The organism is Psychrobacter sp. ASPA161_6 (genome assembly GCF_051970285.1).
Taxonomy (GTDB): Bacteria; Pseudomonadota; Gammaproteobacteria; order Pseudomonadales; family Moraxellaceae; genus Psychrobacter; species Psychrobacter glaciei.
Genome location: NZ_JBEFNJ010000003.1, coordinates 115,343 through 173,013, shown reverse-complemented (window position 1 = coordinate 173,013; position 57,671 = coordinate 115,343). Strand labels below are relative to the sequence as shown.

49 protein-coding genes, 1 other RNA gene and 1 pseudogene (2 of these 51 running past the window's edge) are annotated in these 57,671 nt (G+C 44.0%); 29 read left to right on the top strand and 22 right to left on the bottom strand.

Annotated features, from left to right (window positions below; all coding sequences use genetic code 11):
* Positions 1 to 2,666, top strand: the 3' portion of a protein-coding gene (locus ACTQ9T_RS09940) for a heavy metal translocating P-type ATPase (RefSeq protein ID WP_440464952.1). It extends 184 nt beyond the left edge of the window; only the last 2,666 of its 2,850 coding nucleotides appear in the window; its start codon lies off the left edge, out of view; its stop codon occupies positions 2,664 to 2,666.
* A gap of 104 nt (positions 2,667 to 2,770) precedes the next feature.
* Here ACTQ9T_RS09940 and ACTQ9T_RS09935 read toward each other — a convergent pair whose 3' ends face one another.
* Positions 2,771 to 3,493, bottom strand: coding sequence for a Bax inhibitor-1/YccA family protein (locus ACTQ9T_RS09935; protein WP_010199412.1), 723 nt, complete (start codon positions 3,491 to 3,493; stop codon positions 2,771 to 2,773).
* 298 nt (positions 3,494 to 3,791) lie between these two features.
* Here ACTQ9T_RS09935 and ACTQ9T_RS09930 point away from each other — a divergent pair, with 298 nt between their 5' ends.
* Together ACTQ9T_RS09930 and ACTQ9T_RS09925 are read left to right on the top strand one after the other, a co-directional pair.
* A complete protein-coding gene (locus tag ACTQ9T_RS09930; RefSeq protein ID WP_010199415.1) occupies positions 3,792 to 4,796 on the top strand; it encodes an NAD(+) kinase in 1,005 nt (334 codons plus the stop codon).
* 38 nt (positions 4,797 to 4,834) lie between these two features.
* Positions 4,835 to 5,146 carry a YeaC family protein gene (locus ACTQ9T_RS09925; RefSeq protein WP_010199419.1) on the top strand — a complete coding sequence of 104 codons (312 nt, stop codon included), beginning with the start codon at positions 4,835 to 4,837 and terminating at the stop codon, positions 5,144 to 5,146.
* Between the two features lie 104 nt (positions 5,147 to 5,250).
* On the opposite strand, the gene ACTQ9T_RS09920 is transcribed toward ACTQ9T_RS09925, so the two are convergent.
* The 5 genes and pseudogenes from ACTQ9T_RS09920 to ACTQ9T_RS09900 all read right to left on the bottom strand — a co-directional run bounded on the left by ACTQ9T_RS09920 (position 5,251) and on the right by ACTQ9T_RS09900 (position 12,473).
* Positions 5,251 to 5,625 (bottom strand): HopJ type III effector protein, encoded by a 375-nt coding sequence (locus tag ACTQ9T_RS09920; protein ID WP_010199421.1) that lies wholly within the window; start codon positions 5,623 to 5,625, stop codon positions 5,251 to 5,253.
* Positions 5,626 to 5,826: 201 nt separating this feature from the next.
* Positions 5,827 to 5,994 (bottom strand): annotated as a pseudogene (gene csrA / locus ACTQ9T_RS09915) (carbon storage regulator CsrA); the annotation flags it as partial.
* A gap of 325 nt (positions 5,995 to 6,319) precedes the next feature.
* Complete coding sequence (locus ACTQ9T_RS09910; protein WP_189584354.1) at positions 6,320 to 7,606, bottom strand: aspartate kinase; 1,287 nt, start codon at positions 7,604 to 7,606, stop codon at positions 6,320 to 6,322.
* 309 nt (positions 7,607 to 7,915) lie between these two features.
* Positions 7,916 to 10,588 (bottom strand): alanine--tRNA ligase, encoded by a 2,673-nt coding sequence (gene alaS / locus ACTQ9T_RS09905; RefSeq protein WP_440464951.1) that lies wholly within the window; start codon positions 10,586 to 10,588, stop codon positions 7,916 to 7,918.
* Between the two features lie 169 nt (positions 10,589 to 10,757).
* Positions 10,758 to 12,473: a DUF389 domain-containing protein gene (locus ACTQ9T_RS09900; RefSeq protein ID WP_440464950.1), complete on the bottom strand. Its 1,716-nt coding sequence runs from the start codon at positions 12,471 to 12,473 to the stop codon at positions 10,758 to 10,760.
* A 310-nt stretch (positions 12,474 to 12,783) separates the two neighbouring features.
* Here ACTQ9T_RS09900 and ACTQ9T_RS09895 point away from each other — a divergent pair, with 310 nt between their 5' ends.
* Complete coding sequence (locus ACTQ9T_RS09895; RefSeq protein WP_189584363.1) at positions 12,784 to 12,996, top strand: hypothetical protein; 213 nt, start codon at positions 12,784 to 12,786, stop codon at positions 12,994 to 12,996.
* A gap of 202 nt (positions 12,997 to 13,198) precedes the next feature.
* Here the strand turns inward: ACTQ9T_RS09895 and ACTQ9T_RS09890 are convergent, their stop codons facing one another.
* Positions 13,199 to 14,566: a L,D-transpeptidase family protein gene (locus ACTQ9T_RS09890; RefSeq protein ID WP_440464949.1), complete on the bottom strand. Its 1,368-nt coding sequence runs from the start codon at positions 14,564 to 14,566 to the stop codon at positions 13,199 to 13,201.
* A gap of 354 nt (positions 14,567 to 14,920) precedes the next feature.
* Between ACTQ9T_RS09890 and prmB the strand changes: the two genes are divergently transcribed.
* Positions 14,921 to 16,087, top strand: a complete 1,167-nt coding sequence (gene prmB, locus ACTQ9T_RS09885) for a 50S ribosomal protein L3 N(5)-glutamine methyltransferase (protein ID WP_352310922.1) — start codon at positions 14,921 to 14,923, stop codon at positions 16,085 to 16,087.
* Between the two features lie 76 nt (positions 16,088 to 16,163).
* A complete protein-coding gene (gene aroC, locus ACTQ9T_RS09880; protein WP_413190252.1) occupies positions 16,164 to 17,267 on the top strand; it encodes a chorismate synthase in 1,104 nt (367 codons plus the stop codon).
* A gap of 207 nt (positions 17,268 to 17,474) precedes the next feature.
* Here aroC and ACTQ9T_RS09875 read toward each other — a convergent pair whose 3' ends face one another.
* The 4 genes from ACTQ9T_RS09875 to ACTQ9T_RS09860 form a co-directional block, all read right to left on the bottom strand.
* On the bottom strand, positions 17,475 to 17,675 hold the full coding sequence (locus ACTQ9T_RS09875; protein ID WP_440464948.1) for a hypothetical protein: 201 nt from the start codon (positions 17,673 to 17,675) through the stop codon (positions 17,475 to 17,477).
* A gap of 116 nt (positions 17,676 to 17,791) precedes the next feature.
* Positions 17,792 to 19,525: a two-component system sensor histidine kinase CreC gene (creC, locus tag ACTQ9T_RS09870; RefSeq protein ID WP_440464947.1), complete on the bottom strand. Its 1,734-nt coding sequence runs from the start codon at positions 19,523 to 19,525 to the stop codon at positions 17,792 to 17,794.
* Between the two features lie 214 nt (positions 19,526 to 19,739).
* The gene (locus tag ACTQ9T_RS09865; RefSeq protein ID WP_189584378.1) at positions 19,740 to 20,522 is read right to left on the bottom strand and encodes a response regulator; all 783 of its coding nucleotides are present in this window, start codon (positions 20,520 to 20,522) and stop codon (positions 19,740 to 19,742) included.
* Positions 20,523 to 20,935: 413 nt separating this feature from the next.
* Positions 20,936 to 22,225, bottom strand: coding sequence for a glycerophosphodiester phosphodiesterase family protein (locus tag ACTQ9T_RS09860; RefSeq protein WP_440464946.1), 1,290 nt, complete (start codon positions 22,223 to 22,225; stop codon positions 20,936 to 20,938).
* Positions 22,226 to 22,540: 315 nt separating this feature from the next.
* On the opposite strand from ACTQ9T_RS09860, the gene ACTQ9T_RS09855 reads away from it, so the two are divergent.
* The 13 genes from ACTQ9T_RS09855 to ACTQ9T_RS09795 all read left to right on the top strand — a co-directional run bounded on the left by ACTQ9T_RS09855 (position 22,541) and on the right by ACTQ9T_RS09795 (position 34,615).
* Positions 22,541 to 23,212 (top strand): alpha/beta hydrolase, encoded by a 672-nt coding sequence (locus ACTQ9T_RS09855; protein WP_440464945.1) that lies wholly within the window; start codon positions 22,541 to 22,543, stop codon positions 23,210 to 23,212.
* Positions 23,213 to 23,297: 85 nt separating this feature from the next.
* Positions 23,298 to 23,675: a transfer-messenger RNA gene (gene ssrA, locus ACTQ9T_RS09850) on the top strand.
* 163 nt (positions 23,676 to 23,838) lie between these two features.
* The gene (locus tag ACTQ9T_RS09845) at positions 23,839 to 25,080 is read left to right on the top strand and encodes a tyrosine-type recombinase/integrase (protein ID WP_440464944.1); all 1,242 of its coding nucleotides are present in this window, start codon (positions 23,839 to 23,841) and stop codon (positions 25,078 to 25,080) included.
* Positions 25,081 to 25,196: 116 nt separating this feature from the next.
* Positions 25,197 to 26,354, top strand: coding sequence for a hypothetical protein (locus tag ACTQ9T_RS09840; protein WP_440464943.1), 1,158 nt, complete (start codon positions 25,197 to 25,199; stop codon positions 26,352 to 26,354).
* Positions 26,355 to 26,503: 149 nt separating this feature from the next.
* Entirely contained in the window at positions 26,504 to 26,794 is a 291-nt protein-coding gene (locus ACTQ9T_RS09835) for a helix-turn-helix transcriptional regulator (RefSeq protein ID WP_440464942.1), read from the top strand.
* A gap of 3 nt (positions 26,795 to 26,797) precedes the next feature.
* Positions 26,798 to 27,052, top strand: a complete 255-nt coding sequence (locus ACTQ9T_RS09830) for a helix-turn-helix domain-containing protein (protein WP_440464941.1) — start codon at positions 26,798 to 26,800, stop codon at positions 27,050 to 27,052.
* A complete protein-coding gene (locus tag ACTQ9T_RS09825; RefSeq protein WP_440464940.1) occupies positions 27,049 to 27,324 on the top strand; it encodes a hypothetical protein in 276 nt (91 codons plus the stop codon). Before ACTQ9T_RS09830 ends, ACTQ9T_RS09825 begins: the two co-directional genes overlap by 4 nt.
* On the top strand, positions 27,317 to 27,598 hold the full coding sequence (locus ACTQ9T_RS09820) for a hypothetical protein (protein WP_440464939.1): 282 nt from the start codon (positions 27,317 to 27,319) through the stop codon (positions 27,596 to 27,598). The genes ACTQ9T_RS09825 and ACTQ9T_RS09820 overlap by 8 nt, the downstream gene beginning before the upstream one ends.
* On the top strand, positions 27,585 to 28,115 hold the full coding sequence (locus tag ACTQ9T_RS09815) for a hypothetical protein (protein ID WP_440464938.1): 531 nt from the start codon (positions 27,585 to 27,587) through the stop codon (positions 28,113 to 28,115). Before ACTQ9T_RS09820 ends, ACTQ9T_RS09815 begins: the two co-directional genes overlap by 14 nt.
* Positions 28,108 to 28,704 (top strand): hypothetical protein, encoded by a 597-nt coding sequence (locus ACTQ9T_RS09810; protein WP_440464937.1) that lies wholly within the window; start codon positions 28,108 to 28,110, stop codon positions 28,702 to 28,704. Before ACTQ9T_RS09815 ends, ACTQ9T_RS09810 begins: the two co-directional genes overlap by 8 nt.
* 109 nt (positions 28,705 to 28,813) lie before the next feature.
* Complete coding sequence (locus ACTQ9T_RS09805; RefSeq protein ID WP_440464936.1) at positions 28,814 to 31,309, top strand: DUF927 domain-containing protein; 2,496 nt, start codon at positions 28,814 to 28,816, stop codon at positions 31,307 to 31,309.
* Positions 31,310 to 32,471: 1,162 nt separating this feature from the next.
* Positions 32,472 to 32,852 carry a hypothetical protein gene (locus ACTQ9T_RS09800; protein WP_440464935.1) on the top strand — a complete coding sequence of 127 codons (381 nt, stop codon included), beginning with the start codon at positions 32,472 to 32,474 and terminating at the stop codon, positions 32,850 to 32,852.
* A gap of 1,385 nt (positions 32,853 to 34,237) precedes the next feature.
* Entirely contained in the window at positions 34,238 to 34,615 is a 378-nt protein-coding gene (locus ACTQ9T_RS09795; RefSeq protein WP_189584386.1) for a hypothetical protein, read from the top strand.
* 146 nt (positions 34,616 to 34,761) lie between these two features.
* Here ACTQ9T_RS09795 and ACTQ9T_RS09790 read toward each other — a convergent pair whose 3' ends face one another.
* From ACTQ9T_RS09790 to ACTQ9T_RS09780, 3 genes are all read right to left on the bottom strand, one after another.
* Positions 34,762 to 36,423 (bottom strand): alkaline phosphatase D family protein, encoded by a 1,662-nt coding sequence (locus ACTQ9T_RS09790; RefSeq protein WP_440464934.1) that lies wholly within the window; start codon positions 36,421 to 36,423, stop codon positions 34,762 to 34,764.
* Between the two features lie 224 nt (positions 36,424 to 36,647).
* A complete protein-coding gene (locus ACTQ9T_RS09785; protein ID WP_440464933.1) occupies positions 36,648 to 37,037 on the bottom strand; it encodes a hypothetical protein in 390 nt (129 codons plus the stop codon).
* Positions 37,038 to 37,216: 179 nt separating this feature from the next.
* Positions 37,217 to 37,732, bottom strand: coding sequence for a hypothetical protein (locus ACTQ9T_RS09780; protein WP_010199475.1), 516 nt, complete (start codon positions 37,730 to 37,732; stop codon positions 37,217 to 37,219).
* Positions 37,733 to 38,052: 320 nt separating this feature from the next.
* On the opposite strand from ACTQ9T_RS09780, the gene recJ reads away from it, so the two are divergent.
* Positions 38,053 to 39,864 carry a single-stranded-DNA-specific exonuclease RecJ gene (recJ, locus tag ACTQ9T_RS09775; RefSeq protein WP_440464932.1) on the top strand — a complete coding sequence of 604 codons (1,812 nt, stop codon included), beginning with the start codon at positions 38,053 to 38,055 and terminating at the stop codon, positions 39,862 to 39,864.
* A gap of 265 nt (positions 39,865 to 40,129) precedes the next feature.
* Here recJ and ACTQ9T_RS09770 read toward each other — a convergent pair whose 3' ends face one another.
* The 6 genes from ACTQ9T_RS09770 to ACTQ9T_RS09745 all read right to left on the bottom strand — a co-directional run bounded on the left by ACTQ9T_RS09770 (position 40,130) and on the right by ACTQ9T_RS09745 (position 45,730).
* Complete coding sequence (locus ACTQ9T_RS09770; protein WP_010199481.1) at positions 40,130 to 40,795, bottom strand: trimeric intracellular cation channel family protein; 666 nt, start codon at positions 40,793 to 40,795, stop codon at positions 40,130 to 40,132.
* 89 nt (positions 40,796 to 40,884) lie between these two features.
* Complete coding sequence (locus ACTQ9T_RS09765; protein WP_440464931.1) at positions 40,885 to 41,520, bottom strand: trimeric intracellular cation channel family protein; 636 nt, start codon at positions 41,518 to 41,520, stop codon at positions 40,885 to 40,887.
* Between the two features lie 14 nt (positions 41,521 to 41,534).
* Entirely contained in the window at positions 41,535 to 42,665 is a 1,131-nt protein-coding gene (locus ACTQ9T_RS09760; protein ID WP_440464930.1) for a multidrug resistance efflux transporter family protein, read from the bottom strand.
* A 178-nt stretch (positions 42,666 to 42,843) separates the two neighbouring features.
* Entirely contained in the window at positions 42,844 to 43,575 is a 732-nt protein-coding gene (queE, locus tag ACTQ9T_RS09755; RefSeq protein WP_194620113.1) for a 7-carboxy-7-deazaguanine synthase QueE, read from the bottom strand.
* Between the two features lie 226 nt (positions 43,576 to 43,801).
* Positions 43,802 to 44,623: a 2,3,4,5-tetrahydropyridine-2,6-dicarboxylate N-succinyltransferase gene (dapD, locus tag ACTQ9T_RS09750; protein ID WP_010199491.1), complete on the bottom strand. Its 822-nt coding sequence runs from the start codon at positions 44,621 to 44,623 to the stop codon at positions 43,802 to 43,804.
* A 165-nt stretch (positions 44,624 to 44,788) separates the two neighbouring features.
* Positions 44,789 to 45,730, bottom strand: a complete 942-nt coding sequence (locus ACTQ9T_RS09745) for an alpha/beta fold hydrolase (protein ID WP_440464929.1) — start codon at positions 45,728 to 45,730, stop codon at positions 44,789 to 44,791.
* A 302-nt stretch (positions 45,731 to 46,032) separates the two neighbouring features.
* On the opposite strand from ACTQ9T_RS09745, the gene ACTQ9T_RS09740 reads away from it, so the two are divergent.
* The 6 genes from ACTQ9T_RS09740 to ACTQ9T_RS09715 all read left to right on the top strand — a co-directional run bounded on the left by ACTQ9T_RS09740 (position 46,033) and on the right by ACTQ9T_RS09715 (position 51,810).
* Positions 46,033 to 47,148 (top strand): FAD-dependent oxidoreductase, encoded by a 1,116-nt coding sequence (locus ACTQ9T_RS09740; RefSeq protein WP_440464928.1) that lies wholly within the window; start codon positions 46,033 to 46,035, stop codon positions 47,146 to 47,148.
* A 270-nt stretch (positions 47,149 to 47,418) separates the two neighbouring features.
* The gene (gene arsS / locus ACTQ9T_RS09735; RefSeq protein ID WP_194620107.1) at positions 47,419 to 48,417 is read left to right on the top strand and encodes an arsenosugar biosynthesis radical SAM (seleno)protein ArsS; all 999 of its coding nucleotides are present in this window, start codon (positions 47,419 to 47,421) and stop codon (positions 48,415 to 48,417) included.
* Positions 48,418 to 48,429: 12 nt separating this feature from the next.
* Positions 48,430 to 49,275, top strand: a complete 846-nt coding sequence (locus tag ACTQ9T_RS09730; RefSeq protein ID WP_440464927.1) for a DUF547 domain-containing protein — start codon at positions 48,430 to 48,432, stop codon at positions 49,273 to 49,275.
* Positions 49,276 to 49,289: 14 nt separating this feature from the next.
* Positions 49,290 to 50,003 (top strand): TIGR04283 family arsenosugar biosynthesis glycosyltransferase, encoded by a 714-nt coding sequence (locus ACTQ9T_RS09725; RefSeq protein ID WP_440464926.1) that lies wholly within the window; start codon positions 49,290 to 49,292, stop codon positions 50,001 to 50,003.
* A gap of 17 nt (positions 50,004 to 50,020) precedes the next feature.
* Positions 50,021 to 50,668: a TIGR04282 family arsenosugar biosynthesis glycosyltransferase gene (locus ACTQ9T_RS09720; protein ID WP_440464925.1), complete on the top strand. Its 648-nt coding sequence runs from the start codon at positions 50,021 to 50,023 to the stop codon at positions 50,666 to 50,668.
* Between the two features lie 185 nt (positions 50,669 to 50,853).
* Entirely contained in the window at positions 50,854 to 51,810 is a 957-nt protein-coding gene (locus tag ACTQ9T_RS09715; RefSeq protein WP_440464924.1) for a methyltransferase domain-containing protein, read from the top strand.
* Between the two features lie 312 nt (positions 51,811 to 52,122).
* On the opposite strand, the gene mtnP is transcribed toward ACTQ9T_RS09715, so the two are convergent.
* Both mtnP and ACTQ9T_RS09705 read right to left on the bottom strand, forming a co-directional pair.
* Positions 52,123 to 53,016, bottom strand: coding sequence for an S-methyl-5'-thioadenosine phosphorylase (gene mtnP, locus ACTQ9T_RS09710; RefSeq protein WP_440464923.1), 894 nt, complete (start codon positions 53,014 to 53,016; stop codon positions 52,123 to 52,125).
* A gap of 133 nt (positions 53,017 to 53,149) precedes the next feature.
* Positions 53,150 to 53,623, bottom strand: coding sequence for a GFA family protein (locus ACTQ9T_RS09705; RefSeq protein ID WP_210540770.1), 474 nt, complete (start codon positions 53,621 to 53,623; stop codon positions 53,150 to 53,152).
* 498 nt (positions 53,624 to 54,121) lie between these two features.
* Here ACTQ9T_RS09705 and ACTQ9T_RS09700 point away from each other — a divergent pair, with 498 nt between their 5' ends.
* The 3 genes in view from ACTQ9T_RS09700 to ACTQ9T_RS09690 are tightly spaced (at most 10 nt apart) and all read left to right on the top strand, a layout consistent with a single transcriptional unit that may run on beyond the window.
* On the top strand, positions 54,122 to 55,147 hold the full coding sequence (locus ACTQ9T_RS09700; RefSeq protein ID WP_440464922.1) for a TAXI family TRAP transporter solute-binding subunit: 1,026 nt from the start codon (positions 54,122 to 54,124) through the stop codon (positions 55,145 to 55,147).
* On the top strand, positions 55,125 to 55,670 hold the full coding sequence (locus tag ACTQ9T_RS09695) for a DUF1850 domain-containing protein (protein WP_010199519.1): 546 nt from the start codon (positions 55,125 to 55,127) through the stop codon (positions 55,668 to 55,670). Before ACTQ9T_RS09700 ends, ACTQ9T_RS09695 begins: the two co-directional genes overlap by 23 nt.
* Before the next feature lie 10 nt (positions 55,671 to 55,680).
* Positions 55,681 to 57,671, top strand: the 5' portion of a protein-coding gene (locus tag ACTQ9T_RS09690) for a TRAP transporter permease (RefSeq protein ID WP_420850986.1). The gene runs 13 nt beyond the window's last position; only the first 1,991 of its 2,004 coding nucleotides appear in the window; it begins with the start codon at positions 55,681 to 55,683; its stop codon lies off the right edge, out of view.

The window sequence follows — 57,671 nt, the reverse complement described above, 5'->3', positions numbered from 1 at the left end:
TGGCGTCCCAAAGCATCGTTGAAGCTGGGCTTGAGCAATATTATCTTGATCGCTCTGAAATCAATCGTACCGCAAGCCTTCCCACCCAGCTGACGCGCCTCGAAGCCTATGATCATGATGAGATAAAGTCACAGTTCGTTTATGCTCAAGATGGCCTGTCGGTGGCGGAATTGTCCGTTAATAATTTACGCTGTGCTGCCTGTACGTGGCTCATCGAATCGCGTCTTTATGAGATTGATGGCATCAGTAAGTGTCAGGTCAATTTGACCAATCAGCGTATGCGCGTCATTTGGGACGAGAGTAAGCTGCCTATCAGCCGTATTCTAGCCGTTATCAATGAAATTGGCTATGAAGCCAAGCCTTACCGTCAAGACACCCATGAAGCAATGCTGGCTAAGCACAATAACAAGATGCTGCTACGCCTAGGAATTGCTGCTCTTGGCGCGATGCAAGCAATGATGTATGCGGTCGCATTATATTTTGGTGAATATAGCGGGATGTTGATATTACAGCGCGACTTTTTGCGTTGGGTGTCGTTATTCGTCAGTATTCCCGTGTTCTTTTATGCGGGCATACCGTTCTTTACTTCTGCATGGTCGGCAGTTCGCGCGCACCAAGTCAATATGGATGTACCGGTCAGTATCGCCTTGATTGTCACTTTTTTCGCCAGTTTGTACGCCACCATTACTGGACATGGTCAAACCTATTATGATTCGGTCAGCATGTTTATTTTCTTCTTATTGGCAGGGCGTTATATCGAGCATAATGCCCGTCTAAAAGCGGCGACGATGGCCAATGACTTAGTAGTGGTGGAGCCAGTTTTAGTACAAAAAACTGCTGAAAATAAAGAAGACGCTGCGCTCATTTTGCAGCAGTTACAGCAAAATGCTTTTGGTAAAGTAGATACGAGTGCTATTAATCAGGCAGTTCATGAGACAGGTGTTAAAAGTCCAATCAGCGCTGTGGCAAGTGCTCCGACGAAGTACACGCCCAATTTTATGCAGAGTATGGACGCCAATGTCCATCAAATAACCAATCGTATAGCTCAAGACTGGCAACAAACCAGCCGTCAACCAGACCTATCAAGGCTAGACTCATCAAAGCCAGATTTATTAAAGCCAGCGTATGGCGCAGAACAAAAACAGATGGTGACCGCTCAAAGCTTACAAGTGGGTGATATCATCATGGTTGAGGCTGGGTCTGAGATTATCAGCGATGGTATTTTGCTTAGTCCAACTGCGACCGTCTCCCAAAGTCTGCTGACGGGTGAGGGTGATTTAATCATCAAGACCCAAGGCGACTATATCGTCGGCGGCGCGCAAAACGACAGTCAGCCGTTTGAGATGCTGGTCACGGCACTGCCAGAAGACAGTCAGATTGGATTAATTGATCGGCTGATGAACCGTGCCATGAGTGAAAAGCCCAAACTGGCACAGCAAGCGGATAAGCTGGCTCGTTGGTTTGTGGCGCGGATTTTAGTGTTGTCAGCATTGGTGTTTATCGGCTGGTACATCGTTGATCCAAGCCAAGCTATTTGGGCAACGGTCGCGGTATTGGTCGCTACTTGTCCTTGCGCGCTGTCACTAGCCACGCCGATTGCTTTGACTGTCTCCACCAATCGATTGGCCAGCTATGGATTTTTGACCACGCGTGGTCATACGCTGCAAACTTTAGCAGAGATTACTCATGTGGCCTTTGATAAGACAGGGACATTGACTTATGGCAAGCCAAACTTACTGAACATTGAGCCAATAAAACCGGTCAGCCAAAATGAAAACGCTGACTCAAGCGCGTTGCCTTTGCAAAAAGACCGTTTTTTAGGCATAGCCGCGGCCTTAGAAGTAGGCAGTCGCCATCCGATTGCTCATGCGCTACTGACTGCCGCTTATCAATTACATTTGCCACCCACTCAAGCCTTGCAGCATTATCCAGCAGGCGGGGTAGAAGCCATGATTGATGGCGTTCTATATCGTATTGGTCATGTGGATTTTGCTTTGGATAAAAGCGCCACTGATGAAAATGCAGACAATAATTTAACGATTGATTTACTCAGCCATCGTGCCAGCTCAGCGGTTGTGTTGTCTTGTCAAACAAGCTCCTCAAGCACATGGCAAGCACTGGCGTGTTTTTACTTTAGCGATAAAGTGCGTGATAACGCCCGCTCAATGCTGGATACGCTCAAAGACTTAGGGATTGAGTCTGTGATGCTGACGGGCGACCCCAGTCCACAGGCGCTGGTCATGGCGGAGAGTTTGGGCATGCAGTCGGCATATAATGGTCTGTCACCAACGGATAAGGTCAATCATATCCAGCAGCTGCAAGCACAAGGGTCAGTCGTGCTGATGGTTGGTGATGGCATTAATGATGCGCCCGTGTTGGCAGCAGCAGATGTGTCGACTTCGATTGCTGGCGCAGCAGATTTGGCGCAGGTGTCAAGCGATAGCATCATCCTTAATGGACAGATTGAAGCCATTACAGCTGCCAAGCGTATCGCGGATAAAACGGAACGTATCATTAAACAAAACTTCCGCTGGGCACTGGCTTATAACAGTATCGTATTATTGCCTGCCGCGTTCGGTTATGTCCCGCCTTGGCTTGCCGCCATCGGAATGTCATTGAGCTCGTTATTCGTGGTATTAAATGCGCTGCGTCTAAAACGCGCTTAGTATTCTATAAATAGTATTTACTTTAGTTTCACCCATAAAAAAACCGCCTTTAGCAAAAGACGGTTTTTTATTTTATGTGTCATTATTATTAGATAGGTTTTACATTAGTCTTGTAGGTAGCTGAGCAGACGCATAAATTCGATATACATCCATACTAGCGTCGCAAGAATACCGATACTAAATAACCATTCGTAGTCTTCAGAAATACCAGCTGCTACGCCGCGATCAATGTTATCAAAATCAAGTAATAGCGTAAAAGAAGCGATAACAATCACGAACAAACTGAAGCCAATAGCGATAACGCCACCTTCAAATAAGAAAGGTAAGCTCGAACCGAACGCTAAAGAAAGTACCCACTGCGCAACATAAACGAGCATGATGGCAATAAGCGCTGAGGTGACGATAGAGCGGAATTTCTGCGTTACCTTAACGAGACCAGAGCGATATAGCCCTAGCATAACGGCTGCTGTCACAAAGGTTGCACACATTGCAGTCACTGGCACGCTTGGATACATTCTCATAAAGAATAGCGAGATGCCGCCTAAGAAGATACCTTCTAAGAGTGCATAAGGGACGGCAAAAGTTTTGGCCTTTTGCGGTTTAAAAGTGATAAAAATCGCGAGACCAAAAGCGGCAAACATACTACCGAAGGCTGCCATGGTAATAAAGCTTTGTGATAGACCTGCCATTAGCGCATAAAAGAAAAAGCCGATACCAGTGATAGCAGATAAACCAAGCAACAAGCTGGTCTTTTGGATGACACCTTTGACGGTCATCGGCTGACCGCCGATCGCAAGCTCTGCGCGACTGACAATAGGATTGGCCATACATATGTCCTTAATTAAAAATGATATAAATTACTGCTACTTTAGCAAAAGCTCTGTTATTGTCAACTGTGTTTACGTGACGGCTGTCGAGGCCTGACGCAGCTACGGTATGACTTATTTGTGTTTGATAGGCATTGATGCTCAGTAGCGCTGTAAACACGCTATAAAGGGGCGTGTAATGGTAGATATATGGGGTCGATTACGACAGTTAACAACGATAATTGATAAAACATGCTAGTTTAAGCGCTCATTTATCGCTATCATTACTCTGTACTTTACCGTTATTCCGAGTCGTTTTATGGAAAACTCCGCGCAGTCCGAAAGATTGCCACACTTACATGAATCAGAGCTGTTCCACGCCATCAAAAACCCTGCGTTTCGGCGTATTGGGCTAATGGGGCGCGCAGGCAAGCGCAGCGTCACCCAAAGTCTGGTGCAGATTGCCCAAACGATCAATGAGATGAATCTCACCTTGATAATGGACATGCAAACCGCCCATCTACCAACCTTGGATCTCACTGAGATCGAAAAAGTCAAAATCGTTAAGCGTAGCTTGATTGGTGAGATTTGTGATTTGGTCATCGTCGTCGGTGGTGATGGCTCTATATTGCATGCTGCTGAAGCACTGGCACGTTATCGCGTACCTGTGTTGGGCGTCAACCGTGGTCGTCTTGGCTTTTTGGCCGATGTCAAACCTGATGAAGCGGCTTTTAAGCTACGTCAAGTATTGATGGGCGATTATCAGTTGGATCATCGGTTTCTACTGACGATGGAGATACGAGAAGGGCGCAACATTATCCATGAAGACATGGCGCTCAATGACATCGTATTGCATGCGGGTAAGTCGGTACATATGATTGATTTTCAACTGAAAATTGATGGTCATGATGTCTATAGGCAACATAGCGATGGCTTGATTGTTGCGACGCCTACTGGCTCGACAGCCTATGCACTCTCTGGTGGTGGGCCTATTATCCATCCGAGTATGGATGCGATATGTTTAGTACCTATGCACCCGCATACCTTATCCAGCCGTCCAATTGTGGTCAGTGGTAATAGCGAAGTTTGTATTCGTATCCATGAGGACAATCGCACGCAACCGATGGTCAGTGCAGATGGCAAACCAAGCATACCGCTCGATCAAGAGCAGCGGCTTTATATTCGTAAGCACCCTGATAAGCTGACGCTACTGCATCCACCAGGGTTTGATTTTTATGAAGCCTGCCGTACTAAATTACACTGGAATGTCCATGCCGAAGAATTCAGTCTTGATATCGATGATGATATTATGGATGATGAATAAAAGCAGTTGTCGTATAAAAAATAGTAGCGGAGAGTAAGATGGACAAGCAAACAATATTAGCAACACTAACGCCTGACATGGTCGATAAATTTCGTATGGCTATTGAGCTTGGCAAATGGCCAGATGGTCGCAAATTAACGGCTGAGCAGCGCGACACCTGTATGCAAGCAGTGATGGTTTGGGAACATGAGCATCTACCTGCTGCCGAGCGTACCGGTTATATTCATAAACCCGTAAAAGACAATGGCTCCATCGTCGGTGCTGAATGTGATGTGGAGCATGAGCATCATTATCCCAATATGCCCAATCCTAAAGGTGCTATTCAGCCGGTTAAATTTCTTGATAAATAAGCTTTGTGATAAATAAGCAAGAGTATCGCTAATCACAGCAGTAGTCGCTCAATAAAAAAGCCACGCTATATAATAGCGTGGCTTTTTTGCATGCTCAAAAATAATTAAAGTGCAGTGGTATCAACACTAGGGCGAACGGTCAATGGATTTTTTTGCATCAAAAACCCTTGCCAACCCCAATGTAAAAAGTTGCGGATATTGGCGTGGTCAGTACCGTTAGGCGTCGCTTGAACCTTGGCATAGTGCTCGCCGAATAGCTTTAGCGTGTCCAACTGATTCAGACCATGGTGCTTAGCAAAACCGAAAATCTTCGCACTACCTTCATTTTCACCCGCTGCATTATGCACCATACCATTAACGAAAGGAGCAGGCGCATAGCGATAAAAATCATCAATAAAACTGATGACATCATTGAATCCAATGGCTTTTTTATTCAAACCATTAAGTAGAGCCGATACGTCTGATTGGCGGATACTCATAAATAAATGACCTCAGAGCAGATTGAAAAATCAAAAATACAGTATTTGTGTACACTGCTTATAAAAATATAATGCTTATATATATTCAATAATAATTATTGATTAAGCGTTAACTGTTATAGCTTAGCGATTGAAATAGTCTTCGTCATCAAATGAAGGCGCAAAACTGCCTTGCTCAAGATGCTGCATTTGCGACTGTACAGAACGCTCATGCTGAATACGTTGATAAATTTCTTCGCGGTGTACGGCAATGTCTTTTGGTGCATTAACACCGATACGCACCTGATTGCCTTTAACGCCCAAGACAGTCACACTGACCTCGTCGCCAATCATTAACGTTTCGCCCACGCGGCGTGTCAAAATTAACATGCGTCACACTCCTTATGTCGCATCAACAGATTATTACTCATCAGATTACATCTCAATTGCAGGACATTACCATCGCACTAGACATCTCTTGTATTTAACTTACAAGCTACTATGTCTAAAGTTAGGCGAATAGCGGTAATGATAGGTAGATTCATTTAGCCCAAATGAAAGCCCCATTATAGGGGGCATAACAGATACTGTCACGGGTTTTCACAAAACTATTAGCTATATACGAACCAGAGCAATAATAAAAAATAAAAATAGGGTCTAATAAGACCCTATTTAATTGATAACTATTAACTCTTGCATGTGCTCGTTATAGCATTTATAGCCCAGCGATTTTGCTTTCACCGTCTTCACGATCAAGGCCAAATGCGGTGTGTAATGACTTAACGGCTTTTTCCAAGTGTTGGTCTTGAATCAGCACAGATACTTTGATTTCGCTGGTCGATATCATTTGAATATTGATGTTGTTTTCGGCTAAGGTTTGGAACATTAGGCTGGCAACACCTGCGTGTGAGCGCATGCCAACGCCAACCAATGAGACTTTAACAACTTCGCTGTTGCCTGATATCTCTTTTGCACCAATCTCATTTTTGACTTCTTCATTAAGCACTTTTAGCGTCTTGTCCAAATCAGTGCGATTAACTGTGAAGGTAAAGTCGGTGGTACCATTATCCGAAAGGTTTTGGACAATCATATCGATTTCGATATTGGCACGGCCAATTGGGCTTAAGATAGCAGAAGCGATGCCAGGGTGGTCAGGCACGCCGCGTACTAGAATTTTTGCTTCGTCTCGGTTGAATGCGATGCCTGAGATGATTGCCTGTTCCATATTATCTCCTTCGTCTATCGTAATTAGGGTGCCCACGTTGTCTTGAAACTCTTGGTCAAAGCTGCCGTCAGTATTTTCATCAAAGCTAGAGAGTACACGCAGTGGCACGCCGTATTTACCAGCGAATTCTACCGAACGAATCTGTAGAATTTTAGAACCAAGACTTGCCATCTCAAGCATTTCTTCAAAGGTGATTTTTTCAAGCTTTTTGGCTTTTGAGGTAACGCGTGGATCAGTGGTATAGACGCCATCGACGTCGGTATAAATCTGACACTCATCAGCACCCAAAGCCGCTGCAATCGCAACGCCTGTCGTATCAGAGCCGCCGCGCCCTAGTGTGGTTGCATTGCCTTCGTCGTCGATACCTTGAAAGCCTGCCACAATGACGATATTGCCAGCATCCAGCTGCTCGCGTATGTTTTTGTCGTCGATACTTTCGATACGCGCTTTGTTGTGCGAGCTATCGGTCCTGATCGGCACTTGACGACCAGTAAATGAACGGGCGCCAATACCAAGCTCTTTAATTGCCATGGCCAGCAGTGAGATAGAAACCTGCTCACCCGTTGAGACCATTTGATCGTATTCACGAGGGTCAGGCTGAGAGCTAATTTGGCGGGCCAGATCAATCAAACGGTTGGTTTCGCCGCTCATGGCAGAGACCACAACAACCACTTGATGACCATTGTCATGCCAGCGTTTGACTCGTTTCGCGACGTTTTTGATGCGGTCGATACTGCCCATCGAGGTGCCGCCATACTTCTGTACTATTAACGCCATAAAAATCTACCTATTATTCAATAATGACCTTTTATTATCATCGATAAGAGTCAACATGATACTCGTCAATGTTTATATAGATAAAGCCAGATTATAAGAGTTACGCCCTATGTCTTTCATTCATATAGTGGTATTTGCTTCAACCTCAGTGAATGAGTAATATCTTCAAACGTCGACCTTTATACCATATCTACAGCGTAACTTTAAGTCTCAGTACTGCTTAGATATATGGCGATTGGTTATAATGGTTATAACCAATCACGTATTCTATGCGTTATAGATCAGCGTGAAGCTCCGTGTTTTGCCAGATTAGCTAAGCTGGGATTCAATCCAAGCAGGTAGCGCATTGATAACCGCTGCACTGTTACCAGATTTCGGTGCGCCGCCCTGTGCATAGTCAGGCTTACCGCCGCCTTTACCACCAAGCTCACCCGCCAAATGACGAATGATGTCACCGGCTTTCACTTTAGCAGTGACAGACTTCGCTACGCTAGCTGCTAGCGCTAACTGGTCATCTTTGTCACCAATTAATACAATGACGCTATCAGGCAGTTTTGACTTGATATCGTCCATCAGCGTACGAATCGATTTGCCATCAACACCGCTTAAGGTACTGATAAGAACTGGCGTACCTGCGATAGTCTGTACGTCGTCGAGTAAGTTGGCAGCTTGGGCGCTGGCTATTTTTTGCTGCAAACGCTCTAGTTGTTTTTCTAGATCACGTTGCTTATCTGCCATGGTACGGACACGCTGGGCGACCTCAGGGCGTTTTACTTTAAGCTGACTGGCAAGCTCGCTTAATTGCTGTTCGCTTTGCTGAATGTTTTTGACCGCATTCATGCCAGTGACGGCTTCAATACGGCGGATACCAGCTGCAATACCTGATTCGCTGGTAATTTTAAGCACACCGATATCACCAGTACGCTGTACATGTAAGCCACCACATAGCTCGATAGAGAAGGGCTTGCGTTGACCATCAACGATAGTGTCTGTACCCATGGTCAGTACGCGAACGTCACTGCCGTACTTTTCGCCAAATAATGCCATTGCACCGTTTTTCATGGCGTCATCAATCGACATATTTTCAATACGAGCAGGAGTGTTGGCTTGGATTTGTTCATTGACGAGACGTTCGATACGGCTGATTTCAGCAGTACTAACGGGCTTGTCATAAGAGAAGTCAAAACGTAAGACTTCGCTTGAAACCAATGAGCCTTTTTGCGTGACCGCGTCGCCCAATACTTCTCTTAGCGCTGCATGCAATAGATGCGTGGCTGAGTGGTTTTTGGCACTGGCCGCACGGATGCTAGAGAGTACTTGTGCTTCAGCGGTTTGCTTAGTGCTAATGTCGCCCATGGTCACAACACCATAGTGAATGATGGCTTGCCCCGATTTTTTGGTATCTTGTACTTCAAAGACTCCTGATGCGGTACGAATCTCACCAAGCTCACCAACTTGACCACCACCTTCAGCGTAAAATGGTGTGCGATCAAGTACCACAACGCCTTCCATACCTTCCGTCAAGCTGTCTGCTGGGTTGCCGTCTTGATAAAGCGCGTCAACAGTCACGCCATCTTCTTCAAGCTGCTCATAGCCGATGAATGTCGTTGGCGTCTCTACTTGGATAACGCTGCTGTAATCGACATCGAATTTGCCAGCATCACGCGCACGCTCACGTTGTGCTTGCATATGCTCGTCAAATTCCGTTTCATCAATAGCAATACCACGCTCACGAGTGATATCAGCGGTCAAATCAAGCGGGAAACCATACGTATCATAGAGCTTAAAGGCGGCTTCACCAGAGAGCGTATCGCCATCTTGTAACCCTTCAAGTTCGCTGGCAAGCAAACGCAGACCTTGCGCCAAGGTTTTAGCAAACTGTGCTTCTTCTTTTTGAATGGCGTTTTCGATGACGCTTTGTTTGTCTTTTAGCTCAGGGTAGGCTGTGCCCATTTCAGCCACGAGTGGCGCGACCATCTTGTAGAAAAAGTCACTATCAGCGCCCAGTTTATTGCCATGACGTACGGCGCGGCGAATCACGCGGCGCAGTACATAGCCACGCCCTTCGTTACTTGGCATGACGCCATCAGCGATTAAGAATGAAACGGCACGAATATGATCTGCGATGACTTTTAAGGATGATTGTTGCTCATTATCAATCTCTAAAATCTCAGCAGCAGCATCCATCAAATGAGTGAATAAATCTATCTCATAGTTGCCATGCACGCCTTGCATGATGGCACTAATGCGTTCAAGCCCCATGCCAGTATCGACGCTTGGGGCTGGTAGCGGCAATAAGGTGCCGTCCTTTTGACGGTTAAACTGCATAAATACGCAGTTCCAAATCTCGATATAGCGATCGCCATCTTCTTCAGGCGTGCCAGGCAAGCCACCTTCGATATCGGCACCGTGGTCATAAAAGACTTCGGTACAAGGGCCACAAGGACCAGTGTCGCCCATCGTCCAAAAGTTATCTGATGCGTAAGGCGCGCCTTTATTATCGCCAATACGGATAATGCGCTCACTTGGAATACCGATGTTCTTATTCCAAATATCAAAGGCTTCGTCATCGGTTTCATAGATAGTGACATACAAGCGGTCTTTATCAATCGCTAGCCATTTATCTGACGTCAAAAACTCCCAAATGTATTCAATACCTGCTTGCTTGAAATAATCACCAAAGGAGAAGTTGCCAAGCATTTCAAAGAAAGTATGATGACGGGCGGTATAGCCGACATTGTCCAAATCATTGTGTTTACCGCCAGCACGTACGCACTTTTGCGAGGTCACCGCACGTGTATAGTCACGTGGTTCCATACCCAAAAAGGTTTCTTTAAACTGATTCATACCGGCATTGGTAAACAGCAATGTCGGGTCATTATGTGGAATCAAACTAGACGAAGAAACAGGGGTATGCTGCTTGCTTATAAAAAAATCGATAAAAGCTTGACGAATATCGGCTGAGCGAAATGGCTGGCTCACAGCGGCTCCTTACTGACGGATGGGATTAAAGATGGCTTTAATATAAAAAAGGATTAAATAATTTTGCAAGCGATTTTAGCACAAACGCCTAAGCTCTTGGTACAAGAGTTACAACTGCTGCGTTATTCTGCGTCTCTAGATAGTCAATGGTTTTGGTAGCGTATAAAAGCTAATTGGTCAAAATCGCCGCATCGGTCTTGTCGAGTTTGTCTTGTATCAATGGATCCGATTCAATTACTTGCACCGGCAAGTAGCGTAATTGTATTTTGATCGGTAAATAATCAGGGAAATTTTCCGCCATGTCTTGGGTAATAGCGGCTTCAATTTGGCGGACATCGTAGGAGCTTGGAGTGGTCTCACCGCGAATAACAGCACGAACGATCTGGTTTTTTTCCGCCGTATCGAACTGGGTGTTGGTCAGTACATTACCTTTGTCAATAAAGTAGCTATTGATCGCCTCTTTGACACTGCTTTCAAAGACTTGTTGCTTGGCATTGGTTTGTAGGTTGATAGTCAGATAAGTACCCAATCCTGCTAACAACAGCAAAGTCACGGCATTACGTTGCAAAAAAGTCAGATAAGTATTGGATTTATAATCGTCCTTCACCAAACGGCGAAAACCTAAAACCCACAACACAAGCGCATTGGTAAATTGGATGGCAATAATGTTGGTAATGGCCAACAGTAGGGCACCAAAGCCAAGCTGAATCTCACTATTGGCAAATAAAATACCACTGGCGGCAAGAGGTGGCACTAAGGCCGTGGCGACTGCCACACCCACGACGGCGACTGATAAGTGCGGTGACACCATCGCATAAGCACCAGCGGTACCACCCGCTAAGGCAATCATTAAGTCCATGGAAGTGGGCTGGGTACGCGATAATATCTCTGTCGTCAACGGTTGATCTTTGTGCAGCCAACCAACGATGAAACCGACCAATACGACCAGTGAGACACCGATAATGACGGTAAAGAGCGACTTACGTAGCAATGGCATACGGTGATCGATAATCGCTAGCGCCACTCCTGTGATCGGACCTAACATCATGGCGACCAACATCGCACCAATGACGACAGCGGCTGAATTGGTCACTAGCCCGTAACTGGCGATGATGGCAGAAAGTATGTTCATGATGAAATACATTTTGCTGGGCAGCGCATTTGCTTCAATTCTGACGCGTACTTCTGGATAGTCTACCTTTTGATTATTAAATTGCTCAGCGACAAATTGCTTATAAGACTCTAGTTTGGCTTCTTTTTGTTCTTTGACTTCGTCCTTTTCCTCATCATCATTATCTTGCGCCTTTACAGCAGGGTCTTTATCTGGCTCAGCGTTGGCGTCATTGATGTTTTCTACATTCGTATTTTCTACGGACATGTTTTCGTCTGTCTTGGAATGAGTTGCATCTGCTGTCGGTTCATTATGACTGGCTTTGCTAGCAGTATTCAGCGCCGCAGAATCGTTAGTATCCTCTGCTTCAACTGTGGCTTCATCAACTAGCGTCTCCTGACCATTTTCAGTACCTTGCTTTTCTGCATCATCAGCATTTGACGCGCCGACTTCTGTTTTCTCCATGTCGGCAGACGCTTGGGTTTCTGGCTCCGATGTTTCAACGCTCGCAATCACCACATCCGGTCCAAGCGATTCCATCGTTACTTTAGGTTCAGGAGGCTGTGCACCTAGGTTCTTTTGCTCGATACCGTCTTGCTCAATGTCGCTTTCAGGATTCGTTAAATTTTCACTATTTAAAGCTTCACTATTTGCAGTTTCATCAGTCACATTTGTATGAGCAACAGACTCTGATGCCTGTTGAAGGTCAATCTCGTCTGAGGCATCTTTTGTCGTTGCTGACTCAACGGGTAACTGTTTATGAGATAAGGTCATAGCGGAAAACTTTCTTAGAGAAGGACAGAAAGTCACTATTGTAATGATAAATTTAGAAAAGCGTATGAGTTTTTTACGACTAGGCAGGCGGGAAATAAGCAGATATAAAATCAACTGATAGCTGGTAAAAGCAATATTTTTTACTATTTTTTACGATAAATAATATCGTAGATAAATCCTTAATTATATTAGGGTCTTTATGCTAGGTCACCCGATATAACTGGCTTGAAGGTTTTAATTAAATACTTACTTTTTTTGTGGGTTTAGTGTATAAAGGTAGTATATCCACAACAAAAATGAGGAATAAATTATGAACTGGCCATTATTTTCTGTCATCTATGCAATCGCCTCAACAGTTACCATTGGTGTCTTTATGATTGGCGCCTTGGTTACAGGGTTCAATGAGATACCCCATATCCAAATGGCAGTAGCAGCGGGTATTTTGTGCTCTATTCCTGCAGGGTTATTTTTCACCAAAAAAGTCGGCAGCATTACTGGTAACGAGGAAGGTTACAAAGTATAAGGCGCAGCACGATGGGCGATTCTAAAATTCCTTGACTATATTTTACATTGATATTTTTTCTGCTGATTTATGAATAATGTGTCAGTGTTTGGTGAAATTTAGCCATAAAAAAAGACCCTACCAAGAGGGTCTTTTTTGTTTAGTATTTCTGATTGCTTATTCAATCGACGAATACGAGTGGTACATTCGTCGTTAAGCCAATTTAGTTAAGGACAACAGTTGCGCCGTTTTCGATATTGGCATAAACCTCTAACACATCCCAGTTGGTCAAACGTACACAACCTGCTGACCCTTGGCGACTGATACCTTCAGGTACTGGTGAGCCATGTAAGCCATAAGAAGGTTTAGACATTCCCATCCATACCACACCTACTGGATTGTTCGGTCCAGGCGGTAACATATGAATTTTCTTTTGAGCACCTTCGCCAACGGTTGCTTTATACCAAGGCATTTTGACTTTATTGATGATTTTAAATGTACCTTTTGGTGATGGTGTGGCATCACTACCAACAGTCGTTGGGTAAGTGGCAACCAGTTTATCATCATTGTAAGCGTACAGCGTTTTGTCTGCTTTATTGGCAACCACGCGATTGATACGTTGATTGAGCTTTTCACGAGTATTCAATACGGTGATTGTCTCACCAGCGGTATACGTTTTATTTTTATTGAGCTTGTCTAAATAACGTACGTCCATGTGGAAGCGCTCACCCAGCATCTCTTTGATATCTTGGTAATACAAGCCTTTCATTTTTGACTTTGCTTCTGAACCAGAAGGAGTGGCCGCGAAGTTGGTTTTTATATCATCCTCAGTCAGCGTATAAGTCACTAGCACCGGCTTATTAGGAGCGATGTTTTTAACCAAGGCATTCCAAGTTTTTTGATCCATTTTTCCGGTTGCTGGCAAGCCTTTCATGGTTTGGAAGTTGATCAGGGCTTTTTTGCTGTTCATACCCCAGCCGCCATCGATAGGACCAGGAGAAGCATGGTTCCAATCGAGCAATGCCTGCATCTTAATAGTCATCGCTGAGTTGACCTTCATGCTTGGTGACCAAACAGCATCGTTGACTTGTGTGGCGTAGTTGGACAAGTTTAGCGTGGTATATCTTTTGCCATCTTTGTCTTCGATGTTTTTGATGGTAGGGTCATCACTGAAGTCTTGACGTTTTTCGCTGTCAGGCAATTCAAAAGCTAAAGGGTCAGATGAGTCAATAGACGAGACATCGCTAGGGGCGGCAACGGCCTGACCTTCGCTCATATCGTCAGTTTTGTCAGATTGCTCATCCTTACGGGTCAGCTCTTCTGCGCTCATGTTATCAGCAGTGGCTGCTGGCGCTGACGGCTTAGTCTTTTGCTTTGAATCAATCAATTGCGTCATGCGGTCAGCTGGTTTTGCGGCAGTGACAGGAGCGCGACTCTCTTGCACATTAAGGCTGACTTTCTTGGCGATACTAGGCATTGAGTCAGCGGTACGTACTGGCAATGTGCGAGTACTGTCAGCGGTAGCAGCAAATGCAGTAGCACTGGCGCTAACGACAACGATGGCAGTAATAAGCGGTTTTATTTTCATCATATTGAGTTACTTGTGGTTGCTACTAATGAAGCTATTATGCGCATAATTAATAAGCTTCGCAAACTTTTGACACATATTTTTATGTCCGTAGGGTGCTAAACGTCAACTGCTGACGTATTCACTACAGTTGGGCAATAATTTAGCCATGGTATGTATGAAGTTTTGCTGGATTTTAACGTAAGTCACTTGTTATATATGCTGTTTTTTTACACTAAAAAGCACAGTGATTGGCGCTATCTAGCGTTTGCGTCTATAATGGTTGGCTAGATTCTTATTTAATAAGTCAGCTCATTATAAAGAGCAATTTAACTTACCCGCATGTCGTCAGTGGACATGTAACCAGCAAGGTGCGATATGTCAGAAGACCAAACAATGAGCGCAGAAGAGTTTCAAAATCAGTACCTCAACGACGATGGTCTAGAGGGTGGTATGGTATTTGATTCAGAGACTGGGCTTCTCGGTGAAGACGATCAATTTGCCAATTTGCCTGCAGAGCTCGAAGAAGCACGCGAGCAGCTGGTCAGTATTCGCGATTTTATACGTTTTTCGGTTACTCAGCTTCGCAATTACGATGTGGTCGTGGCTCAAGGAACGACTGATGAGTTTGCTGAAGCATCGGCGATAGTATTGCATTCTTTGTCGTTAGATTGGTCGGCGAATGAGCAGATTCTAGACTGCCGGTTGACCACATCAGAGAAGCAAGTGGTACTGAGCTTGCTAGAAGAGCGTATCGCTGAGCGTAAGCCTTTGAGCTATTTGATTAATTTATCGTACTTTTGTGACCTGCCTTTTTATGTCGATGAGCGAGTTTTGATTCCGCGTTCACCTGTGGCAGAGCTGATTCGTCAGCAGTTCCATCCGTACTTTGATACCAATGAGCTGGCCAAGCCATTGGGTATAAATGTCAACGATCAGGCAACCGCTTTTTACGATCATGGTTTAGATATTAAGCAACTATCACAGCCTGAGCGTGTTTTAGACTTATGCACGGGTTCTGGTTGTATTGCGATTGCGATTGCAACACGTTTCGTCGATGCATTGGTCGATGCCGTGGATATTGATAAAGGTGCGCTTGAAGTGGCGATGGTCAATGTAGATCACCATGATCTTGGTCATCAAGTGAATGTGATTGAGTCGGATCTGTTTGCCAAGATTCCTGCTGAAAATCAATATGAGCTTATCGTTACCAATCCTCCGTATGTCGATGCTGCCATCATGGCAGATTTACCACCTGAGTTTTTATACGAGCCTGAGCACGCATTAGCGGCAGGTCAAGATGGACTGGATCTGGTACATCGCATTCTTTTTGAAGCACCAGATTACCTAAGCCCAGAAGGTCTACTTGTCTGTGAAGTGGGCGATAGCGAATGGGCACTAAAGCAAGCCTATCCCGAGATTCAGTTTGACTGGTTGAAGTTTGCTCATGGCGGTCATGGTGTGTTTGCGATTACCTATGATGAGCTAATGGCACATCGTCAGCTGTTTGCTCCTTTTGTGCAGATGTTAGACAGTCATCAATAGGTCTAGACTGGCAGTCAATAATTATAAATAATGGGTCAAATTAGCATAAGTTGCGTTTACTTGTTTAAGGATAAATATGGCAGGCAATAGTATTGGGCAAGTTTTTACGGTTACCACGTGCGGTGAGTCGCATGGTGCTGGTCTCATGGCAATCGTCGATGGCGTACCACCGGGTTTAGCATTATCCGCAGAGGATTTGCAGATTGATCTAGATCGCCGTAAACCGGGTACGTCTAAGTACTCGACCCAGCGCCGCGAGTCTGACGAAGTTGAGATTATCTCTGGTGTGTTTGAGGGTAAGACAACTGGCACGTCTATTGGCCTGCTGATTCGTAATACCAATCAAAAATCCAAAGACTATAGCGAAATAAAAGATACCTTCCGTCCCGGTCACGCCGATTATACTTATAGTATGAAGTATGGTTTTCGTGATTATCGTGGTGGCGGGCGCTCCTCAGCGCGTGAGACTGCGATGCGTGTGGCGGCAGGTGCTATCGCTAAGAAATATCTACAAGAACGCTTGGGTGTGCAAGTCCGTGGTCATGTCACCCAAATTGGCAATGAGTACAGCAATATCCTAGAACCTAGCAAAATCGATTGGGACTTTGTAAATAGTAACCCGTTCTTTTGTGCGGATGCCGATGCTGTCAGTCGCTTTGAGACTTTGATAGATAACCTACGCCGCGAAGGCACTAGCTGTGGCGCACGTTTAGAGATTATCGCCAGTGGTGTACCCGTTGGACTGGGTGAGCCAGTATTCGATCGTCTCGATGCAGATATCGCTCATGCGATGATGAGTATCAATGCGGTCAAAGGCGTTGAGGTCGGTGATGGTATGGCAGTCGCAGGGCAGTTTGGTCATAGCTCTCGTGATGAGCTGACGCCAGACGGCTTTACTGCCAATCATGCGGGTGGCATCTTAGGGGGGATCTCATCAGGACAAGATATCCGTGTCAGTATTGCACTTAAGCCAACTTCTAGTATTACGACGGCTGGCAAGAGTATCAATACGCAAGGCGAGTCGGTTGATATGCTCACCAAAGGTCGTCATGACCCTTGCGTTGGGGTACGTGCCACGCCCATTGCAGAAGCCATGCTAGCCATTGTTTTATTAGATCACTATCTGCGTCATCGCGGTCAAAACGCGGATGTGATGCAGCCAGTAGAGTCGATTACTTAGGGTAGCTTTTCGAATTATATCCTAGAGATTTAAGCCCTTGATTGTTTCTGATAATTTTATTAGAAATAACCAAGGGTTTTTTTGTGGAAGATTAAAAATGAGCGATTCAACACGTAGGGCGCGATCAACAGACCCTAATAAAGTGGATTCACTTTGAAACAGATGCAGTGCGATTGGGATGAATTTTTCGTAGCCTTAATAATAGTGCTAAGCAGCTACTTGATAATCATCAACCGCCACACACTGCTGATGGCGAAAAACCAATAATAAACGTTGACTGGGAATGGCGAGCCAATGCCCAAAATCGGTACTGTCGATGCTTTGATTCGATAATACCTGAAGGCAGTGCTGACGGTTATGTCCCATGAGACTGTTGATGACAGGGTTTTCGACTGATAAATGTGGCATAAAATGGCTACTCCTAATGCGTGTTACGACGGTGAATAACGCTATCGTAAAACAAACAAATAGAAAACATGTGTAGCCATGATGGAAAGTTGATGAACTGTCGCTATTTCTGATTCTTAAGCCAAAGGCAAAGTGAGGCTAACCATGACACCAGAATTCAGGTCTTCGGTATTAGCCTGATGACTGGCGTCAATATTAGCGATAGTGACAGAACCACCATGATGTTCGATTACTTGCTTGACCAGTGTCAAACCAAGGCCAGTGCCTTTTTTTGGTGTGTTACTTGCATGACTGGGTTTTGCTGATTCAGTGGCGTGATACGCAGTTTGGCTTTGGTGAGACAAGCTAAAATAACGCTCAAACGCTTTATCAATGGCATAGTCTGGCAGCAGCTTACCGTCATTAAATATGTCAATGGTGACTGTCTGTGCTGTACTGTGCACAGCTATATAGATAGTGCTAACAGCGAAATGAATGGCATTGTCTAACACATTCTGTAATACCTGTATCAACCAAAACTGGTCAGCGCAAACGCTAGTAGCTGTTAATACTTCTGCTGGTAAGTTTACAGTATCAGCAACCCGTTTATCATCAAGATAGATGTCGATAGGCGCTAGGTGCTGCTGTTGCAATTTAGCGGTATTGTCTTTTGCAAGGGTTTGCAGTAATGGTATTAGAGGTGTCAGCTGCCGATTTAGCTTAAAGCTCGGTTGTTCAACCTTGGCAAGTAATAGCAAACGGTCAATTAATTGCTGCATTTTGATACTTTGTTCACCAATAGATTGGATGAGCATCTGTCGGTCTTCCTCATCAAGCCCGTCGTCTTCTAGCAACTCACTGCTGGCACGGATAGCGGTTAATGGGCTTTTGAGCTCATGGGTGAGGGTATGGACATAGTCGGTGACATAGGCACGATTTTCCAACCGATGCTTCATAGATTCAATGGTATTTGTTAGGCTGTTAAGCTCATGACCTAAGTAAAAATAGGGCTTTTTGGTATCCTCTGCCAGCGCACTGGTATATTGGGTAACCAAGGTGATGCTTTGCTTCAGCCACCATGCGACCAGTCCTGCTAATATAAGGGCAGCAATACTCATGAGCAGTGCTGTGATAAGCATGCGATTGCGCGTATTGTCCAAATAAGGCAACACGCTCGCGACAGGCTTGCCGACGCTGACGATACCAATCAGGTTGCCAGCGTTATTTTTTATCGGCTGCGCCACATACATGACCGTACCATCGCGCTGACTATGGTCTCGTGTCGTACTTCTAGCACCATATTCACCTTTTAACGTTAAATAAACATCGTTCCAGCGACTATAATCTCGTCCTTCCTCATTGTCGATTTCAGGCAGAGAGTCGTATATGACGACGCCTTTATCATCCGTTACGTATATCCGAAAGCTGCTATAATTTTTGTTTTTATACTCAGGCTCTTGAGTTTCGCCAATTACTGGCATGCCAATAAATGCCGCATCAAGTCTTCTTTGATAATCATCATCGTATAGCTGCCCTGAATACAGTGGCATCTGTAAACTTGCCGCCAGCAATTTGCTGGTATCTAATAATGTGTCTTCGATGACTTGCTGCGCCGTCGGTTTGACATAACCAAACAGCTGAGTAAATGCGACCACACCGCAGATAATCAACACCAACGCCAACGCAAGCCAAATCCTAAAAAAAATACTCAAATTCAGCAGTCGTTTTGGTTTAGTCGTTTGCTGCGCGGTGCCAATGGGATGCAGTTTTGCATACCAATTGCTTTGGCTGGCATGAGTACTATTGTCAGCCTTGTTATTAATATGAGTATTAGGGTGGCTATTAGCGCTATCACTGGTTTTATGATTCATATTTTTAGGTATGCTATTTGACGTTATAGAAGGTCGGTTTTAATCAAAATATGGCTATATAGTCGATACTAAATAAAGTGGGTACACGACATTATGATGCGTGACTGGCACAAACTTTTCTTGCTTGCTGTGCTTACGCAGACAGAGGCTACGAAAAATTTATACCAGTCACGCTGTCTCTTTTTTATATTGACCTGACTATAGTTAGTTATGACTAAGCGGGACATAATGCGTAACCCAATCCACGATGGGTATGAATGACCTCAATGCTCGCGTCGACAGTGGCCAGCTGCTTACGAATGGACTTGATATGACTGTCTATGGTTCTGGCCAAGCGATGATCAGGATAGTCGCTCACAGCGCTAAGCAGTTGCTCACGGCTAAAGACTTGATTGGGTGCTTGCAATAATGTCAGCAAAATTTTGCGCTCGGTATTGCTGAGCTCAAGCTTTTGCTCTTGCCACATCAAGGAGTAATTGAGCGGTTGGTAATGCCAGATGCCAGATTGACATTCAAACGTCAATGCTTGCCCTGACATACTGTTCGAAGAAGCACGGTTAGTTGTATTATCGGTGGCTGTGGTATGAGTAGCAGATTGCTTAGACAGTAATTGTTCACGTCGCCAAATGGCTTTTAGACGGGCAACCAACTCGCGCGGGCTAAAAGGCTTGGCACAATAATCATCACCGCCCATCTCTAAACCCAAAATTCTATCAACCTCGTCGCTACGAGCCGTCAAAAATACGATAGGGATGTCTTTTAAGCCATCGATATCAGGGGTGTGTCGTATTTGTTGGCAGAGGCTGAGACCATCACCATCTGGCAAGCCAACATCCAAAATAATCGCCGATAGATCTTGCGCCTCAAGGCTATGAAGCATTGGTAACACGCTGCTCGCATTGTCTAGCCAAGTGATTTTCCAGCCTTCACGTTTGCAAGTAACTTTGAGTGACATCGCAATAGCAGGGTCATCTTCCACCAGTAAAATATGGGTCATAGTTTCTATATCGTTTTATAATTTTAGTAAATTATCGTAGCACAAAACAGCAGCCTGCTCTTGCTACCACTATCCAAACAGTGTGAAAACTTGATGGAAAAGCAGGGTATTAGGGCATGTCCTCATTTTGAAAATGGAAATAAAAAGAGATAGATTTTTGCCAATCGATGGAAATTTTGCAGAGAATATGAACATATTGTCTATAAATTTTCGAAAAGTGGCGAGAATATAGCCTTTTTTAACCCATTTAAAAGGTTTTGTTCAGATTGAGGACACGCCCTAAGCAAATGGTTCTTATCCAATGATGCTGATACAACCAATGGAAAATAAAAAACCAGCTTAACAATAATTAAGCTGGTATTGGGCGTGTCTTAATATTAGACACTTAGATAAGAAAAAGGAGTTGGATTAACCTATTTTAAGCCTTTGCAGTTGGCATAATAACTCACTGTGGCGGGCCAATCTGAAAAGATGCCTTGGACACCGACGTCTTGTGCCAACACATCGATATAATTCATCATATCACCATCATTATTGATAGCCTCGCCAAGACCACTATAATACCAGTCACCGCCATTTGCCAGTGGACCTGAACGCTCTATTGACCACGTAATTATTTTTAGGTCATTGTCTTTGGCTTGTTTTGCATAGGCTGACGGTATCATTTTCCCATTGCCATCCGTTGTGACTAATAGCCAAAGTGCTGGCGCAATGATGTTAATGCCACGGGCTTTGATATCAGCCAAAGAATGCTTCCATGTCGTCGCATCATCTTTATCAAACGTCTTGTTTTCAGCGGTTTCATTACTGTCATCGATGAGATAAACGGCATTGGCACCATAAGCTGGCTCATTTTTTATCCAGTAATCAAGGTCTTCTATATTGAATGACTGCGCAAATACATCGTTTGCAGGCACACCCGCTGCCTTATAAGTCTCTATGAGCTGCTGGCGGTAATCATCTAAACGATAGCCATTGAACGGCATGGTCACTGCGGGCGCTTTTAGCTCAGGCGTGTGCTTCATACCCAGTTGGCGTGCCAATGCGATATGCTCTTTCAAAGTCAATACCTTGCCATTTTGCGAGTATAAGTCTGTTCGCCAAGGTGCAGTCGCATTCATATATTCATCGATACTGGTCGCTTTTTTATTCGCGGCGTCCATTTTGCCTGTGAGGGTCTTAAACTCATTTGCGCTAATGTCTGAGGTACGGCATTCAATGCTGTCAGCATTGGTCAGCACACCGTTGGCGTCGATAATTGGCGGTACGGTGCACTGTTTGGCCAGCGGGGTAGCAAGGATATTAGTAGTGGTATGCAGATCGTCTTGTGCATGGCGGCAGACCAGCTCGCCGTCATTGGTAAAAGCCACGTCACATTCCAAGATACCTGCGCCCATTTGCGCTGAGGCAACATAGCTGTCATAAGTGTGTTCTGGCAGTTGCAGCGGTGCACCGCGATGCGCGATAGAAAAGTTGGTTTTGCTAGGCGTTTGCGCACTACAAGCTAACAGCTCTTCTTTTAATGGGCTCTCATCCATATCATTGATCAAATAAAATGGCCGCACACCGTAGCTATAGGCGAGAGGTGAGGATGATTGTGTCGCCAACGGAGTGGTTCTTGCTTGGCTGTCCTCCGTGCAACCTAACATGGATAGTGAGCTGATGATAACCAAAGGTAAAGCAAGATTGATTGTTTTAAACATACGTTTATCCAGTTTAAGCACTGAATTATTAAAGATTGTCATGTAAACTGTTCCTGTAAAATTACAAAAATAATCCCATTAGTTGTATCAATAGGTATCGAAAAAATCGTCGCTCATTGTTTATCGAAATTAGCATCAAGTCGTAAGAACTTATCATCAATGTGCGCATGATGGCCATTTTTTGTCCGGTGTATTATTATTGACCGTGTTTCTAGAGTAACAGACGATGTTGAAGGTATGATGACACACACGTTATTTGAGTAAAAAAATATAGAAATGCCTAGAGCATATCTCACTACAGTATTAAGGATAAATATGAGTAACTATTTAGATGCAGTCATTGTTGAACATAACCCTTCTCAAAAAAAGATAAATCGTGCTGTTATCTGGTTGCATGGCTTGGGTGCCAGCGGCCATGATTTTGAGCCAGTAGTACCGCAGTTAGGATTGGCTAATGATATGGCAGTACGCTTTATCTTTCCACATGCACCTAAACGCCCAGTGACCGTGAATGGCGGCATGGTGATGCCTGCTTGGTACGATATTTTAGAGATGAGCCTTGAGCGCAAAATCGATGTGGCTCAAATTGAAGAGTCCGCCCGACAGATCAATGATTTGATCAGCCGTGAGGTTGAGCGCGGTGTTTCTCCTGAGCATATTGTGATTGCAGGGTTTTCGCAGGGCGGGGCAGTGGCTTATCATGTGGCACTCGGCTATCCGAAGCGCTTGGCTGGCTTGATGACACTCTCTACGTACTTAGCAACCAATGACAACATTAGTTATAGTGCGGCTAATAAAGACATGCCAATATTGATTGAACATGGTACTCACGACCCAGTCGTTCCTGTGATCTTAGGCGAGCAAGCGCAGCAGCTTTTATCAGCAAAAGATTATAATGTGTCTTATAATACCTATCCAATGGCACATCAGGTATGTATGCCACAAATTCAAAATATTGGTAAATGGTTAAATAAAGTATTGGCTTAGAGAGTTGAGCTGTAACGTAATGTAATGAGGGTGTTTTATAGGTTGAAAGTTGGCACTTAATTCCTATATAATACTCGACCTTATTGGGGATGTTCTGGCTTCGACGCTGGTGATGAAACTCAATGATGCATGTCGAGAGTATATGTCCTCTCGTTAATCCAACATATATTGTTATAGTCGCAAACGACGAAAATTACGCTCTAGCAGCATAAACCCAGTTTACTTGGTTTAACCCTGCTTACTAAGTTGCTGATCACCTACAGTTGGTCAACTAAGTTGAAGCGTCCGCATGTAGGCTCGCCACAAGGGATTGTCTCAATCGCTTGGGTTCAAAAGTAGAGAATCGGCTAATCCATCCTGACTGTCGGATCGGTGCAGACTAAAATTAAAGACAGAAACTAAACATGTAGATTCATGAGCGTAATGCTGGCGGACGCGGGTTCAACTCCCGCCATCTCCACCAAACAACGATAAAGGGCTGACCGTCACAGACTGTCAGCCCTTTATTTTGGGCGTTTTTTAGGTATTGAGGTTTATATAGGGGTATGGCGTCCCATATAGAATGTTGGTATTATTGTTGGTATTAGAGTTTATACACGCTCTCAATACCAACAAAGGATAGTCCAATGCCCTTAACTCATACCGTTATCAATAAGCTACAGCCCAGTAGCACCTCGATTGATACAAAGCGACCTGACAAGCATAGTGACGGTAACGGGCTGCAATTATGGGTGCGTTACACGGGCGTTAAGTCATGGATCAGCGCATACCGTTGGCAAGGTAAACAGCAAACCCTCACTATTGGCACTTATCCAGTTATGAGCTTGCAGAACGCAAGGCAGCGCAATATTGAGATCAAACGCTTAATAGCTGATGGTGTGAACCCTAAAGACCACAAGAAAGAGCAACAAGCCAGCCAAGACGGTTTAAATGTTTTCGATAACATAGCGCAGTCATGGTATGCAGAACGCAAAACTTACCTAGCAGAAAGCACCTTTTCCCGTAATTATTCCGCCTATATGCGTGATGTTAAGCCCTCTATTGGTCAAAAGAACATTAACGACATAACCGCGCCTGACATATTGGCTATTGGTAAAGCAGTAGAAAGCCGTGGCGCTAATGAAATGGCAAGGCGTACTATTAGAGAAGTAGGGCAGATATTCAAACATGCGATACGCAATGGACTAGCCACACATAACCCAGCCACAGACCTAGCCGAAGCAATCAAACCACACAAAACGACCAACCACCACCGCATTACTAGCCAGCAACTGCCAAAGCTACTAACAGACATCAATGCTTATCAAGGTGATGTACTGGTGAAACTAGGCTTATGGTTTTTATGCTATACGTTTGTGCGTACCAATGAGATTAGATTTATGGAATGGCAGGACATAGATTTTAATCGTGGCTTATGGACTGTCCCAGCTGAAAAGATGAAAGCTAGGCGCTTGCACATCGTGCCACTAGCACCGCAAGCAATGGCGATACTGGAACAGATCAAAGAGCTAGGTTTTTCGGATCAGTATGTTTTCTTTAATACCTCAACACGTAAGCCATACAGTCAAAGCGCATTTATTAATGCCCTATGGAATATGGGTTATAAAGGCAAAATGACGGGGCACGGTTTTAGAGGGCTTGCTAGTACCACACTGCATGAAAAAGAGTTTATGCACGAAGCGATAGAGCTACAGCTGGCACATGACAGAGAAAACAAGATAAGCGCAGCATACAACGGAGCGCAGCACCTACCATACAGAATAGACATGATGAACCAGTGGGCAGACTTCATTGATAACGCCTACGCTGGCAAGCTGGACAACGTGATCCGTGCAGACTTTAAAGGACAAAAACAAAAGCTAGGCTAAGGCTTAGCACCAACTATGCAAGGCTAGGACTAATTACCCGAACGACAGCTATTTACACACCCTTATGCTGTCACTGCCTTGCACCTATTTTGATTAAAGGGTGTAGGGGTGTGAATGTGAAACTATCAGAAGATTTTGAAAATGAAAAACAAGAGTATATAGGTAGTGATGAATTCATTTACTATTTGAAAGTGCTTTTAAATGAGTCATTAATGGACATTGTTAGTTATCTAAAAAGAAATGATTTTGAAAAAGTTATAAATTCTTACACTATCAATCAATTTAATATCATAAAACAATCTGAAAATCTAAAAGAGCAAGGTTTTGACAAAAGAACTAAAGACTTACTACAGCGAACTCATGGTTTTGCAATGTTTGAATTCAATATTTGTGCTGGCTTCTTTACAGATCCTGAAGATAAAGATTTCGACCAAGACTTTTTCTACAAAATTGCCGAACTTGAGGAGTTAGATTTCATTGCAAAGCTAAATTTAGATTTTAGAGATATAAAACAGAAAGATAAAGTCAAAAAATATATGGCCTTAAAGTTAGCTTTTACTAAAGAAATGTATAAAAGACCTATGACTGGTAGTCACGATAACCCTCATAAATTCCAGCAACTACTATTTAGAAAGAAAGATTTTACAATAGATGAAGCAGCCAGTTTACTATCAGGAACACCATTGGAAGCAGTAAGAGATGACCATAACAAGCCTGACTTTACAAAATATTATAGATCGTTCATAGAGTATAAAAATTTTGTTATAGAAGCAGTCAAACGAGATGACTTGCAAACTTTATATAGAGATGCAGATAGTAAAAAGATCAAAATTATCGAGAGTGAGATACTACAATCATTTCTTTATGAAAATGGATTTATCATAAAGGGTTTTAATGAATGGCTTGCTATAGAACCAGCTAAGCCGTTAATTGATAACAGACCTAGTGAGCAGTTAGAAACTAGTAGTAATGAGTTAAAAGAAGCACAGGCGAAAATAACCGAACTTGAAAACCAACTTGCACGAGCCAAAGCTGAATTAGCAGACAAGCCAGCTGATGACAAAGAGTTGCCATCTAATTCACAAGCTGGTGTAGCGCGTATGTTATATGCCATATTGACTGAACACGGTTACGATTTATCACCGATGAAAGGCAAAGGCGTAGCAAATGACATGATTGTTAGTGCTGCAAACACTCATGGAACGTCAGTTACTCGAAATTTTGTAGCGGACTGGCTCATAAGAGCTAGAGAAGTAAATATAAAAAACTACTAAAAACTCCTAATAATAGGGTCATATCATCGTGTTTTAGGGGCATATGACCGTCATATGACCTTATATGACCCCCTTACTAATACATAACATAGCCCATGTAAGCCGTAGAACACCTTTACGGCTCAATACACTACATGGAGCTACACACAATGACACACCCAACCCAAAACGCGCCAGTAATTCCTTTTACTGATAACACCTCTCACGATACCGAACCAACCACCGCAAACAGTCCAGCTATGCAACTGCCTACTACTGGCATGGGCAGGGCTAAAGATATCCTACCTTTCCTACCTTTTAGCAAAACCACCTTGTTTGAATGGTCAAAAGATGGACGTTTCCCAGCGGGCAGAAAGCTATCACCAACTATGACCGCATGGAGCTATGCAGACGTTCACGAATGGCTTAACAGCCACACCTCAACCACTAGCGAGGTGTAACCCATGAACACACGGCAAACAAAACAAAAGTACAAGCAAATCATTCTTAATCACATGCTGGCAGGTAAAAGCCTATCCACTTATGAAGCGTACGATCTCTATAACATTACATGCTTTTTGCAGCGTGTCAGTGAGCTAAGAGATCAAGGCATAACTATTCAAGATGAATGGGTAAAGAACAATGGCAAACGCTTTAAACGCTACTGGATAGACCAGCCGATCAATAACGATGATGACGCTAGTGGGGTGCAATCATGAGCCAGTCAAACGACATATTAGAACCGCGCCTAGTGCCAGTAGATAGTTATTACTTGTCTGTCATTGATGACCGCATACAAGACCTATCAAACGATGCTGAGAGCCTAGCAATGGCGCTTAGTGCTATCCATACCGATGATGACACCAGTAAGGGCGTAATAGTCGCTATACGGTCTGCCTTACTTGCTAATGGTGAGCTGGCAAGTATCGTTAGTGAGATGTTGAGTGGGCTTATCTTACTGCCTGAAATCAAGGTGAATGACTATGAGTGATGACACTTTTATAAATGAAGTAATGGAAAGGTTAAAAGACAAAGGCATGCTAATGATAACTGATGACTTTATAGATCAGCTGATTATCACCTTACACGCCAATGTGACCGCCATTAATAGCCTGACTGAGATAGTAAAAGTAGAAAATCAGATGCTAGCGTTAAATGGATTGCTACCTACAGGCAGCCGACAAGTGGAGTCACTAAAAGGGCTATCCACACGCATAGCAGAAATCGCTTTCAACGTGGAGGACGTAAGAAATGACCAACGATAACAGAAACGACCTAAAAGCCGACCACGGGCAGCACAGCGACAGCCAGCCCCACAAACGTGGCTTATTACTTAGCTTTATCATATTCATGGCATGGGTGGCAGGTATTGGCTTGCTACTGTCACTAATCGCTTGCCAGCCAGTACAACCAAAACCGATTGCAACCAATACTAACAATGGTTACTATATAGACCTCTCAAATCTTATTAGCGACTTGCCAAGTCGTAAACCTTTGGCTTTTTTTGTGCCTGATAATAGCCCAGCCTCTCAAGCTGTCACTATAAAATCAAGCACCGCCCCACAAGCGCAGTTAAGCGCATCAAGGGGGCAAACCATCATATCTATAGCAAACCATTTGCTAACCGACTATGACGGGTTGACGCTGCAAAATAAAATAGCCGTAAGGCGAATATGCGGGGCGGTTTCTAATAAGACCGAGAGTAAGACCCGTCACCCTATACCTTTACTGTATAGCGTGGCATTCACTCAAAACTTATTAGGAGTTATCCATCATGGGTAAATCAATCCGTACGACCTCAAACACCCAAACCAATAGCACACCAGCCACATTCAAAGCAGGTGATAGCGTTCTGTGCCCATCATTGAGCCTTAACCCGTTTGTACTTAGCAATGACCCATACGGCAAGCGCAAACTGTTGGCACTTACTCACGATGACAGCCACTTGTACTATGACAAGCAGGGCTATTTTGTCCCAGCATGTGATAAACAAACAGGCGATTATCAGCCGTCACTATTCCATGACACGCCAGCCAACCGCCAAGCGATAGCCACGCTATACAGTGGCAGCCAAACCAACCAACGCACAGTAATAGACATAACCGAAGCAGACGATGACGAAGTGATTTTAATATCTGCCTTTGAGCTATCAGATATTGTCTGTGACATTGAAAGTGCTGCTACTGTCATAAGCGACATGGGCAAGCTGTTAGCACTCATTCACTACGAAAAAATAGATACTAACACCGCTATATCAATGGCGCGATTGACACATGATGCCACTGTAACGTGGGACGACTTATTACAAAGACAGGTAAGCTCAATCAAAGAAACCCTAGCAATGACTCGTTACGGCAAGGAGGGTAAATAGTGAAAACCTACCCACCAAAGCAGAGCCGTAAGCACGCCAAGCGCAAAAGCTACTACAAGAAGTACAGAGCCACGCGCCAGCCGAACCAGTCACAAGCAAGGGGGAACAGATGACCACCACACCAACAAACACCCATGAAAAAGCCCGTGCATCTAGCACAGGCTTTGAAATGATAAATAGTTTTGATGCAGCCACACGGCAAGGGCTGGCAGATGATCCAATTTTAACAAAGCTATATGACTTGTTACCGCCTAACAGCTTGCTAAACGTCATTGATAATCTTACTACAGATGACGCGCAAATAGTACCGACAGCTGGCACAATAGCCCTACGATTGATGGATAAACAGGGCGGTATAGTAGGCGCGGTATTCTACACACCTAACAGCAAAGCAAAGTCCATTGTCATTGATCCTACAGGTTATGGCGCTATCGTCATTGGTGACACTAACAAAGCCAATGAGGGGATAGCCTTTAATGACCTTGATAGCGGTATTGATGTTTATATGCACCTGATGGGTAGTGATAAGACGATCATCATTAGCCCTCAAAAAACAAAACAATGCCTTAAAAAGATGGTGCAGCACTGGAGCAGCGGATCACTTGTTACCGTACCGATGACACTTGATGACAAGGGCTTGATAAACCTATTGGCAGGTGTGAGAGCGCAAGCATTGGTTACTGTGGCTCATATCGTCACTATGCTACAACATGACAGCTATGAAGCCATACTGGCAGACAGTGACAACCAGCTTATCAATTTGCAAGATACCGCTTATTATCCTGAATGGCGCGATGATCCACAGCTGAATGAACCGATGATCTATGGTGATGGGCGTTTTGAGCTTTACCACGATGGGCTATTTTTCGTGAAGTATAACGATGACGACCCAGCAAACATTACTTTCAAGTTTAAAGCGTTTGTTTGTTCACCGCTTGAGGTTATCGCTAAAACACGGGACACAAGCAGCGGTACATGGGGGCGGTTACTGCAATGGCGTGACGATGACAACGTAAAACATCAATGGTCAATGCCGTTATCACTACTGCAAGGTGATGCAAGGGAATATCGCAAAGAGCTAGCCAGTCAAGGCTTGAACATTACCGCCAATAGCAAACAGCGCAATTACTTAGACACCTATATTCAAAACTACCCTATCCACAAACGGGCGTTATGCGTGGATAAGTTGGGCTGGCACGATAAGCAATATATATTACCTGACAGGGCAATAGGCAGTGATGGTAAGCAGCTTATCGTCTATCAGTCTGCAAATAGCATTAACAGCACCCTAACCCAGCAAGGAGAGCTAGCCCAGTGGCGTAATGAGTTATGCAAACCACTAGCAGAACAAAGCCGTTTTGTTTTCTCTATTGCTTGCGCGTTTGCTGGGCAGTTACTGGAGTTATTAGAGTATGACGGGGGCGGTTTTCACCTCTTAGGATCATCAAGCATGGGCAAGTCATTATCGCTTAAATTGGCTGCTAGTGTATGGGGCAACCCTGACAGGTACGTTAAGACATGGCGCAGCACTGACAACGCACTGGAAGGTACGGCAAGCGAGCACAACGACAGTTTTTTACCCCTCGATGAGATCAGCGAATGTGACCCCAAAATAGTAGGTAAAACCGTTTACATGCTGGCTAATGGTCAAGGTAAAGGACGTAGCACCACCACTGGACACAATCGTATAGCCAAAACATGGCGCATTATCTTTTTGTCCAATGGTGAGGAGTCGCTACAAAACTTCATGGCGCAAGCAGGGCAAAAAACCAATGCAGGTATTGAGGTTCGAGTAGCGCATATTGATGCTGACGCTGGCAAAGGCTTAAAAACCTTTGATAGTTTGGTATTGGCAGAAACAAGCGAAGCCCAAGCCGATAGGATCAAAGAGCTGTCCCACGCTTACTATGGATCAGCTGGCATTGCATGGCTAGAACATATCACCAGTGACAAGGCAGCGACCACCGCCAACGCTGGGCAACTTGTCAGTGACTTTATGAACCAGTACAGCGACCTGACAGCACAGGCGCATAGAGTGGCTAAACGGTTCGCTATCGTGGCTGCTGCTGGTGAGATAGCAACACAGGCAGGTATAACAGGGTGGCAAGCAGGACAAGCAACGACAGCCGTTATGACATGCTTAGATAATTGGCTTGATAACTATGGGCGCGATGGTGAGCATGAGCAACGCCAAATCATAGATCATATTAAGGCGTTTATTGAACAGCACGGATCAAGTCGCTTTCAGCCTTGCTATAGAAACACGCGCTTAGACTTTGAGGAGAGAACCCCCAACCGTGTAGGCTATCGCAATATGGACACGGGGGACTATTACTTTTCCAAAGAAACTTTTAACAGCGTATGTGCGCCTTTTAGCAAAAGCAAAGTATTGCAAGTATTAGAGGAAGCCGACTTGTTACTACTCAATCAAGGTGACCGTAAAATCTACAAAACGCCTGATACTTTATTTAATGGCAAGCACCGCCCATCTGTTTACGCGGTTACTGCTAACATACTTTGTTGTGAACCTATGAAAAAGGACGGGACAAACGGGACGAACGGGACAGGCTATATGCAGCAAGGGATTGCGCTGTCCCATTGCTAAAAACCAAAACGGGACGAACGGGACAGGATTTTACATTTTAACTTTTCTGTCCCGTCTGTCCCATTGCTAAAAACGTAAACGGGACGGCTGTAATCCATACCACGTAAGGGCTGTCCCGTTTGTCCCGTCTGTCCCATGTAAAAACATAAGGTACGGCAAAAATAATCAAAGGTAGGCGTTTATCGTCTGCCTTTTTTTATGCCTGATGTTTATCGTGAGATCAGTTTGCCGACTGGCAGCATGTTAAGTTATGTTAAGGTTTAAAACTGTATGGAGAAGATCACCACACAGCCAAACAGCGCAATTACTTTTACCACGTTTTACCGATCACCAGCCCCCAATGGGATAAGCGTTAGCCCAAAGCATGACAATCATTAGCCTACAGCTTATAGATGCCACCAAAACAGGATATATCTGTCAAAATCAGATGCGAGCAGTTTTGCGCGTATTGAGCGTGGTTTAAGTTAACTATTTAGTTACGAACTGCCAAAAAGTGAATGGAGCGCAAACACTTACCAATCATGGGCTATAAGGCAATTTTAGGGCTAAATTATAGTAGGGCTGTAACAGGTCAAAGATAACCCCAAAGGTGGGGGTATTAAGCATGATTTAGGTTTACCAGTGTTTACGGATTGCCAAAACTCCAATGGAGGGCAAACGCTTGATAGGTATGGTCTAAGAGGTAATTTTAACGCCAAATTAGTAAGGGGCTGTAAACGTAAATAAATGCGCTCAGATTTGAGCCTATCTTTTAATACCACATGATACGAGGTCAGCATTTAGCAGCATTAGATAATTAACGCATGGGCAGACAGTACAAGGCGTACAGATAAAACCCTATGCCATAGCCGTATTAAATTACAGAGAAGCATAGTTTTCGGACAACGTAGGCAAACACTGCCAAGCCTTTTTTATAGTGTAAAGATACCCTAAGGTTTCCCCTAGGTTTTGAGCAGCCAATGCCTTTTAAAGTAGTCCGAAAAACCAATCGTTACCAGCACTCAAAGGGTGGTTTTTTAACAAGTACGAGCATGAGGACAACGGCAAGATTAATTATGAGTTGTTGGACACGTTAGAACCTCACTTATGAAACTTGATAAAAACTAAACATTAATCATGTTAAAGTATGGTTATTGTATAAATTGAGCTATTAGGTGGGCACATGAACAAGATAGTTTATTTAATACTGTTTTTACTAACAGCTTGCCAGCCTTTAGGTGAGCTTGATGATGACGTTATGGAAGTAAGCCAGTCACAATGGGCGAAAATGGACACTACTAAGCCTTATCCCTTCACGGTTGATTATGGTCAAATTTCTTGCAGCTTGAATGAAGTAGAATTTTACCCTTACGATACCGCTTATGATGAGTCACAAGTTGGCTTGCCCCTTAATCGCTTAGCTCAAATAAGGGCAGCACGAGCTGATTTAAAACCAACAGTAGGATATTCGATAAAACCAAATGCCGACTTATCGGAAGCTATCAAGATGGGTTTAGATCACTGTAAGAAAGTGAACGCACAACTGGCTAAATTCAATTCATAAGCCATTAATGTAATGAGTAGTAGAGCCTTAAATTATAAAAAATATAAAACCTGACAAAACCGTACATTCAAAACCGATTTTCACCGCCTCGCATGTTGTCATTTGTTAACATTGGCAGCACGCACTACCCCAAGATCACCATAAGGTTAGAACCTGAGAAAACCTAAACCCTCATATAGTAGAACCTCATAAAACCTCACATCGCAAACCTTATAAAACCTTACATTCAAAACCAAACCATACACCGCGCAATGCTGGCTTGAAACTTGCCGTTACCTAGTTTTCGGAGTCCATAAAAAGGGGTAATTTTCGGACATCGTAAGCAGGGTTAAAAATGAGTTGTTGGACACGTTAGGGGGAGTTTATGGAACAGTACGCACACGCGCGAAGCAAGCACCAATTACAGGGGTTTTTGAGCACTATAAAAAGGAGTTTTTGGAGTCCATAAAAAGGGGTAGTTTCTTAACAAGTACAAGGCAGGTTATTACATAAGTTAGAGTTATGGGCACAGTACGCGCACGGGTGCAGCTTATGCCAATGCTGGCTAGTTTTCGGACATCTTAGAGAGCAGCCAAGATAATACTTGGAGTCCATAAAAGGGGTAATTTACGGACAAGTGAGGGGGGTATTGTTTTGAGTTTTGAGCGTATCGACAGAGGACACCGCCACCATTCACACGCACAAGAAAAAAACCGTTTCAAAAAGAAGTTAAAGCGACTTTTGCGACAAGTAACGTAGGCGCATGACTTATAGCCACTATGAGTAGGTTAAAGCCATGTTAAAAAGTTAAAGTGACTTTATGCACAGGTATTGTAAGAGAGCACCGCCCTAGCATGTTGAGGAATGTTGAAACGGTAAATAATTACAAAATAATCTTTAGTTGATAGGGTAGGCACTGAATAACAGTAAAATAAAAAACGATTGTTGGTATTATGGTTGGTATCGTCTATTTTAAAATTATTAATAATGTTTATTATCAATGACTTATATCTATAGTTTAGTTTCCGCCATCTCCACCAAATATTTTAAATGAAGTCAGTCACTTAGGTGGCTGACTTTTTTTATGGCAATTTTTTGTTATTAGCTTTCCTGATTAGCTTATATAAGCTTAACCATATCAACTATAGACAATAGTTACTTGGAGGAGTTTAGTTGATTCGGTGTAATGGATATTTTTTATGCTGGCTCAGGTTTTAAATCTATATACCGTCTTACTATTACCAACCGCACACGCAGTTTTACATTTCCTGTCTTAAAAAATAGCCTTCTATCTTATAGGATACATTAACAAAGCACGACCTACCAAGCATGCAAATGAATGCTGGGTGATGGTCATAAAGTCAGGCGTGCTAACGTATATTATAATTGAGGTCAGGGATATATCCATGTTTGATATCAAATCATTTTTTAAAAGAGAAGTAGAGAAAAAACTCATCAATGTAGACGATTATATTTTTATGCCTGAGCGAGTAGAGATGGAGCTGGAGGACGGATTATTAAATTGTGTACTCAACAGTGATGGTCGAGTCGATATTTTTTATAGTAAGCAAGGCGTGACAGAGGTCAGCTCGGCATCGCGTAAGCATCCTTTTACGGCATTCGAAACCGAACTATATCATGGTGTTTATGATGACGTTATTAATGATTTGATCAAAGAAGTAGACAAGATTATCGATGGCTCTTCTAAGTATTTTAGTCGCAGTAAAATACTACCTTTTGCAGCAGCTCTGTCACAGAGTCCAGTTGACAAAAACAAGTTCTAAGCCAAAGTAATAAGCTGAGAGGAGTGGATGGTACAAAGGCTCAGCAATAAAAAGGGTGCGTTATTTATAACGCACCCTTTTTGTTGTTTTGTATTCTCAGCGAACATTACTTTGATGCTTTAAATATCTGTAGCACTTAACGATACTTATATTTTCATCCCGACGGCTTTATTTGCAGCAGCTAAAGCAGAGACGTTGGTGATAGGACGAGATTGACTGCCCTCAACCAAACGATTGGTCTTCGTCTGGGTGTACAGCCCTTTGGCAAAGCGAGTGCTGTCATCGCGCTCAGTCAGCGTATCGGTATAATACCAGTCGCACTGGCAGGCCTGCTCGGTGATGTCGAGTAGCATATATCCATGATCGGTTTGATTGTTAAACTTCTGATGGGGATTAGCCTCTGGTCCATTGTTATTTTCAGGGAAGGCAAGGGACGTCAGAGCAGGGCAAACGAACTCGACAGCCAGCGACCCTGCACCAGTATTTGGGTTGTAGCTGCTAGCATCGAATGGGTTTTTACAGACATCAAAAGCGAAGGAAGCATGGTAATCGCCAGTCAGCACGACGGTGTTATCGATATTGTTGTCTTCAATAAAATTGAGCAGACGATCGCGCGCACTGGCGTAGCCATTCCAAATATCTCCGGAGTTGGTCGCAGATGCACCTTTGAAAGGCGCTAAAATGACTTGTTGTCCCAGTATTTGCCATGTCGCATCGCGGCGCTTTCCCTCTAGCATATTTAGATAGAGCCAGTTTTCTTGCTCAAGTCCTAGCAGTTGACGCTCAGGCTCATTACTGGCTGTCGCATCTAGCTTTTCACGGCCAAATATACGCGTGTCTAGCATATTTAGATCAAACAACTTACCAAACTCAAAGCGTCGATAAATCCGCAGCTGACTGTCGAGCTCGTTGCTACTATCGTCACGGATAGGCATCCACTCGTGATAGGCGCGAACCGCTGACATTTTGCGCTCTATATAGCTGCCTTTACTGTCAGTATGGAACCTAGCGCCACCCTTCCATGAGTTGTCTGCAATCTCATGATCGTCCCAAACAGCGATAAAGGGATGTTGGCGATGACATTCTTGCAAGTCAATATCAGTGCGATAGCAGGCGTAGCGACGACGATAATCTTCTAAGCTAATGATTTCATTCTTTGGGTCTATCGGACGCTCTTCTATCAAGGATTGATCGCGATAAAACCCCTCTGGATACTCATAAATATAGTCACCCAAATGCAATACGGCTGATATATCTGCTTGTTTAGCGATATCTGCATAGCCATTAAAATAGCCATAACCATAATTAGAGCAGGAAACCACTGCTAAGCGCACGCGATCTACTTCGCTGGCTGGCAAGTCTGCATTGGGTATCGTGCGCGTGCGACCGATAGGGGATGTATAGCCTAAAGCTTCAAAAGCGTAATAGTAAGTGGTATTAGGTTGGGGAAGTTTTGGGTCGACTTTGACCGTAAAGTCAGACTCTGAGGTGGCCAATGCTCTGCCGCTAGCGACAATGTTTTTGAGCTCTGTATCTGTCGCGATGACATATCCGACTGGAATGCTAGTGGTACTGATACTGCCGTCATTGGTGATTCGTGTCCACAGTATCACTCGATCATGCAAAGGGTCACCGCTGGCGATACCGTGTACGAAAGGTGCTGCACCTTGATAACCTAAATCGTCTACCTTATCTAAGGTATTTGAATTGGTGGAGTCATCGTCTGATGAGCAAGCACTTAGCTGGGTCAATAATGCGCCAGCGACAGTAGCTTGACCGCCTAGTTTTATAAACTCACGTCTTTTCATCTATCATCCTTGATATCTGTTAAAAGTAATGACCACTTAAAGGCAGCTTAAAATAACTAGGATAACAGTAATTCAGCTAAAAGTACTGCTAATAGTCGACTTAATTTTACAACGTATCCGATTTATATAGGGCTGACTATATTTTAATAATCTATATGACGAAGCTGGGTTAAGCAATCGCTAACCCAGCTTATGTTCACTCCAAAAATACAAAGCGTTTTAATTTATTTGGTAAAATTTGCATAACACGTTTGTAGAGATTTGGCGACGACTCTGGTTACCAACTGTGTGCGATACTGTGTGTCTATCGCTGCATTACCCAATTCAACAAGGGTCACTTGTTGCGGTGCTTGCTCACTGACACAGCCACAGACATTGCTTTTTATGGCTTCTTCTTGCGTGTCAGTCATGGCTACACTGGCAATGCGCCAAGCGCTTTGATTTTCAATCTGACTACGGCACTGATTATCAACTGCTGCTTTAAATACGTTCATACCGATATTGTTTGCTGTGCCAATCGCAGTGCCAGCATTAGTATTCATACCGTCCGTCGTTGTGCAACCCGCTAGGGCGAAGGTAGCAAGCATAGCCGTTGAGATTAAGATTTTTTTCATGGGTTAGTCCTTTAAAGTGTCGGTGCCATCTAAAACTGTATATTATCAGCAAAACCTAATAATGACACCATCAACCAACTGGCTTATTTTAACTTCCAATTATGTGGTTCATAAAAAAGCCAGCTAAGTAGTTACTTAACTGGCTTGATACAGATGTAAACGAGATTGCTCAATTTGTCTTAGACATTCTTACCGTGTTGCTTTTGCTGAATGTCTTTTGCAAGCTTGTAGCACTCTTCGATATGATCATTCGCGATTTTTTTGAAAATCATATAGCCCATCGTAGCAGCAACCATTTGGCCACCTAACGGGATGAATTTCGTCACTTGCTTGGCAGCGATACGACCGCCGAAACCTTGTACCGTCTTTTTGACGATACCGCGCGTCGCCATTAATCCTGCAAAATCGACAGTACGATCTTTTAGAGCGCCCCAATGAATCGCGCGTGACTCTAGGTCAACTGCTGATTGACGTCCTTCAATCAAGCCAAAGCGTTCACTGATTTCTGGCAATAGCTGAGTAAGCATACCCGCATCCACAGCAACATCAAAAAATGGCACAGGAATGATGGCGACACCGGCAGAATATTTGGCGCGTTTTTTGACTAGCTTTTGGCACTCTTTTTTGACTGTTTCCAAATCTAAGCTAGGATCGATGGTATTTGGTAGTTTTTCAGCGGTTGGTGTGGTTTTCATAACGCATCCTTATAAATAGTTAAAATAAAAAAATCAGATTAAAAGTCTCAATAGATAGCAAGTCTCTCAGTTGGTTACTATTTTATGGATTTATAAGAGGCATACAATCATTGCTTTGTAGCAAAATGCAGAAAAATACGGTCACTATGCACCGTTTTTGTAAATGCGCAGTTATGTGCGCTAGACAGGTAAGCATGGATAACTTGTTTTATGCAGGCAATAAAATATGATTTATTGCAATGTAATGCAATAAAAAACGATATACCGAGGCATTATAAATTACCATTGTGACCCTCTGCTAAAGCCAGTAGAATACCCTCATGCTAAATTTAACCTCCCGTTATACCAGCACTCGCATCGACGAGTTGCCCACCGCGTTGCAACCACTTGCCGCCCAATCATTAACGCTCGCTCGCTTATATGCAGCTCGCGGTATTACCCAGCCCGATGAGCTTGAGACTGGCCTGTCAGGTCTGTTGCCCGCAGAGATGCTGCATGGCGTCACAGAAGCAGTGCGTCTATTAGACGTGGCCATCGATGACGGTCAGCGTATCCTTATCGTGGGCGATTTTGACTGTGATGGCGCGACCAGTACCGCGCTAATGATGCGTGCACTCACAAAAATGGGCGCAGTTGTCGACTTCCTAGTACCAGATCGCTTTAAATACGGCTATGGTTTGACGCCAGAGATTGTCGAATTAGGCATTAAGACGTATCAGCCAGAGTTGATTGTCACGGTAGACAACGGTATATCAAGTCATGAAGGCGTGGCACGTGCGCAAGCCGATGGCATCACTGTGATCATTACGGATCATCATCTGACGACCAAAGCAACACCACCTGCTGAAGCGGTGGTCAATCCCAATCAGCTCGACTGCAACTTTACCAGCAAAGCGCTCGTAGGGGTCGGCGTGGCGTTTTATGTGCTCGGACGCTTAGCCAAGCTGCGCCGTGAAGCCGATAAATCTACCGTGCAAGTCAGTCAGTATTTGGATTTGGTGGCGCTTGGGACGATTGCAGACGTTGGTGTACTGGATAAGAACAATCGCATCTTAGTGCATCATGGTCTAGCGGCTATCCAGCAAGGACGCTGCTGTCTGGGTATATTGGCATTGCTTGAACAAGCAGGTCGTGATCCCAAAAAAATGCAGGCACAAGATTTTGGTTTTGTGTTAGGGCCTCGTATCAATGCTGCCGGACGTATGGACAATATGCGCATCGGTATCGAGTGTTTGTTGACCGAAGACTGGAGTACGGCGCAGCGCTTGGCGCAAGAGCTTGAGCAGCTAAACCGTACCCGTCGTCACGTAGAAGGTGAGATGCGCGCGCAAGCGGATAGCATCGTACAAGCATTAGCTGCTACTAATAACGATAATGATGCTGACGAAAGCGGCGATACTATTATTCAGCATAAAACTGAGAGACAGGCTGTTAATAATCAAGATCGCAGCATTATTTTATATCAAGATGACTGGCATCAAGGTGTTATCGGTATCGTCGCTGGACGTTTAAAAGAAAGTCATTATTTGCCCAGTATCGTTTTTGCACCAGCAGATACAGAGCGTACAGGTGACGACGATGCCATTAAAGGCTCGGCGCGGTCTATCGCTGGCGTGCACATTCGTGATGCGATTGAACAAGTTGCTGAGCGCCATCCTGACTTAATTAGCCATTTTGGTGGTCATGCGATGGCTGCCGGGCTAACCTTGAAGCGTCGTAACTTTGAGGCATTTGCCACAGCGTTTAATGACGTCATGGCAGAGATGGAGGATGACGTATTTGCAGAGCAGAAGTTCACTGATGGAGCGTTGCAGGCGAGCGACTTTAGCTTATGGTTTGCTGAGCATTTGGCCAATGCCAGTATTTGGGGTCATGGCTTTGCACCGCCGATATTTGATGGGATATTCGAAGTATTAAGCTTTAAGGTATTAAAAGACAAGCACCTTAAACTGTCGCTGCGTTATCCTGATGTGCAGTATCCGATTGAAGCGATTTATTTTAACTTCGATAGCGAGGCATGGGACTATCGTGCCGAAAAAGTGCACGTGTTATTTCAATTGGATATTAATGAATGGAATGGCAAGCAAAGTCTGCAACTGATGATAAGGGACTTAGCAGTCGTTAATGAATAAGGATGTTACCTTATTCTAAGACTACGAAGAGACAATAATAGGGCGTCAACTGTGTTTAAGGTTGACGCTTTTTTAATATTGGCATTGTAGGGCGTGTCTTCATTTCAGAAATGGCGATAAAAATGAGATAAATTGCCGTCAAACAAGAAAAATAGCGTAGATAATATCGGGATATTAACAAGCTATTTGACGATGTTTGGCAAGATTTAGCCATTTTTAGCCCATTTAGATGACTATCGAGTGAATTGAAGACACGCCCTAGGGTTCAATACTTCCATTCAAGAGCAGGGAATTGCCAATCGTAGCGAATGGCGAGCATTCTTAACGTAAAAATTGTAGTCATGGCAGAGATGTCAGCAATCCAATCCGCCACGCCTAAATTGTGCAGGGCAAAGTATAGAATGCCGCCTGTTAAGGCTGCGGTGATATAAATCTCTTGCTGTAGCACCAGCGGAATCTCATTGCAAATCATATCGCGGATGATGCCGCCGACAATAATAGTAATCACCCCAAGTAATAAGGCCACAGGCACATTAGCGCCCATGCTATCGGCAACCTTGATACCAATCAAGGTAAAGGCTGACAGACCAATGGTATCGGAGAGCTTGAGAAATCTATCGACGCGTCTTGAATTAGGACGAAAAAATATTTGTGTCGCTAATGAGCAGAAGGTGATGACGGTCAAGTAGCTCATATCCACCATCCAAAACAGTGGATGACGATCCAAAATTACATCACGGACGGTGCCGCCGCCGATAGCGGTCACGATTGATACCAACAAGCAGCCAAAAACGTCGAATTTTTTATGTTTTGCTAGGATAGTCCCTGAGATACTACAAGCCACAATGCCGATCATGTCAAACAAGTAGAGCAAAGAACGCGGGTCGAACGTCGTGATCAGTACCGTAGGGTCCAATGCGATAGCCAACATGTGCGAATCTCAGTAAGTTTTTATGATGATTGGCTAAGCATTATAAGCGAATATAAGAGAGGTTGCTTTTTAAACAATCCAAATCCGTCTTATTTAACCAAGCGAATAGAAGGCAGGTGCCAATCAAAGCGCAACGCTAACATTCGCACTGCAAAGATAACGCCCAGCATAATAAATTCATTCAATCCAGCATCCATACCCCAACTGTCAAGCAGCAAATAAGTGACCGAGCCTACAATACTCGCAGAGATATAAATCTCGCGCTGGAGCACCAGCGGTATCTCATTACAAATAATATCACGTAGCATACCGCCAATGATGGCTGTCCAAACACCCATCATAATGGCAATCACGGGCGACATATCTTGGGTCAATGCTATTTTGAAACCAATAACGCTAAAGGCAGCTAGTCCAATGGCATCAAAGAGTTTGAGGGCGTTATCAATCTTGTGATACAGATGAAAAAATATCTGTAGGATAAGGGAGGTTACGGTGATGACAATCACATAGTTAAGATCGGTCATCCAAAATAGCGGATGGCGATCTAGCGCCATATCGCGTAGCGTACCACCGCCAATGGCATTGACCATCGAAACTAAGATGCAGCCAGCAATATCAAAGCCTTTATGTTGGGCGAGCAAAGTACCGGCGATAGCACAAGCAATCACACCAACCATATCGAGCAAATACAGCAGAATATCAGGAAAAATAAAATTATTCATCATAGCGTTATTTGGTCTCACCCATCTTTGGCAAATAGTACCAGTCCCAACATAATCAGCCCAATACCGACCAACCCCAATGTGGAAGGTATCTCGTTGTTGAGCAATAATATACCGCCTATCAAGGCAAATATCACCTCGCTGGCTTGGGTAGAATCAACGCCCGCAACCTCACTTGAGGTAACCGCTTGCTCACGCGCATACAAAAATATGGTGGTCGCTGCCACACCCGCCAATAGAGCAACGAGCAACGTATTAAATATTTGTGAGACTTGCGGTTGATCAGGGCGCACTATAATGCCTAAAAACATCCAAAATGGCAAACTCCCGAGCGTCATTAGCCATACTTTATTAAAGGCATTTTGCAGCAGCGTGGTTTCGATAGAGGGAATGCGAGCAATTAGGTTTTGTAAGGATGATGTTGCCGTCTCACTTTTATATGTACTATCGATATCGGTAGCATCATATGTGGTAGCTGGTAAATCATAGGCTTCAGATATGAGTGGCTCATTATTATTGAGATTGTCTCGTTGAGCCTTTATCGCCGCTGCTTCTTGTAGATGGGTATTACGCTGGCGAGCATTATGAGACGCTTGCCAAACCAATTGATTGCCAATGGGATAGCTAAAAGCGGCGATGAGAGCAGGTAGCGCACCGTAGAGCAGCATGTCAGACATTGGAACAGTGTCGATTATAGAAGCAGCATGCAGACTTTCACTGATATTGACGAGTGCCACACCGATAAAGACAATGACAGCATATACGATGAATTTTTTGTCAAAACTTTGACCAAATGCCAATAGCACAAGCAAACTGGCGACGACGGTAAACATAAAGGTGGCTGCTACCACCCAACCGGCGACATGGTCGGCGGCATAGCAAATACCTGTATAAAATAGCCCAAATCCGATACTGCCAGTCATGCACCAAAAAACCCAGTGCTGAAAAAAAATCGCTGTCAGCGCTTTGATACGACCAAAACCATGCTGCATCACGATAACAGCGGTGATAATCAACCACATAAAGACATAGCGGAGACTGGCTGACCAAAACCAGTGACCGCCTGCATCACTCATCAGCTCGTTTAAAATAAAAGTGGAACTAAAGAACGCACCCGCCAACAAGCCGAGTAAAATGAGTTTGACCATCCCTGTATCCTTACCGTTGGCTATATAGAGTCAATCCTCTATAAATTGGATACGGTGTCAAGCTTGCTCAGTCTACTACTTGTAGTACTTTCACTCGCTTTCCTTGTATCCAAATTATACTGAACCGACTATATGTCCGTTCGTTTAGCGATTTTTACCTGCTTTTTTGTGGGCTTTTCTATTTACCTTTAGCATCTGCCCAAATGATTTTGTGCAATTGTAATTGAAAGCGGACAGGCAAGGCATCAGCCAGCATCCATTCAGCAAGTTCTCGTGCCAACACAGGTACGTCAGGGCTGAACTGTTCATCGATATCATCGGCGACGTTAAACATCGGCGAAAACCAAACGGTTCCGACCAATTCATTTAGCTTATGCTCGATTAGCATAGCTTGCGCCCAGTCGTAATCTTTACGGTTCATGATGACAAACTTGATTTGGTCATGCTGAGTAAGATGGTCCAAATTTGACCATAAGTTTTTATCGACCTCGCCTGAGCTTGGTGTTTTAAGATCCATCACTTTGCTGACCGCTGTTGGTACGTTTTCTACCGTGAGCGCGCCTGCGGTTTCAAGGGATATCTCATAACCATCGCTCAGCAAACGTTTCATCAATTCAATGGCATTCGGCTGTGCTAATGGCTCGCCGCCTGTCAGACAAATACGCTTGCAAGGATAACCTTTGATAGTTTCTATAATGGTCTCTAGCGACTGACGTTCGCCGCCCGTAAAGGCATATTCGGTATCACAATAGACACAGCGCAGCGGGCAGCCAGTCAGACGCACAAATATCGTCGGCAAGCCTGACGTTATAGCCTCACCTTGCAAAGAGTAAAAAATTTCAGTCAGACGTAATCCTGCTTCAGGGTCGGTGACAGGAATAGCGGCGGTGCGTAATGGTGATTCACTCATAATATGTCAAATACAGTTAAAGGTTGATAAGGCGATCAGGCACTTATCAATCGTAATAAAAAAGGCAGATGGTTGTGTGGGTGTTTTTATGTTTGCATAAAGCCAAACCAACAAAGGATTATAACGTAACGCCTTATATTAAGCTGCAAAAAAGATGCTGGAGTCATCCTCCAGCATCTTTATATAAAACAATATTATTTAACAACTAATGGTACGTGCTAAATATTTAGGCTAAGCGTAATAGCTCATTTACTGATGTTTTTGCACGAGTTTGCGCATCTACTTTTTTCACGATGATAGCAGCGTACAAGCTGTGTGTGCCATCTTCTGACGGTAAGCTACCCGGTACGACAACAGAACCTGCTGGTACACGGCCGCGATGAATCTCGCCAGTCTCGCGATCATAGATACGCGTTGACTGACCGATAAATACACCCATCGAGATGACTGAGCCTTCTTCGACGATCACGCCTTCAACGATTTCAGAACGCGCACCGATAAAGCAGTTGTCTTCGATGATCGTTGGATTCGCTTGTAATGGCTCCAATACACCGCCGATACCCACGCCGCCTGATAGATGCACATTTTTACCGATTTGGGCACATGAACCAACCGTTGCCCACGTATCGACCATCGCGCCTTGATCGACATATGCGCCGATGTTGACATACGACGGCATCAATACTGCGCCTGCCGCGATGAAAGAGCCTTTACGAGCGACTGCCGGTGGTACAACGCGTACGCCTGCTTCTTTAAACTGTGCTTCAGTCCAGTTAGCAAATTTAGTCGGTACTTTGTCATAAAACTGTACATGCTCGCCAGCTGCTTGAACGTAGTTGTCGTTTAAGCGGAATGATAGTAATACCGCTTTTTTTGCCCATTGATTGACGACCCATTCGCCATCTTTCTTTTCGGCAACGCGCAAGCTACCATTGTCTAGTTGCTCAAGGACTTGATTAATAGCATCACGTACGTCTTGTGGCATAGTGCTTGGGCTGTACTCATTGCGGTTTTCAAAGGCTTGTTCGATGGTTTGTTGTAATGACATGGATAAAAATTCCTAAGATGGATGAAAGGTAAATAAAAAGATTTTATCGTTAACTATATCGTAAAAAATCGACTAAAAATATTGCCTGCCACATTGTCGCTAATTTGGCAGCTTTTAGCAAATAAGTTGGGCGTAATGGTCATTGCTTATAATAAATAATGCCGTCTAGACCGTTGAGCTATTATCGTCTATCCATTCTAAGATATCGTGATAGACCACTTTATTAGCCTGCTCATGTAGGGGCTCATGGCGCATGTTTGGATAGAGCTTTACACTCACGTTATTAAAATTTTGTTTCTTTAGGCGGCTGACAATATTGCGAATGCCGCTGCCCATGTCACCGATGGGGTCGCTTTTTCCACTGGCAAAAAGCATCGGAAAGTCTTTGGCAATTGTCGTGGCCCAGCCTTTATGCAAGCTAGTTGCCATCAAGGTAAACAACGTCATAAAACCATTATTGGTAAAGTCAAAACCCGTGAGTGGATCGGCTTCATAAGCGGCGATATTGGTTGGGTTTTCACTGATCCAAGCAAACTGTGAATCAGAAGTACGGTTATTAAGCTTGCTGTTAAGTACCTTGTTCATTACCTTGGCAAATACGGCGTTTGGCTTTCTTGGTGCAGCTTTTGCCAATAGTTTATTGATTGGTAGTAGCACTTTGGTCAACGGATTGGCATCAGCAGTGCCCATCAAGATAGCACCGGCAAAGTCTTGAGCATGATGTTTGAGGACATTACGGACAATAAATGAGCCCATAGAGTGTCCCATGACAAAGTGCGGCACATGAGGATGACGAGCCTTTAAGCTATCAGCCATAACGATGACGTCTTTTAACAATGACTGCACCGGATGCTCGCTGCCAAAAAACCCCAAATCAGCGTGTGTTTTTACCGTTTGACCATGACCAAGCTGATCGTAAGTTGCTACGGCAATACCATTATCAGCCAAAAACTGGGCAAAGTCCGTATAGCGACCGCTATGCTCTGACATGCCATGGACGATCAGTAGCGTGGCTGTAATCTTTTTGTCGCTATCGCGCGGCTCAAAGAAGGTATGATGCAGATAGTGGGTATTATCAGAGGAGGTGATCTGGTCAGAATTACTCATAAGCGTAGAATCCTTGCATGGTTAGAGGATAAAAACAAACTGTTTTTATGGTTTTTAAGTGTTTAACGACGAGCACTAAACGTATTGTCAATATGGCTTTGCTAGAGAATAAGCCGTCAGTCAGGTTGTATTATCACGATAGATGATTGCTGCCACCAATTTAATCACAAAGCCTTAGTAGGTCAATATTATTTACTGAATCGTCGTTATCGTACAATAGTCTTGCTTTAAATGCTTTTAACTTATGTTTTAATTTCTATTGCCAAACCATTCAAAAACTATCAAAGACACTGAGCGATGAGATGCCCACAAAAAAAATGCCTGTAAAAAAACTGCTGTTGGCAGGTGCTGGTCATGCGCATATTGGCTTGTTGCGTCGACGCTTTATGACACCTTCCATCAAATTAGATATCACATTAATCAGCGCACAGCCGCAGTTTGTTTACTCTGGTATGTTGCCTGGTTGGATGGCGGGACATTATACTTTAGATAATATCCGTATCGATATAAAGTCACTCTGCTCTCAAGCAGGTGTGCGCTTTATTCAGCAGCCAATCGTAAAAATAGACGCTAAATCTCAGAAAGTCATGACCGCTGACGATAAGCATTATACCTATGATGTATTGTCATTAAACACCGGTGCAGATACCGATATGCGCTGGTCACATAATGCTGAGACGAGTAGTGTTATTGCTATTAGGCCATTATCAGAATCTATCACACATTGGCAGCAGATTCTGACGGATGCTCGACAATCTAAAAAATATCAACTGGCTATCGTTGGGGCTGGAGCGGCAGCGATAGAGTTGGTCATGGCTGCTCAAGTCGCGCTACAGCAAATCAATACTAACCATCAAGTGACACTGGTGTGCGGTGAGCATCTTTTATCGGGATTTAATCCGCGTTTTCAGCAGCGTGTTATGAAGCAGCTATATCGCCATGGCATTAGGATGGTTCAGGAGCGCGCAACAGATTATCGTGATGGTCAGCTGTCAACCGCTACTGATTCGTTAACGATGGATGCGGTTATCGCTGCGACTGGCGTGATGGGGTCGGCATGGACAGCCGCTACTGACTTGCAAACCATTGATAATGGTTTTATCGCTGTCAATACCCTGCAACAAAGCGTCTCCCATCCGAATGTGTTTGCTGTCGGCGATGTAGCAACGCGAGTAGATAAAGACATGGCACATTCGGGAGTTCATGCGGTACGTGGCGGTGCTATAGAAGCTGATAACCTACTGGCATATCTGAGAGGTGAGCCTATGCAGAAGTATCAGCCCAAAACACGTACGCTATATTTATTGTCTTGCGGCGATAAATACGCTATCGGCAGTTGGGGCAGATTTAGCGTACAAGGTCGCTGGGTTTGGTATCTAAAGCGGCAAATCGACAAGCGCTTTATAAATGCAAAATAACCCTGTTGACCCGCTTTATAATTTACATTTGACCATGATATTTCCCTTTTAATAGAAATATTAGGGACATAATACGGTATCATTGATTAGTTAAACTGGAAAGAAAGCATAAATTGATTAGCAACTTGTCAATAATAGCTATGATTTCTATTATGGTTTAATGATGATACTCAAGATTTTTCATTATCAATGAGTTTGCATGACTTCTAAGGCTGAGTCAAAACTGACTTAATCTGCTAATAAAATGCTACTGAATGGATTCAATAATTTATGAAATCTACCATTGAACTACTCGAATTTACCGATTTCCCTGCTATTAAGCGCCGTCAACTGACGATATTACAAGTCAATATGGGTTACTTATGCAATATGTCTTGCGTCCATTGCCACGTGGCTGCCAGTCCCTATCGGACAGAGATGATGTCGCGTGAGCTGGTTGAGATGATACCCAAAGTGCTGCAAGCGCAAAATATTGACACGCTCGATTTGACGGGCGGTGCACCTGAGATGCATGAGGACTTTAAGTATTTGGTAAAGGCGGCTCGCGCCCTAGGCGTCAAAGTAATAGATCGCTGTAATCTGACTATCCTCATGGAAGATGGGTATGAGGACATGGCGCAGTTTTTAGCAGACAATCAAGTTGAAGTGGTGGCATCCTTACCTTGTTATTCCTTAGAAAATGTAGACAAACAGCGCGGTAAGGGCGCGTTTGATGACAGTATATTGGGACTGCAAAAGCTCAATGCCTTAGGTTATGGCAAGCCTGATTCAGATTTAACATTGAATTTGGTCTATAACCCACAAGGTGCCACGCTGCCGCCCAATCAACAGCAGCTTGAAGCGGACTATAAGCGCGAGCTAAAAGAGCATTTCGATATTGAGTTTAATCAGTTGTTCGCTTTGACCAATATGCCGATTCAGCGTTTTGGCGCGGTGCTGTTGGCCAAAAACCAATTCCACCCGTATATGGATTTGCTCAAAGAAAATTACGTGGCTGCCAACTTAGCGGAAGTCATGTGCCGCTCGACCATCAGTGTCAACTGGTTGGGTGAATTGTTCGATTGCGACTTCAATCAGCAGTTAGAGATTCCTGTACCCAATAAGTCGCGTCAGCACCTAAGCGATTTGCTGACTCAAAATCCTTCCGGTGACGTCATTGCTATTGCTGACCATTGTTATGGTTGCACAGCAGGACAGGGGAGTAGTTGCGGTGGCGCGCTAGAAGAAGAGACAGCAGACCAGACGATAGAAAACACCTCATCGATTTAAACGGAGTTACTTATGAATATTTTTGATAGCATCAGTAAGAGCACAAGCAGTTTTTCAAGCAGTCGTTTAATGACAAAAACGGCAGTGGCCACTTCTATATTGTTGGCCAGTGTCGCCAGTTATGCTGATTTCAATCATAGCACTTGGGACAGCTTACTCAACAAAAACGTCACTATGACCAATGGTGGTAAAGCCTCTGTCGTTAATTATAATGGCATGAAAGCGGATAAGAGCAAGCTTGATAGCTATATGGCGGCCACTAGCAAAGTCAGTCAGTCAGAATTCAACCGCTGGAGCAAAGACGAGCAGTTGGCATTTTTGATCAATGTCTATAACGCAGGTACGGTAGAGCTAGTGTTGACCAAGTATCCTAGCATTAAGTCGATTAAAGATATCGGTGGGATATTTGGCTCGCCATGGAAACAAGATTTTGTCACGCTACTAGGCAAAAAGCGCTCGCTCGATGACATCGAACACAATCTAATCCGTGGCTCCAAACGCTACAATGAACCACGTATTCACTTTGCAGTGAACTGTGCTAGCATTGGCTGTCCAGCCTTGTTAGACGATGCTTTTACAGGCAGCAAGTTGGATAAGCAATTAGAGCAAGTAACCAGTAAGTTCTTAGCCGATAGCAGTCGCAATCGCCTCAAAGGCGGCACACTTGAGGTATCGCCAATCTTTAAATGGTATAAAGAAGACTTTGAGTCGAATTGGCGCGGCACCAAAGATCTAGAAGGGTTTTTAGCTCGCTATAGCTCATCTTTAAGTCTGGATAAATCGCAAACGGCTGATCTAAAAGCAGGTAAAACGAAGATTGGCTATACCGATTACAATTGGAATTTGAATAAAAAGTAAGAATACGGCCAACTATGACAGCGACGGTTTCTATCATTATTCCAGTACTCAATGAGGCAGATAATTTGCCTCATCTGTTTGCAAATATAGACAGCCTAAATCCAACACCGCAGCAAGCTATCTTGGTCGATGGCGGCTCAAACGATGACTCTATCGGCATAATTCAAAGCTTTATTAAAGAGTTAACGCTCGATAATTACCGTAAAATTGATTGGCAAATGATTGAGTCCAGAGCAGGGCGTGCGCAGCAAATGAATGCAGGTGCAGCATTAGCAACTGGCGATATCTTGCTATTTTTACATGCAGATACGCAATTGCCAATCCAAGCTATTGCAGAAGTAACGACTGCTATAAAATCTTCAGGATGGGGTCGTTTCGATGTGCAGCTGAATAGCCGTCAGCCGATGCTTTGGTTAGTAAGTCGAATGATTAACTGGCGCTCACGATTGAGCGGAATCGCTACGGGTGACCAAGCTCTTTTTATCAAGCGTAAGCTTTTCGAACAAATCGGTGGTTATCCTAAACAGTCGCTGATGGAAGATGTCGAGTTATGCAAGCAGCTAAAAGGTGTCGCCAAACCTGCATGTTTGAAAAGTAAAGTCATCACCTCGGCCAGACGCTGGCAGCAATATGGCACTTGGCGGACGATTGTCTTAATGTGGCATTTACGTTTTGATTATTGGCGTGGCGTGTCGGCTGATAACATTAAAGCGCGCTATTATAAATAAAAGAATAAACGCTTACCATGAATCAAAAATTACAAACTTGCATTATTCTTTTTGCCAAATTTCCCGCACAGGGTATGGCAAAGACCCGTTTGCAACCAGCGCTTGGCATTGAAGGTGCCGCGCAAATGGCACGGCAACTGCTGCTGCATAGCATAGAACAGGCCGTCGCTACTGGCTTTACGGTTGAGCTATGTGTTAGTCCTGCGCCAAGTGATCCTTGCTGGCAAGCGCTTGATTTGCCTGACTCACTCCAATGGTCAGCGCAAGTGGAGGGTGACTTGGGCTTTCGTATGCTGGGAGCCAGTCAGCGAGTATTGCAACGTTTTGAAAAGGTTTTATTAATTGGTACGGATTGTCCTAGCCTCATGGCAGCGCGTATTCAACTAGCAGCACAGCAGCTAGATCAGCATGATGCAGTCATGATTCCTGCATCAGATGGTGGTTATGTGTTGCTCGGATTTAAACAAGCGGATAGAAGTCTTTTTTCAAATATCAGCTGGAGTACGGCTAGCGTGGCTGCGGTGACTAGGCAGCGCTTTGCAACATTAGGTTGGACACTCGCACTATTATCACCTTTACATGATATTGATGAGCCTGAAGATTTGCAGTATTTGCCAAATGGCTGGCTGGATTCTCACGTCAATATCAAGGTCGATGACAGCTGATAAGCGTTTCAATAAATTGGCTAAAATAGTGCGGCTATATTTATCAAGGTCATCACTAAGACTTTCAACTGGATTGTACATTCAATAAGGATATTGTTATGCAGGACGTGGTTCAGGATTATTATGGTAAATAGCTACAAAGCACTGCTGATTTAAAGACCTCAGCGTGTTGCGATATTAGTAATATGCCTGAATGGCTCAAACCGCTGCTGGCTAATATCCATGATGACGTCTTGAGTCGTTATTATGGTTGCGGATTGGTTTGTCCGGCGTTACTTGAAGGCTGCCGCATTTTAGACTTAGGAAGTGGTTCGGGCCGCGATGTCTACGCACTAGCGCAATTGGTTGGCGAGACGGGGCATGTAGTCGGTGTTGATATGACCGATGAGCAATTGGCAATCGCAAAACAGCATCAAGACTATCATGTCGACAAGTTCGGCTATGATAATGTGACTTTTATAAAAGGCTATCTTGAAAAGTTAGATGAGCTAGCGTTAGCAGATAATAGCTTTGATATTATCGTCTCAAATTGCGTCATCAATTTATCCACTGATAAAGCCGCAGTGATGGCCAGTGTGCAGCGTTTGCTTAAGCCTGGTGGAGAGTTTTATTTTTCTGACGTGTATGCTGATCGCCGTATTCCGCAACATCTAATCGACGATCCTGTCCTTTATGGCGAGTGTTTGAGTGGTGCTTTGTACTGGAAGGACTTTAGCCGTTTGGCAAGAGGCGCAGGATTTTTAGACCCGCGTCTGGTCGAGGATCGCCCACTTGAGATTACTGATCCCGCATTGGCGGCTAAAATCGGTGACATTCAGTTTTTCTCTGCTACTTATCGTTTGTTTAAAATTGCCGCGCTTGAAGACGCTTGCGAAGATCATGGACAAGCAGTGATATACAAAGGATCTATTGAACAGTCACCCCATCGTTTTGATCTGGATAAGCATCATGCTATTGAGGCGGGTCGAGTATTCCCTGTCTGTGGCAATACGTTTCGAATGCTACAAGAATCTCGCTTTGCACCGCATTTTGAATTTATCGGTGATGACAGTCGCCACTACGGTATTTTTGCAGGTTGCGGCGAACTGATGCCATTTAATCAGTCGGTAACGCTAGCATCTGAGCTGGGCGGCTGTTGTTAGTGTCAAAGCTGTGTATAGTCAGTGAAAAGTAATATCGACACATGACGTACTGCTGATATCAATTTTTCTTGCTTACTGTGCCTGCGCAGACAGAGGCTACAAAAAATTGATATCAGCAATACCGTAGCGTTTTTAGGATACTTTGACTATAGTTAGCGTACGTTGCAAATGTACGAGCTAAAATCCTAAAAAAGGCCATTAATTCAAGTTAATGGCCTTTTTATATGTGCATGTTTGTATGTGTATGGGAATTTAACACTTTGCTGTCTGTCATTATTTCAGACAAGCATCTATCGATACACTTTTGAATATTTAGTACAGCAATGCAGCAAGTCTGGTTTTGGTCTGCTCGTCCATCACGTTCACAGGCGTTACCAGTGCTTGGGCTAAGGCATTATGTGCGATTGAATCCGGCAGCTCGGCGGCAATCAAAGCGACCGCTTCCTTGATTACTTTCTGAGCGTTTTCGGCATTTTTCATTAGGTTTTTTATGGCGTAGTCCGCACTGACTGCTTCTTCGGTAGGATGCCAACAATCAAAATCTGTCACCAAGGCCAACGTAGCATAAGCAATGCTGGCTTCACGTGCCAGCTTGGCTTCTGGCATATTGGTCATGCCGATAATACCTGCCTGCATTTGCCGATACCACTGGGACTCTGCACGAGTTGAGAACTGTGGTCCCTCGATACAGACATAAGTTGCCTGTGAGTGACATGCTCCCTCAAAAATATCTGCTTTGTCGTAGGCTCGCTCTAGGATATCTGCTAGGGCAGGACATAGTGGATCTGCCATCGATACATGAGCGACTGCGCCTTCACCAAAAAACGTACTGACTCGCTGCTTGGTCATGTCAATCATTTGATCGGGTACGACCATATCTAGCGGCTCAATATGCTCTTGCAAAGAACCGACTGCGGATACTGATACGATATAGCGCACGCCTAATGTTTTTAATGCATAAATATTGGCGCGATAAGGGACTTCAGACGGGATGAGTTTATGACCTTGACCATGCCGTGTCAAAAAAGCAACCGTCACACCCTCTAATTCACCAAGGACAATATCATCAGAAGGGCTACCATAAGGCGTCTGTATGGTGATATTGCGTTTATTGGTGAGTGATTGCATTTGATAGAGACCGCTGCCGCCAATGATAGCAATGTCGGCAGAGTATTTTTGCGTGTTTTCTACTGCAATTGAAGTCATATCAGGTTCCAAATGATAGCTAGTAAAAGTTGTAAAAGCTGGTGTTACTCGCTTTTTCCTCAAAATATAGACAATAACAAAGGTCTTGGTAAACGGATTTTTTAGAAAGGGTTTTACATTCTAAATATAGCCACTAACGTTTAGTGATTCTCTTATACATACCTTGAGCAAGCGCCTTAACTGTCATCGCCTGACTTTGTACAAAGCCATTGCACTTGGGCAAGTCATCATCCATATCTTGGACTCGGCGATTATAAAATAGGTGCATGCTAGGTTCAGGTAGCGCGGCGACATTAGGGAGATTTGTCGTGGGTATTAATATGAGGTTTCCGCCCACTGCTGTTTCTATACTGGGTTTATTGCAGCGCGTACACAGCCCGCGGCTAATATTCGGCGGAAGTTTCCAACGGCGGAATTTGGTTCTAATCAGGTTTAACTTACTCACATCCGATTTGAGTAAAATCGTTACATCATTATACGCTTGGCCAGTGAATTCTTGGCAAATAGTACAGTGGCAGATAAAGCGGCCAATGGGTTTATTATTGATAGTATAGGTGTTGCTAGAACAGGAGCAAGAGCCTTCCTGTGGTATAAATTCGCTGCTCATTAGTCAATCCTTATCAACAAAGTTATCATTATTTATCATATTCAAAACATAGCACTATCTTAGCTTACTATAGTCGGTTCAAGATGATTTAGATACAAGAAAGGCGTGTGAAAGTACTACGGACAATAGAGTAAGTACAAGCCTAACGCCTTGCTCGGTTTATATAAAATTGACTGTACTATAAGTATTGTTTGGGGTAGTCATGAATATCTTTATTTCTGTTTGGGTAATGATAAAGGTTTACACTCGGTCTAATTTTTGTTTAAATAGTTTAACTAATGAAACTTTGTTCCGCATGGCAGAACATACTAAATGCCCATCAACTAGATAAATTACTATTTTTGACTCAAAGCGCTTTATTTATAAGGTTTTGAGAGAAGGTAAGCTATGGTTTATTTATGACAGGAATTACTATACTATTACAGGTCTGTAACGCATTAAGATTTAAATGTTGATGCCGTTAGATGTATTAAACTGATTATTTCAAGGATGAATGCAATGCTCAACTTCACAAAATCTCCGTTATTTTTATCAGCGATGTTAAGTGCCACTCTAGGCCTAACTGCATGCTCATCGCCAAGTTCAGAAAGCACTGACGGTACGGAAACAGACAGTGCTGCCACTGCTGATGCTACTGCCGCCGATAAGCTAGATACCAAATTTCTTACCATCGCTACAGGCGGGGCATCTGGTCCTTATAACATCATTGGGACGTCATTGTCCGAAATCTATGTCAAAACCTTTGGGGTCAACTCAAAGACACAAACCACGGGCGCATCAGTCGAAAACGTCAATCTATTGACCCAAGGTAAAGTCGATATGGTATTGGCGCTCAGTGATGTGGTCACGGACGCAGTAGAAGGTAAAAATAACTTTGATAAGCCGATCGCTAACATTCAACAGATTGCCGTCTTGTACCCTAATGTGGTACAAATCGTCACCACCAAAAAATCCGGCATCAAAAGCATTGAAGACTTACGTGGCAAGCGCATCGCTGTAGGCGATCAAGGCTCTGGAACGGAAGTAAATGCGCGAACTTTATTAGAAGGGTTTGGCATCACGTATGATGATGTCACGGTCGATTATTTAGGATTTTCTGAAGCGGCTGATGGTATGAAAGCAGGTAAAATTGAAGCGGCTTTCTTTAGCAGTGGTCTACCAAACTCTTCATTGATGGAGCTAGAGCAGGGCTTAGACTTGCAATTGATTACCATCAACCAAGACAAGCTAAAAGAAATCATTGCGACCAAGCCTTACTTCAAAACCTTTGAGATTCCTGCTGGCACGTATGGCAACGAAACCGCTATTCCAACCGCAGCAATCATGAATGCTCTGTTGGTTAGCTCTGATCTATCTGAAGCTGATGGTTATAAGTTAACCAAAACATTATTTGAGAACTTGGAAGGTCTAAAAACAGCACACCAAGCGGCAAATGATATCAGCTTAGAGACTGCCCGTGAAGGCATGGTCGCCCCAATCCATCCTGGCGCTAAAAAGTACTATGACGAACAAGCAGCCAAATAATTCATTATGGCTATCAACTGGCGCAGCATTTATTGCCGCGCTGGTTTTTTTTACGCTATGGATGGGCTTTGTTCTCCAGCCTGTGGTCGAAGTGCGGATCAAAGGGCTAGAGGGGTCGGACGATAAGGTGTGTTATTTCGTCGAGCCTGATTTTCAGCTACGGTGGATACATTCTGTAGAAAAGCAATGGTGGGAGGAGCAATACCAACGTGAGAGCGATGGCTTGCTGCTGACCACCACGTATTTTGAAGCCTTTGGCGCAGGTACACCCTCAACCGAAGCGCTTGCTCCCATACAAAAACCTGGCTATCTGGGTTATCAAATCAATGAAAAGCTCCCCAACCTAAATTGGATCGTATCCAGACTGACCAAAGGCGAGATTGATTATGGCGACCACCGTGTTTTGATTCACCAGATGGTGCCGGACTATTCTGAAGTGGTGATCATGCCTAAGACGTATGGTTTAATTGATAGATTTAAAAAGGACTTATGTCATGAACTCCCAAGTGACGGATCACGGTAGCGTAACTACCATGCCAGACGCTGATGTTGATAAAGATGCTGAGGCAGATGCGATCAACAAAGCGGTATTGGAAAAATATGACCGAGAGTCAATCACGCGTCATATCACCCAAGGACCAGTGAAGTATCTCATCGCTGGAATTTGTATACTCTATTCCCTTTTTCACTTATATATTACTTTTAATCCGATGCCAGCATTGCTACAACGCTCTGTACACGTGGGCGTTGGTTTTGCATTAATATTCTTGATTTTCCCTGCTAGCAAAAAAAGTAGCCGAAAAAGTGTGGCATGGTATGACTGGATTTGGTTTGCGCTGTCTTTATCTGGCATGGGCTATCTGATTTATGAGTATCAAGACATTGTGACCTCGCGTGGCGGTATGGCAAATCAGGTTGATGTGATATTTTCACTGATTACCGTGGTCTGTGTACTAGAAGGCAGTCGCCGAATAACTGGTTGGATTTTGCCGATATTAGCAGGGATATTCTTAGCTTATCCATTTGTCAGTCATTTGGACTTTATGCCTGATCGTCTACTGACTCGCCCTTATGATATGGGTGATATCTTTGGTCAATTATTCTTAAAGACCGAAGGCTTATATTCTGTTGCGATTGGTGCATCAGTCACGTTTATTTTCTTGTTCATTCTCTTTGGTGCGTTCTTAGCACGCTCAGGAATGGGACAGTTATTCAATGATTTGGCACTGGCAATCGCTGGTCATAAAAAGGGTGGGCCTGCAAAAGTAGCGGTCATCTCTAGTGGTTTTATGGGCAGTATTAATGGCTCAGCTTTATCGAACGTGGTCAGTACCGGTGCCTTTACCATTCCGTTGATGAAAAAGGTCGGTTATCACAAAGATTTTGCTGGTGCCGTTGAGGCAAGTGCTTCTGTTGGTGGGCAGATATTGCCACCGATTATGGGTGCGAGTGCGTTCATTATGGCGGAGACCACAGGCTTGCCTTACAGCACGATTGCATTGGCCGCATTACTACCAGCGATTTTGTATTACTTGGGCGTCATTGCGCAGGTGCATTTTCGCGCTGGACGTCGTGATTTAAAAGGCATCGCTAAAGAAAACTTACCAGCGGTAAAAGAAGTGCTAAAAGCGCGCGGTCATATGCTATTACCGATTGTCTTTTTGGTTTTCTTATTAATCAGAAATGTCCCTGTCGGTTATGCAGCTGCTTATACCATTGGTTTTACGGTTGTAGTCAGTATGCTGCGAAAAGAGACTAGAATGGGCTTTTCCGACATTTTGGGGGCATTAGAAGATGGCGCTCGCCAATCGCTTGCCGTGATGGCTGCTTGTGCGGTCGTCGGTATTATCATCGGGGTCGTGAGTTTGACCAGCTTTGGTACGGTCATGACGTCATCTATCGTAACGCTAGGCGCAGGGTCGTTATTCTTTACGCTTATTTTAACGATGCTTGCCTCAATGGTTTTAGGTATGGGATTACCGTCTATTCCGGCCTATATCATTACCGCGACGATGGCAGCGCCTGCATTAGCAGGTTTTGATATTCCGATTTTGTCAGCGCACATGTTTGTTTTCTATTTTGGTATCTTTGCCAATATCACACCGCCTGTATGTCTGGCAGCCTTTGCTGGTGCGGGTATATCCGGTGGCGATCCGATGAAAACAGGATTTTTATCGCTGAAACTAGCTTTGGCTGGATTCATCGTACCGTTTATGTTTATCTACAATCCAACGATGCTGATGATAGATCCAACAGGTTTGGCAGTTACGGCGAAAGATTTCCCATTGCCGCCTATTATCGATATCATCACGGTGGTAGTGACTTCAGTGACGGGTGTCATCGCGTTAAGCTCGGCACTCGAAGGATACTTCAGAGGCGGTATGAATACACTGACTCGTGTCATCTTAGCTATTGGTGCTTTACTATTGATTTATCCTGAGATTACCACTGGTATCGCAGGTGGGATTATTGTCCTTGGTATTGCTGTGTTGAATATAAAAACGAACGGAAAGCCAACACCAAC

What these genes read in the sequence shown, in the direction of transcription:
- ACTQ9T_RS09745 (WP_440464929.1), bottom strand. Translation starts at nt 45,730, where the DNA reads ATGAGTAATTCTGACCAGATCACCTCCTCTGATAATACCCACTATCTG.
- ACTQ9T_RS09895 (WP_189584363.1), top strand. Translation starts at nt 12,784, where the DNA reads ATGAACTGGCCATTATTTTCTGTCATCTATGCAATCGCCTCAACAGTT.
- ACTQ9T_RS09865 (WP_189584378.1), bottom strand. Translation starts at nt 20,522, where the DNA reads ATGACCCATATTTTACTGGTGGAAGATGACCCTGCTATTGCGATGTCA.
- ACTQ9T_RS09740 (WP_440464928.1), top strand. Translation starts at nt 46,033, where the DNA reads ATGCCCACAAAAAAAATGCCTGTAAAAAAACTGCTGTTGGCAGGTGCT.
- ACTQ9T_RS09930 (WP_010199415.1), top strand. Translation starts at nt 3,792, where the DNA reads ATGGAAAACTCCGCGCAGTCCGAAAGATTGCCACACTTACATGAATCA.
- ACTQ9T_RS09810 (WP_440464937.1), top strand. Translation starts at nt 28,108, where the DNA reads ATGGGTAAATCAATCCGTACGACCTCAAACACCCAAACCAATAGCACA.
- ACTQ9T_RS09730 (WP_440464927.1), top strand. Translation starts at nt 48,430, where the DNA reads ATGAATATTTTTGATAGCATCAGTAAGAGCACAAGCAGTTTTTCAAGC.
- ACTQ9T_RS09845 (WP_440464944.1), top strand. Translation starts at nt 23,839, where the DNA reads ATGCCCTTAACTCATACCGTTATCAATAAGCTACAGCCCAGTAGCACC.
- ACTQ9T_RS09795 (WP_189584386.1), top strand. Translation starts at nt 34,238, where the DNA reads ATGTTTGATATCAAATCATTTTTTAAAAGAGAAGTAGAGAAAAAACTC.
- ACTQ9T_RS09800 (WP_440464935.1), top strand. Translation starts at nt 32,472, where the DNA reads ATGAACAAGATAGTTTATTTAATACTGTTTTTACTAACAGCTTGCCAG.
- ACTQ9T_RS09770 (WP_010199481.1), bottom strand. Translation starts at nt 40,795, where the DNA reads ATGTTGGCTATCGCATTGGACCCTACGGTACTGATCACGACGTTCGAC.
- ACTQ9T_RS09925 (WP_010199419.1), top strand. Translation starts at nt 4,835, where the DNA reads ATGGACAAGCAAACAATATTAGCAACACTAACGCCTGACATGGTCGAT.
- ACTQ9T_RS09920 (WP_010199421.1), bottom strand. Translation starts at nt 5,625, where the DNA reads ATGAGTATCCGCCAATCAGACGTATCGGCTCTACTTAATGGTTTGAAT.
- ACTQ9T_RS09875 (WP_440464948.1), bottom strand. Translation starts at nt 17,675, where the DNA reads ATGCCACATTTATCAGTCGAAAACCCTGTCATCAACAGTCTCATGGGA.
- ACTQ9T_RS09860 (WP_440464946.1), bottom strand. Translation starts at nt 22,225, where the DNA reads ATGTTTAAAACAATCAATCTTGCTTTACCTTTGGTTATCATCAGCTCA.
- ACTQ9T_RS09835 (WP_440464942.1), top strand. Translation starts at nt 26,504, where the DNA reads ATGACACACCCAACCCAAAACGCGCCAGTAATTCCTTTTACTGATAAC.
- ACTQ9T_RS09855 (WP_440464945.1), top strand. Translation starts at nt 22,541, where the DNA reads ATGAGTAACTATTTAGATGCAGTCATTGTTGAACATAACCCTTCTCAA.
- ACTQ9T_RS09935 (WP_010199412.1), bottom strand. Translation starts at nt 3,493, where the DNA reads ATGGCCAATCCTATTGTCAGTCGCGCAGAGCTTGCGATCGGCGGTCAG.
- ACTQ9T_RS09910 (WP_189584354.1), bottom strand. Translation starts at nt 7,606, where the DNA reads ATGGCGTTAATAGTACAGAAGTATGGCGGCACCTCGATGGGCAGTATC.
- mtnP (WP_440464923.1), bottom strand. Translation starts at nt 53,016, where the DNA reads ATGACTTCAATTGCAGTAGAAAACACGCAAAAATACTCTGCCGACATT.
- ACTQ9T_RS09760 (WP_440464930.1), bottom strand. Translation starts at nt 42,665, where the DNA reads ATGGTCAAACTCATTTTACTCGGCTTGTTGGCGGGTGCGTTCTTTAGT.
- prmB (WP_352310922.1), top strand. Translation starts at nt 14,921, where the DNA reads ATGTCAGAAGACCAAACAATGAGCGCAGAAGAGTTTCAAAATCAGTAC.
- recJ (WP_440464932.1), top strand. Translation starts at nt 38,053, where the DNA reads ATGCTAAATTTAACCTCCCGTTATACCAGCACTCGCATCGACGAGTTG.
- ACTQ9T_RS09695 (WP_010199519.1), top strand. Translation starts at nt 55,125, where the DNA reads ATGACGAACAAGCAGCCAAATAATTCATTATGGCTATCAACTGGCGCA.
- ACTQ9T_RS09805 (WP_440464936.1), top strand. Translation starts at nt 28,814, where the DNA reads ATGACCACCACACCAACAAACACCCATGAAAAAGCCCGTGCATCTAGC.
- ACTQ9T_RS09720 (WP_440464925.1), top strand. Translation starts at nt 50,021, where the DNA reads ATGAATCAAAAATTACAAACTTGCATTATTCTTTTTGCCAAATTTCCC.
- ACTQ9T_RS09790 (WP_440464934.1), bottom strand. Translation starts at nt 36,423, where the DNA reads ATGAAAAGACGTGAGTTTATAAAACTAGGCGGTCAAGCTACTGTCGCT.
- ACTQ9T_RS09830 (WP_440464941.1), top strand. Translation starts at nt 26,798, where the DNA reads ATGAACACACGGCAAACAAAACAAAAGTACAAGCAAATCATTCTTAAT.
- ACTQ9T_RS09715 (WP_440464924.1), top strand. Translation starts at nt 50,854, where the DNA reads ATGCCTGAATGGCTCAAACCGCTGCTGGCTAATATCCATGATGACGTC.
- queE (WP_194620113.1), bottom strand. Translation starts at nt 43,575, where the DNA reads ATGAGTGAATCACCATTACGCACCGCCGCTATTCCTGTCACCGACCCT.
- ACTQ9T_RS09780 (WP_010199475.1), bottom strand. Translation starts at nt 37,732, where the DNA reads ATGAAAACCACACCAACCGCTGAAAAACTACCAAATACCATCGATCCT.
- arsS (WP_194620107.1), top strand. Translation starts at nt 47,419, where the DNA reads ATGAAATCTACCATTGAACTACTCGAATTTACCGATTTCCCTGCTATT.
- ACTQ9T_RS09890 (WP_440464949.1), bottom strand. Translation starts at nt 14,566, where the DNA reads ATGATGAAAATAAAACCGCTTATTACTGCCATCGTTGTCGTTAGCGCC.
- ACTQ9T_RS09785 (WP_440464933.1), bottom strand. Translation starts at nt 37,037, where the DNA reads ATGAAAAAAATCTTAATCTCAACGGCTATGCTTGCTACCTTCGCCCTA.
- ACTQ9T_RS09765 (WP_440464931.1), bottom strand. Translation starts at nt 41,520, where the DNA reads ATGATGAATAATTTTATTTTTCCTGATATTCTGCTGTATTTGCTCGAT.
- ACTQ9T_RS09700 (WP_440464922.1), top strand. Translation starts at nt 54,122, where the DNA reads ATGCTCAACTTCACAAAATCTCCGTTATTTTTATCAGCGATGTTAAGT.
- ACTQ9T_RS09825 (WP_440464940.1), top strand. Translation starts at nt 27,049, where the DNA reads ATGAGCCAGTCAAACGACATATTAGAACCGCGCCTAGTGCCAGTAGAT.
- ACTQ9T_RS09900 (WP_440464950.1), bottom strand. Translation starts at nt 12,473, where the DNA reads ATGACCTTATCTCATAAACAGTTACCCGTTGAGTCAGCAACGACAAAA.
- creC (WP_440464947.1), bottom strand. Translation starts at nt 19,525, where the DNA reads ATGAATCATAAAACCAGTGATAGCGCTAATAGCCACCCTAATACTCAT.
- ACTQ9T_RS09815 (WP_440464938.1), top strand. Translation starts at nt 27,585, where the DNA reads ATGACCAACGATAACAGAAACGACCTAAAAGCCGACCACGGGCAGCAC.
- dapD (WP_010199491.1), bottom strand. Translation starts at nt 44,623, where the DNA reads ATGTCATTACAACAAACCATCGAACAAGCCTTTGAAAACCGCAATGAG.
- ACTQ9T_RS09820 (WP_440464939.1), top strand. Translation starts at nt 27,317, where the DNA reads ATGAGTGATGACACTTTTATAAATGAAGTAATGGAAAGGTTAAAAGAC.
- ACTQ9T_RS09705 (WP_210540770.1), bottom strand. Translation starts at nt 53,623, where the DNA reads ATGAGCAGCGAATTTATACCACAGGAAGGCTCTTGCTCCTGTTCTAGC.
- aroC (WP_413190252.1), top strand. Translation starts at nt 16,164, where the DNA reads ATGGCAGGCAATAGTATTGGGCAAGTTTTTACGGTTACCACGTGCGGT.
- ACTQ9T_RS09725 (WP_440464926.1), top strand. Translation starts at nt 49,290, where the DNA reads ATGACAGCGACGGTTTCTATCATTATTCCAGTACTCAATGAGGCAGAT.